The 57,671-nt window shown below is 67.3% G+C and carries 52 protein-coding genes and 2 pseudogenes (2 of these 54 running past the window's edge); 32 read left to right on the top strand and 22 right to left on the bottom strand.

Features of this window, described 5'->3' with window-relative positions; genetic code table 11:
* Positions 1-368 carry the start of a Nickel transporter NicT gene (nicT, locus tag AWC25_RS07615; RefSeq protein WP_069398693.1) on the bottom strand. 751 nt of this gene lie to the left of the window's left edge, so the window shows 368 of its 1,119 coding nt (coding positions 1-368); it begins with the start codon at positions 366-368; its stop codon lies beyond the left edge, outside the window.
* A gap of 166 nt (positions 369-534) precedes the next feature.
* Between nicT and AWC25_RS07610 the strand changes: the two genes are divergently transcribed.
* Entirely contained in the window at positions 535-1,017 is a 483-nt protein-coding gene (locus tag AWC25_RS07610; protein WP_069398694.1) for a Fur family transcriptional regulator, read from the top strand.
* A gap of 4 nt (positions 1,018-1,021) precedes the next feature.
* On the opposite strand, the gene mtr is transcribed toward AWC25_RS07610, so the two are convergent.
* Positions 1,022-2,401, bottom strand: coding sequence for a mycothione reductase (gene mtr / locus AWC25_RS07605; protein ID WP_069398695.1), 1,380 nt, complete (start codon positions 2,399-2,401; stop codon positions 1,022-1,024).
* Between the two features lie 3 nt (positions 2,402-2,404).
* The gene (locus AWC25_RS27120; RefSeq protein WP_244899469.1) at positions 2,405-3,430 is read right to left on the bottom strand and encodes an alpha/beta hydrolase; all 1,026 of its coding nucleotides are present in this window, start codon (positions 3,428-3,430) and stop codon (positions 2,405-2,407) included.
* Positions 3,431-3,547: 117 nt separating this feature from the next.
* Here AWC25_RS27120 and mqo point away from each other — a divergent pair, with 117 nt between their 5' ends.
* The 9 genes and pseudogenes from mqo to AWC25_RS07560 all read left to right on the top strand — a co-directional run bounded on the left by mqo (position 3,548) and on the right by AWC25_RS07560 (position 14,391).
* Positions 3,548-5,035, top strand: coding sequence for a malate dehydrogenase (quinone) (gene mqo / locus AWC25_RS07595; protein WP_211281028.1), 1,488 nt, complete (start codon positions 3,548-3,550; stop codon positions 5,033-5,035).
* A gap of 60 nt (positions 5,036-5,095) precedes the next feature.
* A pseudogene (locus AWC25_RS27815) lies at positions 5,096-5,169 on the top strand (hypothetical protein); the annotation flags it as partial.
* 13 nt (positions 5,170-5,182) lie between these two features.
* Complete coding sequence (locus AWC25_RS07590) at positions 5,183-5,653, top strand: GNAT family N-acetyltransferase (RefSeq protein ID WP_069398697.1); 471 nt, start codon at positions 5,183-5,185, stop codon at positions 5,651-5,653.
* The gene (locus AWC25_RS07585; protein WP_069398698.1) at positions 5,650-7,500 is read left to right on the top strand and encodes a magnesium chelatase subunit D family protein; all 1,851 of its coding nucleotides are present in this window, start codon (positions 5,650-5,652) and stop codon (positions 7,498-7,500) included. Before AWC25_RS07590 ends, AWC25_RS07585 begins: the two co-directional genes overlap by 4 nt.
* A 33-nt stretch (positions 7,501-7,533) precedes the next feature.
* Positions 7,534-8,148, top strand: a complete 615-nt coding sequence (gene cobO / locus AWC25_RS07580) for a cob(I)yrinic acid a,c-diamide adenosyltransferase (protein ID WP_069398699.1) — start codon at positions 7,534-7,536, stop codon at positions 8,146-8,148.
* Positions 8,145-9,530 carry a cobyrinic acid a,c-diamide synthase CobB gene (locus tag AWC25_RS07575; RefSeq protein WP_142278729.1) on the top strand — a complete coding sequence of 462 codons (1,386 nt, stop codon included), beginning with the start codon at positions 8,145-8,147 and terminating at the stop codon, positions 9,528-9,530. The genes cobO and AWC25_RS07575 overlap by 4 nt, the downstream gene beginning before the upstream one ends.
* A gap of 75 nt (positions 9,531-9,605) precedes the next feature.
* On the top strand, positions 9,606-10,823 hold the full coding sequence (gene cobA / locus AWC25_RS07570) for a uroporphyrinogen-III C-methyltransferase (protein ID WP_069398701.1): 1,218 nt from the start codon (positions 9,606-9,608) through the stop codon (positions 10,821-10,823).
* A 22-nt stretch (positions 10,824-10,845) separates the two neighbouring features.
* Positions 10,846-12,462: an MFS transporter gene (locus tag AWC25_RS07565; RefSeq protein ID WP_069398702.1), complete on the top strand. Its 1,617-nt coding sequence runs from the start codon at positions 10,846-10,848 to the stop codon at positions 12,460-12,462.
* Positions 12,463-12,642: 180 nt separating this feature from the next.
* A complete protein-coding gene (locus tag AWC25_RS07560) occupies positions 12,643-14,391 on the top strand; it encodes a proline--tRNA ligase (RefSeq protein WP_069398703.1) in 1,749 nt (582 codons plus the stop codon).
* Here AWC25_RS07560 and AWC25_RS07555 read toward each other — a convergent pair whose 3' ends face one another.
* On the bottom strand, positions 14,392-14,838 hold the full coding sequence (locus tag AWC25_RS07555; protein WP_085166567.1) for a ferritin-like domain-containing protein: 447 nt from the start codon (positions 14,836-14,838) through the stop codon (positions 14,392-14,394).
* Positions 14,835-15,371, bottom strand: coding sequence for a hypothetical protein (locus AWC25_RS07550; protein WP_069398705.1), 537 nt, complete (start codon positions 15,369-15,371; stop codon positions 14,835-14,837). The genes AWC25_RS07555 and AWC25_RS07550 overlap by 4 nt, the downstream gene beginning before the upstream one ends.
* Before the next feature lie 235 nt (positions 15,372-15,606).
* On the opposite strand from AWC25_RS07550, the gene rimP reads away from it, so the two are divergent.
* From rimP to AWC25_RS07520, 6 genes are all read left to right on the top strand, one after another.
* Complete coding sequence (gene rimP / locus AWC25_RS07545; RefSeq protein ID WP_085166566.1) at positions 15,607-16,131, top strand: ribosome maturation factor RimP; 525 nt, start codon at positions 15,607-15,609, stop codon at positions 16,129-16,131.
* A gap of 130 nt (positions 16,132-16,261) precedes the next feature.
* Positions 16,262-17,317 carry a transcription termination factor NusA gene (nusA, locus tag AWC25_RS07540; RefSeq protein WP_044510886.1) on the top strand — a complete coding sequence of 352 codons (1,056 nt, stop codon included), beginning with the start codon at positions 16,262-16,264 and terminating at the stop codon, positions 17,315-17,317.
* Positions 17,318-17,472: 155 nt separating this feature from the next.
* On the top strand, positions 17,473-17,856 hold the full coding sequence (locus AWC25_RS07535) for a YlxR family protein (RefSeq protein ID WP_198166584.1): 384 nt from the start codon (positions 17,473-17,475) through the stop codon (positions 17,854-17,856).
* A gap of 74 nt (positions 17,857-17,930) precedes the next feature.
* Positions 17,931-20,759 carry a translation initiation factor IF-2 gene (gene infB / locus AWC25_RS07530; protein ID WP_085166565.1) on the top strand — a complete coding sequence of 943 codons (2,829 nt, stop codon included), beginning with the start codon at positions 17,931-17,933 and terminating at the stop codon, positions 20,757-20,759.
* A 67-nt stretch (positions 20,760-20,826) separates the two neighbouring features.
* A complete protein-coding gene (rbfA, locus tag AWC25_RS07525) occupies positions 20,827-21,330 on the top strand; it encodes a 30S ribosome-binding factor RbfA (protein WP_069400839.1) in 504 nt (167 codons plus the stop codon).
* Entirely contained in the window at positions 21,305-22,315 is a 1,011-nt protein-coding gene (locus AWC25_RS07520) for a DHH family phosphoesterase (protein ID WP_085166564.1), read from the top strand. Before rbfA ends, AWC25_RS07520 begins: the two co-directional genes overlap by 26 nt.
* Before the next feature lie 6 nt (positions 22,316-22,321).
* Here the strand turns inward: AWC25_RS07520 and AWC25_RS07515 are convergent, their stop codons facing one another.
* From AWC25_RS07515 to AWC25_RS07505, 3 genes are all read right to left on the bottom strand, one after another.
* A complete protein-coding gene (locus AWC25_RS07515) occupies positions 22,322-22,915 on the bottom strand; it encodes a hypothetical protein (protein ID WP_069400841.1) in 594 nt (197 codons plus the stop codon).
* A 189-nt stretch (positions 22,916-23,104) separates the two neighbouring features.
* Positions 23,105-23,854 carry an enoyl-CoA hydratase gene (locus AWC25_RS07510; RefSeq protein ID WP_069400842.1) on the bottom strand — a complete coding sequence of 250 codons (750 nt, stop codon included), beginning with the start codon at positions 23,852-23,854 and terminating at the stop codon, positions 23,105-23,107.
* A 46-nt stretch (positions 23,855-23,900) separates the two neighbouring features.
* Positions 23,901-24,398, bottom strand: coding sequence for a PAS domain-containing protein (locus tag AWC25_RS07505; RefSeq protein WP_232327068.1), 498 nt, complete (start codon positions 24,396-24,398; stop codon positions 23,901-23,903).
* A 155-nt stretch (positions 24,399-24,553) separates the two neighbouring features.
* Here AWC25_RS07505 and AWC25_RS07500 point away from each other — a divergent pair, with 155 nt between their 5' ends.
* The 3 genes from AWC25_RS07500 to frc (AWC25_RS07490) all read left to right on the top strand — a co-directional run bounded on the left by AWC25_RS07500 (position 24,554) and on the right by frc (AWC25_RS07490) (position 28,781).
* Entirely contained in the window at positions 24,554-25,546 is a 993-nt protein-coding gene (locus tag AWC25_RS07500; RefSeq protein ID WP_084229366.1) for a LysR family transcriptional regulator, read from the top strand.
* A 185-nt stretch (positions 25,547-25,731) separates the two neighbouring features.
* Positions 25,732-27,444, top strand: coding sequence for an oxalyl-CoA decarboxylase (gene oxc / locus AWC25_RS07495; RefSeq protein ID WP_142278735.1), 1,713 nt, complete (start codon positions 25,732-25,734; stop codon positions 27,442-27,444).
* A gap of 80 nt (positions 27,445-27,524) precedes the next feature.
* Positions 27,525-28,781, top strand: coding sequence for a formyl-CoA transferase (gene frc, locus AWC25_RS07490; protein ID WP_069400844.1), 1,257 nt, complete (start codon positions 27,525-27,527; stop codon positions 28,779-28,781).
* A 286-nt stretch (positions 28,782-29,067) separates the two neighbouring features.
* Here the strand turns inward: frc (AWC25_RS07490) and AWC25_RS07485 are convergent, their stop codons facing one another.
* On the bottom strand, positions 29,068-30,411 hold the full coding sequence (locus AWC25_RS07485; protein ID WP_069400911.1) for an MFS transporter: 1,344 nt from the start codon (positions 30,409-30,411) through the stop codon (positions 29,068-29,070).
* A 490-nt stretch (positions 30,412-30,901) separates the two neighbouring features.
* Here AWC25_RS07485 and frc (AWC25_RS07480) point away from each other — a divergent pair, with 490 nt between their 5' ends.
* Positions 30,902-32,131 carry a formyl-CoA transferase gene (gene frc, locus AWC25_RS07480; protein WP_069400845.1) on the top strand — a complete coding sequence of 410 codons (1,230 nt, stop codon included), beginning with the start codon at positions 30,902-30,904 and terminating at the stop codon, positions 32,129-32,131.
* Between the two features lie 309 nt (positions 32,132-32,440).
* Complete coding sequence (locus AWC25_RS07475) at positions 32,441-33,838, top strand: OFA family MFS transporter (protein ID WP_069400846.1); 1,398 nt, start codon at positions 32,441-32,443, stop codon at positions 33,836-33,838.
* On the opposite strand, the gene AWC25_RS07470 is transcribed toward AWC25_RS07475, so the two are convergent.
* The 5 genes from AWC25_RS07470 to AWC25_RS07445 all read right to left on the bottom strand — a co-directional run bounded on the left by AWC25_RS07470 (position 33,802) and on the right by AWC25_RS07445 (position 38,919).
* Complete coding sequence (locus AWC25_RS07470; RefSeq protein ID WP_231382610.1) at positions 33,802-34,473, bottom strand: GntR family transcriptional regulator; 672 nt, start codon at positions 34,471-34,473, stop codon at positions 33,802-33,804. The genes AWC25_RS07475 and AWC25_RS07470 overlap by 37 nt on opposite strands.
* Positions 34,474-34,862: 389 nt before the next feature.
* Positions 34,863-36,038, bottom strand: coding sequence for an NAD-dependent formate dehydrogenase (locus AWC25_RS07460; protein WP_069400848.1), 1,176 nt, complete (start codon positions 36,036-36,038; stop codon positions 34,863-34,865).
* 96 nt (positions 36,039-36,134) lie between these two features.
* A complete protein-coding gene (locus AWC25_RS07455; protein WP_069400849.1) occupies positions 36,135-37,523 on the bottom strand; it encodes an NAD(P)(+) transhydrogenase (Re/Si-specific) subunit beta in 1,389 nt (462 codons plus the stop codon).
* On the bottom strand, positions 37,520-37,831 hold the full coding sequence (locus AWC25_RS07450) for an NAD(P) transhydrogenase subunit alpha part 2 (protein WP_069400850.1): 312 nt from the start codon (positions 37,829-37,831) through the stop codon (positions 37,520-37,522). The genes AWC25_RS07455 and AWC25_RS07450 overlap by 4 nt, the downstream gene beginning before the upstream one ends.
* On the bottom strand, positions 37,828-38,919 hold the full coding sequence (locus AWC25_RS07445; RefSeq protein WP_069400851.1) for a Re/Si-specific NAD(P)(+) transhydrogenase subunit alpha: 1,092 nt from the start codon (positions 38,917-38,919) through the stop codon (positions 37,828-37,830). Before AWC25_RS07445 ends, AWC25_RS07450 begins: the two co-directional genes overlap by 4 nt.
* Before the next feature lie 181 nt (positions 38,920-39,100).
* Between AWC25_RS07445 and AWC25_RS07440 the strand changes: the two genes are divergently transcribed.
* The 3 genes and pseudogenes from AWC25_RS07440 to AWC25_RS07430 all read left to right on the top strand — a co-directional run bounded on the left by AWC25_RS07440 (position 39,101) and on the right by AWC25_RS07430 (position 41,666).
* On the top strand, positions 39,101-40,126 hold the full coding sequence (locus AWC25_RS07440) for a 2-dehydropantoate 2-reductase (protein WP_069400852.1): 1,026 nt from the start codon (positions 39,101-39,103) through the stop codon (positions 40,124-40,126).
* 34 nt (positions 40,127-40,160) lie between these two features.
* A pseudogene (gene pyk / locus AWC25_RS07435) lies at positions 40,161-41,285 on the top strand (pyruvate kinase); the annotation flags it as partial.
* Between the two features lie 81 nt (positions 41,286-41,366).
* A complete protein-coding gene (locus tag AWC25_RS07430; RefSeq protein WP_069400853.1) occupies positions 41,367-41,666 on the top strand; it encodes a PE family protein in 300 nt (99 codons plus the stop codon).
* 6 nt (positions 41,667-41,672) lie between these two features.
* On the opposite strand, the gene AWC25_RS07425 is transcribed toward AWC25_RS07430, so the two are convergent.
* Genes AWC25_RS07425 through AWC25_RS07410 form a run of 4 tightly spaced genes read right to left on the bottom strand, consistent with a single transcriptional unit; the run spans position 41,673 to position 46,004 of the window.
* Positions 41,673-42,440 carry an IclR family transcriptional regulator gene (locus AWC25_RS07425; protein ID WP_069400854.1) on the bottom strand — a complete coding sequence of 256 codons (768 nt, stop codon included), beginning with the start codon at positions 42,438-42,440 and terminating at the stop codon, positions 41,673-41,675.
* A 26-nt stretch (positions 42,441-42,466) separates the two neighbouring features.
* Positions 42,467-44,260: a glyoxylate carboligase gene (gene gcl, locus AWC25_RS07420; RefSeq protein WP_069400855.1), complete on the bottom strand. Its 1,794-nt coding sequence runs from the start codon at positions 44,258-44,260 to the stop codon at positions 42,467-42,469.
* Positions 44,257-45,183, bottom strand: coding sequence for a 2-hydroxy-3-oxopropionate reductase (locus AWC25_RS07415; RefSeq protein ID WP_244899471.1), 927 nt, complete (start codon positions 45,181-45,183; stop codon positions 44,257-44,259). Before AWC25_RS07415 ends, gcl begins: the two co-directional genes overlap by 4 nt.
* Positions 45,147-46,004 (bottom strand): hydroxypyruvate isomerase family protein, encoded by an 858-nt coding sequence (locus AWC25_RS07410; protein WP_085166562.1) that lies wholly within the window; start codon positions 46,002-46,004, stop codon positions 45,147-45,149. The genes AWC25_RS07415 and AWC25_RS07410 overlap by 37 nt, the downstream gene beginning before the upstream one ends.
* 330 nt (positions 46,005-46,334) lie before the next feature.
* Here AWC25_RS07410 and AWC25_RS07405 point away from each other — a divergent pair, with 330 nt between their 5' ends.
* Together AWC25_RS07405 and AWC25_RS07400 are read left to right on the top strand one after the other, a co-directional pair.
* Positions 46,335-47,507 (top strand): glycerate kinase, encoded by a 1,173-nt coding sequence (locus AWC25_RS07405; protein WP_069400858.1) that lies wholly within the window; start codon positions 46,335-46,337, stop codon positions 47,505-47,507.
* 119 nt (positions 47,508-47,626) lie between these two features.
* The gene (locus tag AWC25_RS07400; RefSeq protein WP_085166561.1) at positions 47,627-48,592 is read left to right on the top strand and encodes a histone deacetylase family protein; all 966 of its coding nucleotides are present in this window, start codon (positions 47,627-47,629) and stop codon (positions 48,590-48,592) included.
* A gap of 235 nt (positions 48,593-48,827) precedes the next feature.
* On the opposite strand, the gene AWC25_RS07395 is transcribed toward AWC25_RS07400, so the two are convergent.
* The gene (locus tag AWC25_RS07395; RefSeq protein ID WP_244899468.1) at positions 48,828-50,168 is read right to left on the bottom strand and encodes a PPE family protein; all 1,341 of its coding nucleotides are present in this window, start codon (positions 50,166-50,168) and stop codon (positions 48,828-48,830) included.
* A gap of 144 nt (positions 50,169-50,312) precedes the next feature.
* Here AWC25_RS07395 and AWC25_RS07390 point away from each other — a divergent pair, with 144 nt between their 5' ends.
* Together AWC25_RS07390 and AWC25_RS07385 are read left to right on the top strand one after the other, a co-directional pair.
* Positions 50,313-50,582, top strand: a complete 270-nt coding sequence (locus tag AWC25_RS07390; protein WP_069400861.1) for a DUF2277 family protein — start codon at positions 50,313-50,315, stop codon at positions 50,580-50,582.
* Positions 50,579-51,139 (top strand): DUF1802 family protein, encoded by a 561-nt coding sequence (locus tag AWC25_RS07385; protein ID WP_069400862.1) that lies wholly within the window; start codon positions 50,579-50,581, stop codon positions 51,137-51,139. The genes AWC25_RS07390 and AWC25_RS07385 overlap by 4 nt, the downstream gene beginning before the upstream one ends.
* Here AWC25_RS07385 and AWC25_RS07380 read toward each other — a convergent pair.
* Complete coding sequence (locus AWC25_RS07380; RefSeq protein ID WP_085166559.1) at positions 51,098-52,801, bottom strand: CocE/NonD family hydrolase; 1,704 nt, start codon at positions 52,799-52,801, stop codon at positions 51,098-51,100. The two genes, AWC25_RS07385 and AWC25_RS07380, sit on opposite strands and share 42 nt — an antisense overlap.
* A 42-nt stretch (positions 52,802-52,843) precedes the next feature.
* Entirely contained in the window at positions 52,844-53,422 is a 579-nt protein-coding gene (locus AWC25_RS07375; RefSeq protein WP_069400863.1) for a DUF3558 domain-containing protein, read from the bottom strand.
* A gap of 161 nt (positions 53,423-53,583) precedes the next feature.
* On the opposite strand from AWC25_RS07375, the gene AWC25_RS07370 reads away from it, so the two are divergent.
* Genes AWC25_RS07370 through truB form a run of 3 tightly spaced genes read left to right on the top strand, consistent with a single transcriptional unit; the run spans position 53,584 to position 56,161 of the window.
* A complete protein-coding gene (locus tag AWC25_RS07370; protein WP_069400913.1) occupies positions 53,584-54,570 on the top strand; it encodes a metallophosphoesterase family protein in 987 nt (328 codons plus the stop codon).
* Positions 54,567-55,247: a 4'-phosphopantetheinyl transferase PptT gene (gene pptT / locus AWC25_RS07365; protein WP_085166558.1), complete on the top strand. Its 681-nt coding sequence runs from the start codon at positions 54,567-54,569 to the stop codon at positions 55,245-55,247. Before AWC25_RS07370 ends, pptT begins: the two co-directional genes overlap by 4 nt.
* Positions 55,244-56,161, top strand: coding sequence for a tRNA pseudouridine(55) synthase TruB (gene truB, locus AWC25_RS07360; RefSeq protein ID WP_069400865.1), 918 nt, complete (start codon positions 55,244-55,246; stop codon positions 56,159-56,161). The genes pptT and truB overlap by 4 nt, the downstream gene beginning before the upstream one ends.
* 63 nt (positions 56,162-56,224) lie before the next feature.
* On the opposite strand, the gene AWC25_RS07355 is transcribed toward truB, so the two are convergent.
* Complete coding sequence (locus tag AWC25_RS07355; RefSeq protein WP_069400914.1) at positions 56,225-57,025, bottom strand: SHOCT domain-containing protein; 801 nt, start codon at positions 57,023-57,025, stop codon at positions 56,225-56,227.
* Positions 57,026-57,187: 162 nt separating this feature from the next.
* On the opposite strand from AWC25_RS07355, the gene AWC25_RS07350 reads away from it, so the two are divergent.
* A protein-coding gene (locus tag AWC25_RS07350) for a lipid-transfer protein (RefSeq protein WP_069400866.1) crosses the window boundary here: on the top strand, positions 57,188-57,671 show its beginning. It continues 707 nt past the right edge of the window; 484 of the gene's 1,191 nt are visible here — the first part of the coding sequence; the start codon lies at positions 57,188-57,190; its stop codon lies off the right edge, out of view.

The raw sequence follows: 57,671 nt of genomic DNA, 5'->3' as shown, positions 1-57,671 counted from the left end.
AGCAGCATCGCCAGCGTGAACACCACGGTGGAGTGGCCCAACGAAAAGAAGAACCCGACGGCAAGGGGGCGTTGCCCGTCACCCATCAGCTTGCGGGTGGTGTTGTCGATCGCGGCGATGTGATCGGCGTCGAAGGCGTGCCGCAAACCCAGGGCATAGGCCGTCAGGCCAACGCCGATTCCGAATGCCTTGCCGCCCACGGAGAGTCGCGCCGGATCGACCAGGAACAGCAGGGTGGCCCAGCCGACGACGTGCAGCGCAACGATCGCCGTCAGCATCGCGCCCAGCCGCCCCCATTCGGTGGCGGTCAGCAAGCCATGCAACCTGGCGAACCGGGACTGCGGTGGGGCGAGCTCCGTGCTGGACATTCGGTCCTACTGTGTCGGGGTGTGTCGGGGTGTGGTGCGTCGAGCGGATGACAACGCCCACGACCTTAGGTTCGGGGGCGAGATCGATGCAAGTGAGTTGCAGGAGCTTCGGCCTAAGAAACGCCGACTACTGGCAATCCAGCGTGACCGGCGGGACACTGAACAGGTGACATCCAACTCGTCGGCACTCGATCCCGTGGTTACCGAACGTATCGGCGAATTCCTGCGCGCCCGGGGGCTGCGGCGGATGGCATCGCGGATTCAGGTGTTGGCGGTGCTCGAACCGGTCAACGGGCACCTGTCGGTCGCGGAAATTCACCAGCGGGTGCAGGAGTGCCTGCCTGCCGGCACCCAGCCACCCGACCTGGCCACCATCTACCGCACCGTGACCACCCTGGTGGAGCAGTCGGTGCTGCACGCGCTGACCCTCGAGGGCGGCACCACCACCTACGGGCTCGCGACGGCGCCGCACCACCACGCGGTGTGCACCGAGTGCGACTCGATGATCGAGGTGCCCGCCCGGCAGCTCAGCTCTGCGCTCGAACACGCGATGGCCGGCAGCGCGTTCGCCTTGTCGGAACGGGCGGGCCTGACGTTGCACGGCTTGTGCCCACAGTGCCAGGAAGTCGAGTCGGCGGGCCTGCGCTGAGCGGTCAGCGCAGCCCCAGCAGCGCGTTTTCCACCACCTCCGGCAGCGCCGGATGGATCCAGTACTGCCCGCGGGCCAGCTGCGGTGCGGTCAGTCCGAAGCTCATGGCCTGGATCAACGGCTGAATGATCGACGAGGCTTGATAGCCCATGACGTGGGCCCCCAGCAACCGCCCGGTGCCGCGCTCGGCGATGAGTTTCACGATCCCGGTGGTGTCCTCCATCGCCCAGCCGTAGGCGACGTCGCCGTAGTCCTGAATCTTGGTTGAGATCTTGAAACCCTGTGCGATGGCTTCGTTTTCGGTCAATCCGACGCAGGCGATCTGAGGATCGGTGAACACCGCGGACGGTACGTAGCGGTGGTCGGTGACGGCCATGGCCGCGGTGTCATCCCAGTCGCACAGCAGGTTGTGCTGCACCACGCGCGCCTCGTGGTTGGCGACGTGCTTGAGCTGGTAGTGCGAAGAGACATCGCCGAGGGCGAAAACCCCACGCGCCGTGGTGCGTTGGTGTTCGTCGACGACCACCAGACCGTCCTCGACCGCGACGCCGGCCTGCTCGAGGTCAAGTTGATCGGCGTTGGAGACGCGGCCGGTCGCCACCAGCATCGCGTCGGCGTGCACGGTACGCCCGTCGTCGAGGCGCACCGCGATCCCCGACTCCTCATTCTCGGCGGCCACGACGTTGCGGTGGGTGTGCAGTTCCCATTTACTCGACGCGATGCGGGTGAAGCGCTTGCACAGGACATCGTCGCAATGCCGCAACAAGGCGGAGCCCCGGACGACCAGGGTGACCCGCGAGCCGAGCGAGGAGAAGATGTGGGCGAACTCGGCCGACACAAAACCGCCCCCGACGATCACCAGATGCTCTGGCAGCTCCGCGATTCGCATGATGGTGTCGCTGGTGTAGTAGCGGGCACCGCACTCGAGGATCGCCGGCGGGATGACCGGCCGCGCGCCGGCGGCGATCACCACCTGGTCGGCCGCGAACTCCTCCCCGGCATCGGTGCGCAGCAGGTAGCGCCCGTCGTCCTGGACGGGTCCGAACCGGGTGTGTTGTTTGTACACATCGATATTGGGTGCGGAGCTGCGATAGTCCTCGCCTCCGACCGCGATCGGATCGATGCGCCCGAAGATCCGCGAGACGATGTCGTCCCAGCGCACCCGTTCGATGCTGGCGTCGATGCCGTAGCGCGCCGCGTCCCGGATCGTCTGGGCGACCTCGGCCGCGTACACGAACATCTTGGTCGGGATGCATCCGACGTTGAGGCAGGTGCCGCCGAAGGTGCCCTGCTCGCACATCGCCACCCGTTTGTCGGCGAATCGGTCATCGAGAATGCTGTTGCCCGAACCGGTTCCGATGATCGCAATGTCGTAGGTCTCCACGCCTCACCCCTTTCCGAACGACGCGGGGGCGTCGGCGCCGTGAGCACGCAGGTAGCCGTCCAGCCAGCCGTCCAATTCCCGATAGGCGGCCTCGCGCGGCCGGGCCAACGACAAGAACACGTCGTGTTTGGCGTCGGGCACCGGGATGACGGCGCTGCGGTTCCCGATGCAGCCGGCCCACCTTGCGATCTGGGTGACGTCGAGAACCGCGTCGCCGCGTTGCATGGCCGCAGCGTCCGCGCTGTCAGGCACGCTGTGGTCCGATCGCAGAATGAGGTTGGGCACCCCGACTTCGAGCCCGCGGTGTAGCCGGGTTTGACCGCGACGCACGGCGTGCAGCCAACCCACGGTGATGGGGAAGCCGCCCAACGGTTTCCACCGCAAGTTGTAGTCGAACTCACCGTCGTAGTCGCGGTGCAGGGTGGTGCCGTAACCGCCCTTGCTCGACGGACGGACCACGCTCTTGGCGCGCAGCCGCGACAGACCGGCGATCATGGCGGAGGTCATGCCCAGCCGCAGGATCGCCGGGCCGTGCAGATCCAGGAAGGGGCTATTGAGGACCAGCCCGCCGATGTTGGAGTGCGCGTTCGGGTTTCGGCGCCGTAACCGGTCGAGCCACAGCGACACGATCAGGCCACCGGCCGAGTGACCGTAGATCAGGACCTTCGCGCCGCCGGCCTGCTCGGTGATGAGGGCCACAGCGCGTTCGAGTTCGGTGTCGTAATGCGCGAGATCGGTGATGAAGTGCGGGGTCTGGCCGTCGCGGTGCGACCGGCCGCACTTTTGCAGGTCTACCGCGTAGAAGGTGAAACCGCGGTTCGCGAAGTGATCGGCCAGCGCGGTGTTGAAGAAGTAGTCGGTGTACCCGTGAACCGCGAGGACGGCGTGCCCCGGGCCGCCGGCGGTCTCAGGTTCGGGGCCCTGTCGAATCAGGGTTGCGACGATGTCGCCCTCGCCGGTCGGATCAGGTCCCAGCGCAATGGTGTACTGCCAGTAGCCAGGCAGGACATCGGGCACCCAGCGAGTCACCAGGTCAGCTTAGCGTTGGCGGATGCTTTTGCTGGTCGGGGCCGTGCAGGTCGTTTCGGAGCGGGTGCCCGGGATAACCTGAGGAACGGCAAGGATCAGGAAAGGATCAGCGCTCGGGTGTCAGACTCAACGGTGCACACCGACGTCGTGCTGGTCGGTGCCGGCATCATGAGCGCCACCCTGGCCGCGTTGCTCAGGCTGCTCGAGCCGCGGTGGTCGATCACACTGGTCGAGCGGCTCGACGCCGTCGCCGCCGAGAGCAGCAGTCCCTGGAACAACGCCGGCACCGGCCACGCCGGGCTGTGCGAGATGAACTACACCCCCGAGCGCCCCGGCTCCCGGGATTCGATCGACATCACCAAAGCGGTGTTGATCAACGAGCAATTCCAGGTGACCCGTCAGTTCTGGGCCTATGCGGTGGAGAACGGCGTCCTCACCGACCCCGGTTTCCTCAACGCCGTGCCGCACGTCAGTTTCGTGCGGGGCGCCGCCGGTGTGGACTATCTGCGACGACGCCGGCAGGCGCTGGCCCACAACCCGCTGTTCGCCGACACCGAGCTGATCGATGATGCCGACGAGTTCGCCCGGCGGCTCCCGTTCATGGCGGCCAACCGTGACTTCTCCGAGCCGATTGCGCTGAACTGGGCGCCTGACGGCACCGACGTCGACTTCGGTTCGCTGGCCAAGCAGCTCGTCGGCTTCTGTGTGCGGGGCGGGGCCACCGTGCTGTTCGGTCACGAGGTCCGTAATTTGACCCGAACGGGCGACGGCGGCTGGACCGTGCGGATCGTCAACCGGCGCAGCGGCGAAAAGCGCAGGCTGATCGCGAAGTTCGTGTTCGTCGGCGCCGGCGGTGACGCGTTGCCGCTGCTGCAGAAGTCCGGCATCAACGAGGTCAGGGGGTTCGCCGGCTTCCCGATCGGCGGACGGTTCCTACGCTCCGACAACCCGGGGCTGACGGCGAGGCACCGGGCCAAGGTGTATGGCGTGCCCGCACCCGGCGCGCCGCCGTTGGGGGCGCTGCATCTCGATCTGCGGTTCGTGAATGGCAAGTCATGGCTGGTGTTCGGGCCGTACGCGGGTTGGTCGCCGAAATTCTTGAAGTACGGCCACGCCAGCGATTTGCCCCGATCGGTGCGCGCCGACAACGTGGTGTCGATGCTGGGCGTCGGAATGACCGAGTTGGCGCTGGTCGCCTACTTGATCCGCCAGTTGCGGCTGACGGGCGCCGACCGGATGCGGGCACTGCGCGAATTCGCGCCCAGCGCCGCCGATTCGGACTGGGAACTGACGGTCGCCGGTCAGCGGGTGCAGGTGATCCGGCGGGACAAGAAAAGGGGCGGAGCGCTGGAATTCAGCACCACCGTGGTGGGCGCCGCCGACGGCAGTATCGCCGGCCTGCTCGGCGGCTCGCCGGGCGCCTCGACGGCCGTGCCGATCATGCTCGAGGTGCTGCAACGGTGTTTCGCCAACCGGTATCAAGCGTGGCTGCCCAGACTCAAAGAGATGGTTCCCTCGCTGGGGACACAGCTGTCCGAGGAGCCCCGGCTTTACGACGAGGTGCGATCGTGGAGCGCCAAGGCACTACAGTTGAACGCCTCATGACACGCAGCGTGCAGCGTAGGGGAGCACAAGGAGCGGCGCTAATGACTCGCGCCGGCGACGATGCAGAGTGCAGCGATGAGAAGGAGCGGCGCCGATGACTCGCGCCGGCGACGATGCAGAGTGCAGCGATGAGAAGGAGCGGCGCCAATGACCGAAGCCTTACGCCGCATCTGGGCCAAAGACCTTGACGCACAAACGCTTTACGAACTGCTCAAGCTGCGCGTCGAGGTGTTCGTGGTCGAACAAGCCATTCCGTACCCCGAGCTGGACGGGCGCGACCTACTCGCCGAAACTCGGCACTTCTGGCTGGAAACGCCCGACGGCGAGGTGATCTGCACGCTGCGGCTGACCGAGGAGCACGCCGGCGGCGAAAAGGTCTTCCGCGTCGGACGACTGTGCACGAAACGCGCCATGCGCGGCCGAGGCCACACCACCCGGCTGCTGCGCGCCGCGCTGGCCGAGGTCGGCGACTACCCGTGCCGCATCAACGCGCAGAGCTACCTGGCCGAGATGTACGCCCGGCACGGGTTTGTCCGCGACGGCGACGACTTCCTCGACGACGGCGTCCCGCACGTCCCGATGCTGCGGCCCGGCTCCGGCGTGGCGGCCCAGCCATGAGGCCGTACCCGTTCAGCGCGATCGTCGGCCACGACCAATTGCGGCTGGCGCTGCTGCTGTGCGCGGTGCGACCCGAGATCGGCGGCGCGCTGATCCGCGGGGAAAAGGGCACCGCCAAGTCGACGGCGGTGCGCGGTCTGGCCGCGCTGTTGTCCGCGGCGACGGGCCACGCCTACCCGGGAGGCACCGGCGGGGGGCTGGTCGAGATGCCGCTCGGTGCAACCGAGGACCGGGTGATCGGGTCGTTGGATCTGCAGAAGGTGCTGCGCGATGGCGAGCATGCGTTCTCGCCGGGGCTGCTGGCGCGGGCCCACGGTGGTGTGCTCTACGTCGACGAGGTCAACCTGCTGCACGATCATCTGGTCGACGTCCTGCTCGACGCCGCGGCGATGGGGCGGGTGCACGTCGAACGCGACGGCGTCTCCCACACGCACGAGGCCCGCTTCGTGCTGATCGGCACGATGAATCCGGAAGAAGGCGAGCTGCGTCCGCAGCTGCTCGACCGGTTCGGGCTCACGGTCGACGTGCACGCGTCTCGCGACGTCGAGGTGCGGGTGGAGGTGATCCGCCAGCGGATGGCCTACGAGGCCGACCCGGACGGATTCGCCACCCGTTATGCCGCCGACGAAGCCGAGCTGGCCCAGCGGATCGCCGCGGCCCGTGCGCTTGTCGACGATGTGATGTTGCCGGACAACGAATTACGCCGCATCGCCACGCTGTGCGCCGCGTTCGACGTCGACGGGATGCGTGCCGATCTGGTGGTGGCCCGCACCGCCACCGCGCACGCCGCATGGCGCGGGGCCAGCCGTGTCGAGGAGCAGGACATCCGGGTGGCGGCCGAATTGGCGTTGCCGCACCGCCGCCGCCGCGACCCGTTCGACGACCCGGGCATCGACCCCGGCCAGCTCGACGAGGCGCTGCGGCGGGCGGCCGAAGAGCCCGACCCCGACCCCGATCCGCCCGGCGGCGGACACTCCGCTGACAGTCATGCGGCACAACAGAATTCGGGCCGTTCGGCACCGGAGGCGCAGGTGCCGAAGGCGCGGCCCAGCGCCCCGCCGTCCAAGACGTTTCGAACCCGGGCGCTGACGGTTCCCGGCGTGGGTGAAGGAGCGCCGGGACGACGCTCGCGCGCCCGCAACCGATCCGGAAGCGTGGTGGCCGCCGCGGCGGGCACTGACGCGGAAACGCACGGATTGCATCCCTTCGCCACGCTGCTGTCGGCCGCCGAGCACGCCGGTGCCGGTCCGCTGCGCATCGGCGCCGACGACGTGCGCCGAGCGATACGTGAAGGGCGCGAAGGCAATCTGGTGATTTTCGTGGTCGACGCGTCGGGGTCGATGGCCGCCCGGGACCGGATGGCTGCGGTCGGTGGGGCCACCCTCTCGCTGCTGCGCGACGCCTATCAACGCCGGGACAAGGTCGCCGTGATCACGTTCCGGCAAGACCGGGCACGGTTGCTGCTGCCGCCGACGTCGTCGGCGCACATTGCCGGGCGCCGGCTGGCCCGGTTCGACACCGGCGGGCGCACGCCGCTGGCCGAGGGACTGCTGGCGGCGCGCGCGTTGATCGTGCGGGAGCGGGCGCGTGACCGGTCGCGTCGCCCCCTGGTGGTGGTGCTCACCGATGGCCGGGCCACGGCTGGCCCAGACCCGTTGGGTCGCAGCAGAATTGCGGCTTCCCGATTGGTCGCCGAGGGCGCGGCCGCGGTGGTCGTGGACTGCGAAACATCGCATGTCCGACTGGGTTTGGCCAGCCAGCTTGCCCGCCAGCTCGGTGCGCCGGCCGTCCGATTGGAGCAGCTGCATGCCGACCAGCTGATGCAAGCGGTACGCGCCGTCGCCTAGCCGGCGGGCAACGACAACGGAAGGTGCGGCCCCATGCCCCAGGGAACCCCACTGCAGGTGCCCGACGACGGGCTGAGCACCCGGGCCAGGCGCAATCGGCCGGTGCTGGCGGTGCACACCGGTGACGGCAAGGGGAAATCGACGGCGGCGTTCGGAATGGCGTTGCGCGCGTGGAACGTCGGCCTGAGTGTCGCGGTGTTCCAATTCGTCAAGAGCGCCAAATGGAAGGTGGGGGAGGAAGCCGCCTTCACCCGGCTCGGTCGGTTGCACGACGAGCACGGCGTCGGCGGCCCCGTGGAATGGCACAAGATGGGCGCCGGGTGGTCGTGGAGCCGCAAATCCGGCAGCGAGGACGACCACGCCGCGGTCGCCGCGGAGGGGTGGGCCGAGATCTCACGCCGGCTGACCGAGCAGCGGCACGATTTCTACGTACTCGACGAGTTCACCTATCCGCTCAAGTGGGGGTGGGTCGACGTCGACGAGGTGGTAGGCGCGCTGCTGGCCCGCCCCGGTCATCAGCATGTGGTCATCACGGGCCGCGCCGCCCCGGCGCGGCTGATCGAGGTGGCCGACCTGGTCACCGAGATGGTCAAGGTCAAGCATCCGATGGACGCGGGGCGCAAGGGCCAGCGGGGCATCGAGTGGTGAGTGCCCCCGCGGTCGTCATCGCCGCGCCCGCCTCAGGAAGTGGAAAGACCACGGTCGCAACGGGTTTGATCGGCGCGCTGCGCCAGGCCGGGCACACCGTCGCGCCGTACAAGGTGGGTCCGGACTTCATCGACCCCGGTTATCACGGCCTGGCCGCCGGTCGGCCCGGACGCAATCTCGACCCGATCATGGTGGGCGAGCGGCTCATCGGCCCGCTCTACGCCCATGGGGCCGCCGGCGCCGATATCGCCGTGATCGAGGGCGTGATGGGGTTGTTCGACGGGCGGATCGGTTCGGGCGTCACCACGCCGCCCGCGGGTTCGACGGCCCAGGTCGCCGCCCTGGTCGGCGCCCCGGTGATCCTGGTGGTCGATGCGCGCGGTCAAAGTCACAGCATTGCCGCGCTGTTGCATGGCTTTTCGACGTTCGATACCGGGACCCGGATCGCGGGGGTCATCCTCAACCGGGTGGGCTCGGCGCGCCACGAGCAGGTATTGCGGCAGGCGTGCGAACAGACCGGTGTCCCGGTGTTGGGCGCCATTGCGCGCAACGCCGAATTGGATGTGCCGACACGGTATCTGGGCCTGGTGACCGCGGTCGAGTACGGCCGCCGGGCCCGGCTCGCGGTCGAGGCCATGACCGCGCTGATCGCGCGGCACGTCGATTTGGGCGCGGTGCTGGCGGCCGCGCGTAGCGGCAACCACGGCGCGCCTTGGGATCCGGTCGCCGCGGTGGGGGAGTGCGGCGACCGGCGCCGGCGAGCGACGGTCGCCATGGCCGCCGGAAAGGCCTTCAGCTTCGGCTACGCCGAACACGCCGAGCTGCTGCGCGCCGCCGGCGCCGACGTCGTCGACTTCGATCCGCTCGCCGAGACGTTGCCGGAAGACACCGACGCGGTCGTGCTGCCGGGCGGCTTCCCCGAACAGTTCACGGCTGAACTATCGGCCAATGATGTTGTGCGCCAACAGATCCGGCGGCTCGCCGGAGCCGGGGCGCCGGTGCACGCCGAATGCGCGGGCCTGCTGTACCTGGCGTCCGAGCTCGACGGGTATCCGATGTGCGGGGTGCTCGGCGCAACGGCACGGTTCACCCCGAACCTGACGTTGGCGTACCGCGACGCGGTCGCGGTGGCGGACTCGCCGCTTTATCCGGTCGGGGCGCGCGTGGTGGGTCACGAGTTCCACCGCACCGCGATCACGTTCACCGAGGGCTACCAGCCGGCGTGGGTGTACCGGGCGGCCGCGGCCGAGCGGTCCGCCGCGCCGATACGTGACGGCGTCGTCCATGGCGGCGTGCACGCGTCGTATCTGCACACCCACCCCGCCGCCGTGCCGGACGCGGTGGCGCGGTTCGTCGCCCGCGCCGAGAGCTCGCGAGCCTAACGCCAGGGCGACAGCGGCGTCACCGATGGCGTTACCTTCACGGCCCGTCGGCGCGCTGCCACTAGGCTTTGCCGGGTGACCGAGAGCCCCTACCTCGCCGGACTGCGGCTGAGGGGTAAGAAGGTCGTCGTCGTCGGCGGCGGCACGGTCGCGCAGCGCCGGCTCCCGCTGCTCGTCGCCAGCGGAGCCGACGTGCACGTCATCTCGCGCAGCGCCACCCGCTCGGTCGAGGCGATGACCGGAATCACCCTGACGCTGCGCGAATATCACGACGGCGATCTCGACGGCGCGTGGTACGCGATCGCGGCCACCAACGACCCGGCGGTCAACGCCGCCGTCGTCGCGGAGGCCGACGCCCGGCGAATCTTCTGCGTCCGCGCCGACATCGCCGTGGCGGGCAGCGCGGTGACACCGGCGTCCTTCGAGTACGCCGGGCTGTCGGTCGGGGTGCTGGCCGGCGGTGAGCACCGCAGGTCGGCGGCGATCCGGTCGGCCATTCGCGAGGCCCTGCAGCAGGGTCTGATCGCCCCCGAAAGCCCGGACGTCGCGCGCGGCGGAGTGGCCCTGATCGGCGGCGGCCCCGGCGACCCGGAACTGATCACCGTCCGCGGCCGCCGGCTGCTCGCCCAGGCCGACGTCGTCGTGGCCGACCGCCTGGCCCCGCCGGAACTGCTCGCCGAGCTGCCACCGCACGTCGAGGTCATCGACGCCGCCAAGATCCCGTACGGGCGCGCCATGGCGCAGGACGCGATCAACGACGTGATGATCGAACGCGCCCGCGCCGGAAACTTCGTCGTCCGGCTCAAGGGCGGCGACCCCTTCGTGTTCGCCCGCGGCTACGAAGAGGTCCTCGCGTGCGCCGACGCGGGCATTCCGGTCACCGTCGTCCCGGGTGTGACAAGTGCCATAGCGGTGCCCGCGCTGGCGGGCGTGCCCGTCACGCATCGCGCCGTCAACCACGAATTCGTGGTGGTCAGCGGGCATCTGGCGCCCGGTCATCCCGAATCGTTAGTGAATTGGAATGCGCTGGCCGCGCTGTCCGGCACCATCGTGTTGCTGATGGCTGTCGAACGCATCGAGCTGTTCGTCGACGTGCTACTGAAAGGCGGCCGACCTGCGGATACGCCCGTTCTGGTGGTTCAGCACGGCACGACGCCGGCCCAACACACGCTGCGGGCCACCCTGGCCGACACGCCGCAAAAGATCCGTGCGGAGGGGATTCGACCTCCGGCGATCATCGTGATCGGCCCCGTGGTGGGTCTGAGCGACGCTCGGGGTTTAAACGATTCTTAAGATTACTGTAAGGTAATCCGTTATGACGGCCCTCAACGACACCGAGCGCGCGGCCCGGACTTGGTCTGCTGCGCGCGCCGATCGTCCGGCCCAGGGACGCACCGAACGCCCGGCTGAGACCTCATCTGCTGCCGCCCCGACCAGTACCAGGACGCGTACGAGCAGGTATTACCCGACCTGGCTGCCTTCCCGGCGGTTCATCGCGGCGGTCATCGCGATCGGCGGCATGCAGCTGCTGGCAACGATGGACAGCACGGTCGCCATCGTCGCGCTTCCTAAAATTCAGAACGAGCTGAGCCTGTCCGACGCCGGCCGGAGCTGGGTGATCACCGCGTATGTGCTCACCTTCGGCGGCCTGATGCTGCTGGGCGGGCGCCTGGGCGACACCATCGGCCGCAAACGCACCTTCATCGTCGGCGTCGCGCTGTTCACCATCTCCTCGGTGCTGTGCGCGGTCGCCTGGGACGAGGCCACCATGGTCATCGCCCGGCTGCTGCAGGGCATCGGGTCGGCCATCGCCTCGCCCACCGGGCTGGCGTTGGTGGCGACGACCTTCTCCAAGGGTCCCGCCCGCAACGCCGCCACCGCGGTGTTCGCCGCGATGACCGCCGTCGGCTCGGTGATGGGCCTGGTGGTCGGCGGCGCGCTGACCGAGCTGTCGTGGCGGCTGGCCTTCCTGGTCAACGTGCCGATCGGCCTGGTGATGATCTACCTGGCCCGCACCGCGCTGCGCGAGACCAACCGCGAGCGGATGAAGCTTGACGCTGCCGGGGCCATGCTGGCCACCTTGGCGTGCACCGCCGCGGTGTTCGCCTTCTCGATGGGCCCGGAAAAAGGCTGGGTCTCGTTCACCACGATCGGGTCGGGCGTGGTGGCCGCGGCGGCGGGCATTGCGTTCGCCATCGTCGAGCGCACCGCCGAAAATCCCGTCGTGCCATTCAAGTTGTTCCGCGACCGCAACCGGCTGGTCACGTTCACCGCTATCCTGCTGGCCGGCGGCGTGATGTTCAGCCTCACCGTGTGCATCGGGCTGTACGTCCAGGACATTCTCGGCTACAGCGCCCTGCGGGCCGGTGTCGGTTTCATCCCGTTCGTCATCGCGATGGGGATCGGCTTGGGCATCTCCTCGCAGCTGGTCTCCCGGTTCTCGCCGCGGGTGCTGACCATCGGCGGCGGATGGCTGCTGCTGGTCGCGATGATCTACGGCTGGGCCTTCATGCACCGCGGCGTGCCCTACTTCCCGAACCTGGTGCTGCCGATCGTGGTGGGCGGCATCGGCATCGGCATGGTGGTCGTCCCGCTGACGCTTGCGGCGATCGCGGGCGTCGGCTTCGACCAGATCGGCCCGGTCTCGGCGATCGCGCTGATGCTGCAGAGCCTGGGCGGACCGCTGGTGTTGGCCGTCATCCAGGCCGTGATCACCTCGCGCACGCTGTACCTGGGCGGCACCACCGGCCCGGTGAAGTTCATGAACGACGTTCAGCTGCGGGCACTCGACCACGGCTACACCTACGGCCTGCTGTGGGTGGCCGGTGCGGCCGTCATCGTCGGCTGCGCGGCGCTGTTCATCGGGTACACCCCGGAGCAGGTGGCGCACGCGCAGGAGGTCAAGGAAGCGATCGACGCCGGCGAGCTGTAGCCCGCCGGTTCGTTTCACGCCAGGCAAGCCGGGGTTCGTCTCGCGCCCGCGACGCGAAAGTCGCTCGTAGCCGGGCACATACACCCGTCAGTCCACCGGAGCCCACTGTGGCCGATGTGACGCCCGTGGTCGCCGACCCTGTGGTGCGGCTTTAGCACCCGCCATTTAGGCTGGCCCGCTGTGATCACCCGGATGTCCGAGCTGTTCCTGCGCACCCTGCGCGATGCACCCGCCGACGCCGAAGTGCCCAGCCACAAGCTGCTGGCGCGAGCCGGATACGTGCGGCCCATCGCTCCGGGGCTGTACAGCTGGCTGCCGCTGGGATTGCGGGTGCTGCGCAATATCGAACGCGTCGTCCGCGAGGAGATGAACGCCATCGGTGGGCAGGAGATCTTGTTTCCGGCGCTGCTGCCGCGCGCCCCGTACGAGACGACCAACCGCTGGACGGAGTACGGCGAGAACCTGTTTCGGCTGCGGGACCGCCGCGACAACGACTATCTGCTCGCCCCGACGCACGAAGAGCTGTTCACCCTGACCGTCAAGGGCGAGTACAGCTCCTACAAGGATTTCCCGCTCACCTTGTACCAAATCCAGACCAAGTACCGCGACGAGGCGCGGCCGCGCGCCGGCATCCTGCGGGCCCGGGAATTCGTGATGAAGGACTCCTACTCCTTCGACGTGGACAACGCCGGTCTCAAGGCCGCCTACCACGCCCATCGGGAGGCCTACCAGCGCATCTTCGACCGGCTGCAGGTCCGCTACGTCATCGTGTCCGCGGTGTCGGGGGCGATGGGCGGCAGCGCGTCCGAGGAGTTCCTGGCCGAGAGCCCGATCGGTGAGGACACCTTCGTCCGGTGCCTGGAGTCCGGGTACGCCGCCAACGTCGAGGCGGTGATCACCGCCCGCCCCGAGGCGCGGCCGTTCGAGGGGCTGCCCGAGGCGGTGGTGTACGACACCGGCGACACGCCCACCATCGCCAGCCTGGTGGCATGGGCGAACGAGGCCGGCCTGGGCCGCACCGTCACGGCCGCCGACACGCTGAAAAACGTTCTGGTCAAGGTGCGCCAACCGGGCGGGGACTGGGAGCTGCTCGCGATCGGCATTCCGGGTGACCGCGAGGTCGACGACAAACGCCTGGGCGCGGCGCTGGAACCGGCCGAGTACGCGTTGCTCGACGACACCGACTTCGCCAAATACCCCTTCCTGGTGAAGGGGTACATCGGTCCGAAAGCATTGCGGGACAACGGTGTTCGCTACCTCGTGGATCCGCGGGTGGTAGCCGGCACCAGCTGGATCACCGGCGCCGACGAGCCGGGTCGCCACGTTGTCGGACTGGTCGCCGGGCGCGACTTCACCGACGACGGCACCATCGAGGCCGCGGAGGTGCGCGAGGGCGATCCGTCGCCCGACGGGGCCGGGCCGCTGGTCATGGCGCGCGGCATCGAGATCGGGCACATCTTTCAGCTGGGCCGTAAATACACCGACGCGTTCGCCGTCGACGTGCTCGGCGAGGACGGCAAGCCGGTGCGGTTGACGATGGGCTCCTACGGGGTGGGGGTGTCGCGGTTGGTGGCCGTGGTCGCCGAGCAGCAGCACGACGAGCTGGGCCTGCGCTGGCCCCCCTCGATCGCGCCGTTCGACGTGCACCTGGTGATCGCCAATAAGGACCCGGAGGCGCGCGAGGGTGCTATCGCGCTGGCCGCCGACCTGGACCGGTTGGGCCTTGAGGTGCTGCTGGACGACCGCCAGGCCTCGCCCGGGGTCAAATTCAAGGACGCCGAGCTGCTCGGGATGCCCTGGATCGTCGTGGTCGGACGCGGCTGGGCGGACGGCGTGGTGGAACTGCGCGACCGCTTCGGCGGCCAGACGCGCGAGCTGGCGGCGGGCGTCTCGCTGGCCACCGACATCGTGACGGCCCTCGCCGGCTGATTACTCGTTGCCGCCCGGGAAACTGGTCGTGATCGGCCACGCGCCCAGGATGCGGCTCCAGCGGGCGGCCATGACCGCGCTCTGCGTCAGGGCGGTCGCGGCGAACGCGCGGTCTTCGGCGGTCTCGGCGTGCTCGACGACCACCCGCCACGCCGTGGCCCCGTCGTTCTCCATCCGCGTCGCCAGCCGTGCCGCGTCGGCCGGGCTGGCCACCAGCAGGGGCAGTTGGTAGCCCGCAGCCGCGGGCGGCGCGGTGACCTGACGCGCGGCCAGCATGGCGATCACGTCGTCGCGACGCTTGCGGTGCGTCAGTAGCGCTTCCAACACCAAGTCGTTGACGCTGGGCGGCGACAGCGCCGACACGATGCCGTAGCCGTAGATGGTCGCGTGCTCGACGGACAGCGCGTCGGACAGCGCCGCATTGTCGGCGTCCTTGCCGGAGCTCATATGGACGGACCTCCCGGCACCAGCGCGACGACGTAGGACGCCGTGCACGACGCGGCGATGGAGGCGAGGAGCCCCGCCCGGTACCCCGATTCGGTGCTCACCAGGCGGGTCGCGTCGTCGGCCGAGGCCCGCAGCGCGTTGATCACGTCCGACACCGGCGGTGGCGGCGGCGGGGGACCGGCCGGCGCGGCCGGACTCGAACCGGTCGTCTCGGTCGACGAGCTCGACGAGGAGGTGAACTTGCCGGCCGCTCGCGAAATCTCGGTGGACAGCGCCCGGGCGTGGGCGGCGCGCTGGTTGGCGACCACCGACAGCGCCGCCGCGATCTGCGGCGGTATGCCGACCGCCGCGGCGGCCGCACTGGCCAGCGCGCTGTCGTGTCTGGCCTGGTCCAACGGCCCCAACAACTCTTCGACGGGCGGCGGTTTGGGTGGCGCGTGGCCACAGGCGGAGGCGACCACCCCGAGCGCGGCAAGCGCGGCACCCCCGGCGAGCACGCCCCGCCGGCTGCTGACGGGTCCTGCGCTAGGCACAGCAATATCCTGCCATCCACGCCGGACCGGGCATGACGCCAGGACCTCAACGTTTCGCAAACCTCCGCGGACCTCTGCGATCACCTCGTCATGGGCGATTCCTGGCGTATCGTTAGTTCCTGGTTCTCGCGGAACGGCAGCCGCCCCGTTCCACCGGGACGCCGGAAGCCGCCTGAAAGGGTTGGGCGGCGCCATCCAGCCAGATGACCGGACAACTCAAGATGAGGAGCTCGCCGTGACCACCGGGCTACCGTCTCAGACGCAGGTGATCGAGCTACTCGGTGGCGAGTTCGCGCGCGCCGGCTACGAGATCGAAGACGTGGTCATCGACACCCGGGCGCGGCCGCCCCGGATCACGGTCATCGCCGACGGCGACACCGCACTGGACCTGGACACCGTGGCGGCACTATCGCGCTCGGCGTCGACGCTGCTCGACGGCCTGGACAGCAGCGCCGACAGCTACGTCCTGGAAGTGAGTTCACCCGGCGTGGACCGCCCGTTGACCAGCGAGAAACACTTCCGCCGCGCCCGCGGTCGCAAGATCGAGCTCGAGTTGTCGGACGGCACCCGGCTGACCGGGCGGGTGGGCCAGACCCGCGGCGCGACGGTGGCGTTGGTCGTCCGCGACGGCCGCGATTGGGCGGTGCGCGATATTCCGTTCGCTGGCATAGCCAAAGCCGTTGTCCAGGTTGAGTTTTCGTCGCCATCCCGGGCCGAGTTGGACCTGGCCGGTGTGGGGGAGACGGAGTTTGTAACATGACCCGCGCCGGGGTCGACGTGGTGGGGGCAGCCTCCGCCGCGACGCGACGGGGGATACGTAGCGACCTGGGGGGCCACGCGGGGGGCGATATGGGGGCACCTCCCGCTTGCGGGGGAAAGGAGCGGCGCTGATGAACATCGACATGGCCGCGTTGCACGCCATCGAGGTGGATCGGGGCATCTCGGTCAACGAACTGCTCGAAACGATCAAGTCGGCCCTGTTGACCGCGTACCGGCACACCGAGGGTCACCAGGCCGACGCGCGGATCGAGATCGACCGCAAAACCGGGGTCGTGGCCGTGATCGCCCGCGAGGTCGACGAGGACGGCAACGTCATCAGCGAATGGGATGACACCCCCGAGGGTTTCGGCCGCATTGCCGCGACCACTGCACGCCAGGTGATGTTGCAGCGCTTCCGCGACGCCGAGAACGAGCGCACCTACGGCGAGTTCTCCACCCGCGAGGGGGAGATCGTTGCCGGCGTGATCCAGCGGGACAGCCGCGCGAACGCCCGCGGTCTGGTCGTCGTCCGGATGGGCACCGAGACCAAGGCCTCCGAGGGCGTCATCCCGGTGGCCGAGCAGGTTCCCGGCGAGACCTATGAGCACGGCAATCGGGTGCGCTGCTACGTGGTCGGTGTGACCCGCGGCGCGCGCGAGCCCGTGATCACGCTGTCACGCACCCACCCCAACCTGGTCCGCAAGCTGTTCTCGCTGGAGGTGCCCGAGATCGCCGACGGGTCGGTCGAGATCGTCGCGGTGGCCAGGGAGGCCGGCCACCGCTCCAAAATCGCGGTGACCTCCCGGGTGCCCGGACTCAACGCCAAGGGCGCCTGCATCGGCCCGATGGGGCAGCGGGTCCGCAACGTGATGAGCGAGCTGTCCGGGGAGAAGATCGACATCATCGACTACGACGAGGACCCGGCCCGTTTCGTTGCCAACGCCCTGTCGCCGGCGAAGGTGGTGTCGGTGTCGGTGATCGACCAGACCGCCCGCGCCGCCCGGGTGGTGGTGCCCGACTTCCAGCTGTCACTGGCCATCGGCAAGGAGGGGCAGAACGCGCGGCTGGCGGCCCGGCTCACCGGCTGGCGCATCGACATCCGCGGCGATTCGCCGGCCACGGCCGGCGAACAGCCCCACGGCCGTCCGGAACACGGGGCCAGCCAGCCGATGGCGCACGACCACTGACCCACATCGTCGGTGCGCGTTCGATGTTGGCGACGCCGATTTGCGTGGCAACGGCCGGGCACGGCAGGACGAGCCGGCGCGCACCGTCGGGTCCGGGCGCGACCAGGCACCCGCGGGTGGTTCTGACGATCGGTTCGGTGACGCTAGACTGAGCCGTGATCCAGCGCGAGCCTTCGGCCCCCCGGGCCACATGGGCGCACGGTCACCCGGATAAACCCCGTGGACCTGTGCGGACGTGTGTCGGGTGCCGGAAGCGAGAGCTGGCCACCGAATTGTTCCGAGTGGTAGCTGTGCCCAGTGGGAACGGCGATTACGCCGTAATCGTTGACACAGCGACGAGTCTGCCGGGGCGGGGTGCCTGGTTGCATCCCGCGCCGCGGTGCGTACACGAGGCGATTCGGCGGCGGGCTTTCACCAAAGCGTTGCGCATCGACCGTCCTCCGGACACGTCCGCGTTGCTCGATCACGTGGAAGCGCTCGACTCGCTCGGCAACAGAACAGGTAGCAAAGAACATGAGCACACCGTGAAGTCCCGATGACTCCCACCCCCATGCGTTACAGCTAGCACCCGAGGCGCGGCCCCACGACTGTCGCCTCTCAGACAGGAGAAGTAGTGGCAGGTAAGGCCCGCGTACACGAGTTAGCCAAGGAACTCGGTGTTACCAGCAAGGAAGTTCTCGCCCGGCTGAATGAACAGGGCGAATTCGTCAAATCAGCATCCTCGACCGTCGAAGCGCCGGTGGCTCGCCGGCTGCGCGAGTCGTTCGGCGGGGGCAAGCCCGCGGCCGCCAAGGGCGCCGCGAAGAGCCCCGACAAATCCCTCGACAGGGCTCTGGACAAGGCGATCCAGCAGCCGTCCGGCAACGGCGCGGCGGCCAGCGCCCCCGCGAAGCCCGCCGACGGCGCCGGCAGCGCCGTCAAGTCCGACAACTCCGTCAGCGCCGTAAGAGGCGGTGCGGCCGCGTCGGCGTCTCCGGCTGCGGGGACCCAGACACCCGCGGCGCCGGCGCCGGCACCGCGCCGACCGGCCCCGACGCCCGGACGGCCCGCCGCGCCGGCGCCGGGTCAGGCGAAACCGCCGACCCCCGGTCAGGCGCCCGGACAGCAGCAGCCGCCCGGTGCCACTCCCGGCCCGCGACCCGGCCCGATCCCGCGGCCCGCGGCGCGCACCCCGCGCGTCGGCAACAACCCGTTCTCCTCGGCGCAGCCCGTCGACCGGCCCATCCCGCGGCCGCAGGCACCGCGCCCCGGCGCGCCCCGCCCCGGGGCACCGCGCCCCGGTGGCGCCTCGCCGGGCAACATGCCACCGCGCCCCGGTGGAGCCGGCGGCCAGTTCCGCCCGGCCCGGCCGGGCGGTGGCGGTGGAGGCCGTCCCGGTGGGGGCCGTCCCGGCGGCCCCGGCGGCGGCGGGGGCGGTAACTACCGCGGTGGCGGCGGCGTCGGTGCCGCGCCCGGCGGCGGTGGTGGTTTCCACGGCCGTCCCGGTGGCGGCGGCGGTGGTGGCCGTCCCGGGCAGCGTGGCGGTGCCGCCGGCGCGTTCGGCCGTCCCGGCGGCGCACCCCGGCGTGGCCGCAAGTCGAAGCGGGCGAAGCGCGCCGAGTACGAAAACATGCAGGCTCCGGTTGTCGGCGGGGTGCGGTTGCCGCACGGCAACGGCGAGACCATCCGGCTGGCCCGCGGCGCGTCGCTGTCCGACTTCGCCGACAAGATCAACGCCAACCCGGCGTCGCTGGTGCAGGCGCTGTTCAACCTCGGCGAGATGGTGACGGCAACCCAGTCGGTCGGTGACGAGACGCTTGAACTGCTGGGCAGCGAGATGAATTACGTCGTCCAGGTCGTCAGCCCCGAGGATGAGGACCGCGAGCTGCTGGAGTCCTTCGACCTGACCTACGGCGAAGACGAGGGCGGCGAGGAAGACCTGCAGACCCGGCCGCCGGTGGTGACCGTGATGGGTCACGTCGACCACGGTAAAACCCGGCTGCTGGACACCATCCGCAACGCCAGCGTCCGCGAGGGCGAGGCCGGCGGCATCACCCAGCACATCGGTGCCTACCAGGTCGCGGTCGATTTCGAGGGCAGCGAGCGGCTGATCACCTTCATCGACACCCCCGGTCACGAGGCGTTCACCGCCATGCGTGCCCGCGGTGCCAAGGCCACCGACATCGCGATTCTGGTGGTCGCCGCCGACGACGGCGTGATGCCGCAGACGGTGGAGGCGATCAACCACGCCCAGGCGGCCGACGTGCCGATCGTGGTGGCGGTCAACAAGATCGACAAAGAGGGCGCCGATCCGCAGAAGATCCGCGGGCAGCTCACCGAATTCGGTTTGATCCCCGAGGAATTCGGCGGCGACACCATGTTCGTCGACATTTCGGCCAAGCAGGGCACCAACATCGAGGCGCTGGAGGAAGCGGTGCTGCTGACCGCCGACGCGGCGCTGGACCTGCGGGCCAACCCCGACATGGAGGCCCAGGGTGTCGCGATCGAGGCACACCTGGACCGCGGTCGCGGACCGGTGGCCACCGTGCTGATCCAGCGCGGCACGCTGCGGGTCGGCGACTCGATCGTCGCCGGCGATGCCTACGGCCGGGTGCGCCGCATGGTCGACGAGCACGGCGACGACGTGCACGAGGCGCTGCCGTCGCGGCCGGTGCAGGTCATCGGTTTCACCTCGGTGCCCGGCGCCGGTGACAACCTGCTCGTGGTGGACGAGGACCGCATCGCCCGCCAGATCGCCGACCGGCGCAGCGCCCGCAAGCGCAACGCGCTGGCCGCGCGGTCGCGCAAGCGGATCAGCCTGGACGATCTGGATGCCGCGCTGAAGGAAACCAGCCAGCTGAACCTGATCCTCAAGGGCGACAACGCCGGTACGGTCGAGGCCCTGGAAGAGGCGTTGCTGGGCATCGAGATCGACGACGAGGTGCAGTTGCGTGTCATCGACCGCGGTGTCGGTGGCATCACCGAGACCAACGTGAACCTGGCGTCGGCGTCGGACGCGGTGATCATCGGCTTCAACGTGCGTGCCGAAGGGAAGGCGACGGAGCTGGCCAACCGCGAGGGCGTGGACATCCGGTACTACTCGGTGATCTACCAGGCGATCGACGAGATCGAGAAGGCCCTGCGCGGCATGCTCAAGCCGATCTACGAGGAGGACCAGCTGGGTCGCGCCGAGATTCGGGCGATCTTCCGGTCCTCCAAGGTCGGCATCATCGCCGGTTGCCTGATCACCTCGGGCATCGTGCGGCGCAACGCCAAGGCCCGGCTGCTGCGCGACAACATCGTGGTTGCCGACAACCTGACGATTTCCTCCCTGCGCCGGGAGAAGGACGACGTCACCGAGGTCCGCGAGGGCTACGAATGCGGTATGACGCTGACCTACTCCGACATCAAGGAGGGCGACATCATCGAGTCGTTCGAGCTGGTCGAGAAAGCGCGCACCTAACGGCCGACACTGCAGTGACGCACCACCCGCGCACGGGACGAAGCGATGAGGAAGGCGGTGATTCGGAATGGCTGACCCGGCACGGGCGCGCCGGCTGGCGAAACGGATCAACACGATCGTCGCGTCGGCGATCGAGTTCGAGATCAAGGATCCGGGGCTGGACGGGGTGACCATCGTCGACGCGAAGGTGACCAACGACCTGCACGACGCGACGGTCTTCTACACCGTGATGGGCCGCACGCTCGACGACGAGCCGGATTACGAGGCCGCCGCGGCCGCGTTGGAGCGGGCCAAGGGCACGCTGCGCACCATGGTTGGGGCGGGCACCGGGGTACGGTTCACGCCGACCTTGACCTTCGAGCGCGACACGACGTCGGACAACGTGCAGCGTATGGACGAGCTGCTGGCCCGCGCCCGCGCCGCCGATGCCGACCTGGCCCGGGTTCGGGTGGGTGCCAAACCGGCCGGGGAGGCCGATCCGTACCGCGACAGCGGGCCGGTGGCGGAGCCCGCGTGGCGGGCAGGGGTCGACGCTGAGGAGACCGGTGACGACCACAGACCCGAAGACTGACTTGACCCGCGACCGGGTCGCGGGGGCGCGTATCGACGCTGCCGAGGCCGCCGAATTGCTCTCGGCGGCAGCGACGGTCGCGGTGATTTGCCACGTGCACCCCGACGCCGACACCATCGGCGCCGGACTGGCCCTGGCCACCGTGCTGCACCGCAGCGGCAAGGAGGTCGAGGTCGGCTTCGCCGCGCCGGCGACGTTGCCGGAGTCGTTGCGCTCGCTGCCCGGCTGCCAGCTGCTGGTCGACCCGGACGCGATGCGCCGCGACGTCGACCTCGTTGTGACCGTTGATGTTCCGAGCCTCAAACGGCTCGGGGCGCTGGCCGATTTGGCCGGGCCGGATCAGCAGCTGCTGGTGATTGACCACCACGCCTCCAACGCGATGTTCGGTACCGCGAACTTCGTCGACCCCACCGCGGACTCCACGACGCTGTTGGTGGCCGAGCTGCTCGACGCGTGGGGCAAGCCGATCGACCGCGATGTCGCGCACTGCATCTACGCCGGCCTCACCACCGACACCGGGTCGTTCCGGTGGGCCAGCGCGCGCGCGTTCCGGCTGGCCGCCCGGCTGGTCGAGGTCGGCGTGGACAACGCGAAGATCAGCCGGACGCTGCTGGACACCCATCCGTTCGTGTGGCTGCCGCTGCTGTCCCGGGTGCTCGGCTCGGCGCGGCTGGTCGACGACGCGGTCGGCGGGTGCGGGCTGGTCTACGCGGTGGTCGGCAACGACGACTGGAACAACTCCCGCCCGGAGGAAGTGGAAAGCATCGTCGACATCGTGCGCACCACGCAACAGGCGGAGGTGGCTGCGGTCTTCAAAGAGGTTGAGCCGCAACAGTGGTCGGTCTCGATGCGGGCGAAGGCGCAGGTGGATCTGGCTGCGGTCGCGTCGGTGTTCGGTGGTGGTGGTCACCGGCTGGCCGCCGGATATTCGACCGCCGGGTCCCTCGACGACGTGGTGACCTCGCTGCGCGCCGCACTCGGGTAGCGCTGCCTAGAAGGCCCAACTCCCGCCGGATTGCAAGACGAATCCGTGATCCCCGCTAGTGGCGTCCAGGCAGGCGAGCACGTTGTCGGCGCCCACCGCGCAGGTCACGTTGAGGTAGGACAGTTTCTGGCCGACGTTCAGCGTCTTGGCGGTGTAGGGCAGCGCGGCCGGATTGCCGCCGCAACCGCCGTAGGTCATTCGGCTCAATTCGTAGCCTGGCCCCTTGAAATTCACCGACCCCTCCACGCAGTCGCCGGGTCGCGGATGGGCACCACCGGGAAAGGGAATGTCGTCTATTCCGGGAACTTCGCCATTGCACTTAATGTCTTGCGAGGGCCGCGGGACGGGTGCCGGCCCACCGTAGAAGTCGCACACCACCGAGTTCGGGGTGGAGAAATTAATTCGGGGCGAGTTGCGGGGAAGTGACCCGGGAAGTGATGTCGTGATATACCCGTCGACGGGCACCGCGGTGAAACCGTCGAGATTGGGAAATGGTGGTGGCGGCTGCGCCCCCGCGTGCGGCCTGACGGCGAGCGAAACCGCCATGACCAGGAGCAGGGCGCCGATTACCCGCCTGCTGAGGCCGACGACACCCCGCATCGTTCCTCCTGCCGTGCGCAAATGGTTTCGGCTCGTTAGGGGGATCGTATTGGCTATGGCGGTTGCTGGCGATAAAAAGTTCTTTCTCGACGCGGGTCGACGGCCTCGGAATCAATAACAGCGTGGTGCACGCCAGCCATTTGGGCGCGGCCGTCTTATGGACGACGAATTGCGTCGCCGCCGAACGCGCTAACGGACTTGAGCCCGCCCGCGTTGCAATACCGCTTCCCGATTCGCGGCGATGTCATCGCCGGTGGTGCGGAATTGCCGGGCCGCGGTCGCCTCCAGCCACAGCCCCTGGCTGGTCTGCGATTCGTCGATGCGGTGGTAGGAGGCCAGCAGCGCCCGCACCGCGGCCTGGTTGTTGCCGACGATGGAGGCGGCCACCTGGCGTGCGGTGGGCAGCAGTTCGTCGTGTGCCACCACCTCGGTCACCAGACCCGCGCGCAGCGCGTCGGCGGCCGACAGGTAATCACCGGTCATGCTCATCCGCCGGGCCAGCCCGACGCCCACCTTCTGCGGCAGCCGCACCGACAGGCCCCAGGTGGGCAGCAGGCCCACGCGGGCGTGGGTGTCGGCGAAGCGGGCCTGCTCGGAGGCAATGACGATGTCGCAGTACAAAACCAGCTCCAGCCCGCCGGTGACCGCGGCACCGTTGACCGCGCCGATCACCGGCTTGGTCATCGCCGGCCAGCGCGGGGAGATGTCCGGCAGCGTCGCCTGGCCGCCCAACTCTTTGAGGTCGAGCCCAGCGCAGAACACCGGGTCCGCGCCGGTCACGATGACGACGTCGACGCCGTCATCGGTTTCGGCGTCGGCCAGTGCCGCAAAGAACCGGTCCCGTAACGCCGAGGACAGGGCGTTGCGCGCCTGCGGTCGGTTGAGCGTCAGGGTGCGCACCCGCTCTTCGGTGTCGATCAGCAGGATGTCGTCGCTCATGGCAACACCGTAGAGGGTGAACAGAACCCCGGTACGGTCGCCCGGCTCAGCTGGCGGCGCCCTCCAGCTCGGCGAGCCGCGCCTCGACATCGGCGAGCCGCGCGCGCAGCGCCCGCTCCTCGTTGCGGCGTTCGGTCACCTCACGCATGATCGCGGAAATGCCGACGATGCGGCCGTCCTGCTGCAAGAGGGCGACGCTGAACTCGATCGAGAGCCGATGACCGTCCCGATGGGTGGCCGGCACGCTCAACAGCTGATCGCCGTAACGGGTCTGCCCGGTGGCCATCGTCTTGTGGTAGCCGTCCCAGTGCCGCTTACGCAGCTTTTCCGGGATGATGATGTCCAGGTTTTGTCCGAGCGCCTCATCCGCTGAGTAGCCGAACATGCGCTGCGCGCCGTCGTTCCAGAGTCGAATGACGCCCTCGGCGTCACACACGACGACCGCTTCGGGTGTCGCCCTCACCACCGCCGTGGCGATCCACTCCTCGGTGATGTCGGCGGTGTGAGCGTTTCCACCTACGTGGCCTGCGTCTGGGCTGTTCACTTTCTCCCTTTCTGTGATCCTGCCGACGTTAGTCCCGGCCGACGTGAATGGAACACTAACAACTGCTAGTCTACTGCATAATGCATACTGCATACAGTCCCGAATTCGTGAATGTGGGGGCTTTCGGCGCGGTTGGCAGGCAAGGAGGAGGCCCGGTGCTGCTACGTCAACTGGAGTACTTCGTCGCGGTCGCAAGAGAACGACACTTCGCCCGCGCGGCCGAGGCCTGTTACGTCTCCCAGCCCGCGTTGTCGGCATCCATCGCGAAACTCGAACGCGAGCTCAACGTCACGCTGATCAATCGTGGGCGCAACTTCGAGGGCCTGACGGTGGAGGGCGAGCGCCTGGTGGTCTGGGCGAAAAAAGTGCTTGCGGTGCACGATGGCCTGGTGGCCGAAGCGGCCGCGCTGCGGTCCGGCATTTCGGGTGTGTTGCGGCTGGGAGCGGGAGCCACGGTGTTGACGACGGCGGCCCTGCCGATTGCCACCTTTTGCTCGTTACACCCGCTGGCCCGGGTGAAAGTCCGATCACATTTGCCGACAACGGAATTGGTGCGCCAGATTCGCAATTTCGAGCTCGACGCCGCCATTGGACATTTCGACGAACGCGACCATTCCGGTCTCGAGCTGGTGCCGCTCTACGAGGAACAGTGCGTGTTGCTGGCCTCGGGAAAGCAGCTTGCCCCGGCGTCGGGGACCATCACGTGGTCGGAGGCGGCCCAGGTGCCGCTCGCGCTACCCGCACCGGAAGTCGGCTTCCGCCAGTTCATCGACGACGCGTTTGCAAACGTGGGCGCGACGGTGGTGCCGCAGGTCGAGACCGACTCGATGGCGTCGCTGTACGCTCACGTCGCCACGGGCGCATGGGCAGGCATCGTGCCGCACACCTGGTTTCGGGCAATGCCGGTGACCGGCGCATTGCGGGGATTGCGTTTGGTCGAACCCGAACAACGGACCCAGGTCTCAATAGCCATCCATGCTTCGGCGCCGGGTTCGTCTGCGGCCAGGGCGTTCTTGAACGTCGCGGTCGGATCTCCGTTGGGGCCCGAAGAGTTCGGTTTCGGTGGTCGCGAGGTAGGCGGTGAATTCGATCCGAATCTGGATGCGGTGGCAGCGAGCGCACCGGCGAGGGAATCCTATGTGGCCTGATCCCGCCGCGGTGGTCGGTGTCAGACCAATCCGGGCGGTTTCGGACCGTGATAAGTCCCGCTTATCGGTTGAGTACCACTAGGTCTTGGACGCCTGGTCCAGGCTAGGGAAAAGTAAAGAGCAGTAACACAATACGAAAAAGGCATGTACTGCCGGAAAGGTTGCTCGTGACGACGGCGGCTACCATCGAAGACACCGACGCGCAGGATGCCGGGGGTCTCACCGATGGAATTCATTTGGTGGTCGACGCGCTTCGGCTCAACGACGTTCATACGATCTATGGGCTCGTCGGTATTCCCATTACCGACTTGGCGCGCACCGCACAGGCATCGGGTATCCGCTACATAGGCTTCCGTCATGAGAGCGCTGCCGGACACGCCGCCGCGGCGGCCGGCTTCCTGACTCAAAAGCCCGGGATCTGCCTGACGGTTTCGGCGCCCGGCTTTCTCAACGGACTCGTCGCGCTGGCGAACGCCACCACGAACTGCTTTCCCATGGTGCAGATTTCGGGTTCGAGCGAACGGCATCTCGTCGACCTACAGCGTGGCGACTACGAAGAGATGGACCAGCTGGCGGCAGCTCGTCCCTTCGTGAAGGCGGCCTACCGAGTATCCCGCGCCCAGGACATCGGCCGCGGTGTCGCCCGGGCGTTGCGCACCGCGGCATCGGGGCGTCCCGGCGGGGTCTACCTCGACATCCCGGCCGCCGTGCTGGGCGAGGTCATCGACGCGAAGGCTGCTGCCCAAACATTGTGGCGCGTGGTCGATCTTGCTCCAAAGCAATTGCCGAACGTGGAGTCGGTGGACGCGGCGATCGAGCTGCTCGCCGGCGCCGAGCGCCCGCTGATCGTTCTCGGTAAGGGCGCCGCGTACGCCCAGGCCGACGAGCAGATCAAGGAATTCGTGGAGAGCACCGGAGCGCCGTACTTGCCGATGTCGATGGCCAAAGGGCTGCTGCCCGACGACCACCCGCAATCGGTGGCGACCTCGCGGTCGTTGGCGCTGCGCCGTGCCGACGTCGTCTTGCTGGTTGGTGCGCGGTTGAACTGGCTGCTCGGACACGGCGATGCGCCGCAATGGAACCCCGACGCCAAGTTCATCCAGATCGACATCGAGGCCAGCGAAATGGACAGCAACCAGCCGATTGCTGCCCCACTGGTCGGTGACATCGGCTCGGTGATGCAGGCGCTGCTGGAGCGGTCCAAGCCCGGTCAGATCAGCACCTCGGCACAATGGCGGGAAGAGCTGTCCGGCAAGGCCAAGCAGAACATCGCCAAGATGACCGACCGCCTCGCCGCCGCACGGGAAGCCCACCCGATGAAATTCCTGGGTGCCCTGCAGGCCATCCGCGATGTGCTGCACGACAACCCACAAGTCTGCCTGGTCAATGAGGGGGCCAACGCTTTAGACCTGGCGCGCAACACGATCGGCATGTACCGGCCGCGGCGCCGGTTGGACAGCGGAACGTGGGGCGTGATGGGCATCGGTATGGGTTATGCGATCGCGGCGGCCGCGGAGACCGGTGAGCCGGTGGTGGCGATCGAGGGCGACAGCGCCTTCGGTTTCAGCGGAATGGAATTGGAGACCATCTGCCGTTACAACCTCCCCATCGTCACGGTCATCCTGAACAACAGCGGTGTCTACCGCGGCGATGAGGCATCCGGCTCCCAGGACGATCCGGCTCCTACGTCGCTGCAGGCGCACCACGAGTTCATGATCAAGGCGTTCGGCGGAACGGGTTACCGCGCCGAAACGCCCGAAGAAGTTGCCGCGGCGCTTCGCGAAGCGTTGGCGTCCGGCCGGCCGGCCCTGATCGACTGCTTGATCGACCCGTCCGATGGAACCGAGAGCGGCAACATCGCTCACCTCAACCCGAAGGGGATCACCAACAAGGGCTGAAATGCGTTGGCATGTCGGCCTACCGATCAGGTCGTCGACACAAGGTAACTGGAAAGCACAGAAAAGAAAGGAAATCCGATATGGCCGAACTGCCTTTGTCCGGGATCAAGGTCATCGACTTCACCGGCGTCCAGGCGGGGCCTGCTTGCACCCAGATGCTCGCGTGGTTTGGAGCAGACGTCCTCAAGGTCGAGCGGACGAGTGGTGGTGATGTCACGCGTAATCAGCTGCGGGACATACCCGAACTCGACGCTTTGTACTTCACCATGCTCAACAGCAACAAGCGCTCGCTGGCGATCGACACGAAGTCGCCCGAGGGCCTCGAGGTGATGGAGAAGCTGGTCCGCCAGGCCGACGTGCTGGTGGAGAACTTCGCCCCCGGTGCGATGGATCGCATGGGCCTGTCCTGGGACAAACTGCAGTCCTGGAACCCGCGACTGATCTTCGGTTCGGTCAAGGGCTTCAACGACGACTCGTCATGGAACGACCTCAAGGTCTACGAGAACGTCGCGCAGTGCGCCGGCGGTGCCGCTTCGACCACGGGCTTCTGGGACGGCCCGCCGACCGTCAGCGGTGCAGCGCTGGGCGACTCGAACACCGGAATGCACCTGCTGATCGGCATTCTGACCGCGCTGATCCAGCGGGACAAGACCGGCAAGGGCCAGAAGGTCTCGGCCTCGATGCAGGACTCCGTGCTGAACCTGTGCCGGGTCAAGCTGCGCGACCAGCAGCGCCTCGAGCGCGTCGGCTACCTCGAGGAGTACCCGCAGTACCCGAACGGCACGTTCGGTGACGCGGTGCCCCGCGGCGGAAACGCCGGCGGCGGCGGCCAGCCGGGCTGGGTGCTCAAGTGCAAGGGCTGGGAGTCCGACCCGAACGCCTACATCTACTTCACCATCCAGGAGCAGAACTGGAAGCGGACGGCCGAGGCCATCGGGCGCCCGGAGTGGGCCGAGGACCCGGGCTACAGCACCGCGCTGGCTCGCCAGGACAAGATCTTCGACATCTTCGCCGAGATCGAGAAGTGGCTCGCCGACAAGACGAAGTACGAGGCCGTCGACATCCTGCGTAAGTGGGAAGTGCCTTGTGCGCCAGTCTTTTCGATGAAAGAGATCGCCGTGGATCCCGATCTGCGCAAGAGTGGCAGTGTCGTCGAGGTCGAGCAGAAGGGCCGTGGGACGTACCTCACGGTCGGATGCCCGATCAAGTTCTCTTCCTTCAAGCCCGAGATCAAGGGTGCGCCGCTGCTGGGCGAGCACACCGACGAGGTGCTGGCCGAGTTGGGTTATGACGCTGACGCCATCGCCGCGCTGCGGAAGAGCTCGGTCGTAGTCTAACGGAAATATCGCCGTGCACTTGGTGCGCTCCCCAAATCGCCGGGTCGCGGCGGGGATGGCCCCAGGGATCTATTCCCTGGGGCCATCTCTCTTGGTGGCCCGTGTCGGTGGTCCCTGCCATGGTCCCTGCCGTGGTCGAAGGGTTGCTCGGGCACCCCTGCGCCCGGCGCGCTATGCCCCCACCTGACGCGAACCTTGACGGATGACCTTGACGGCGAACGGAGCGTGGCCCCGGGGAACAGAATCCCCGGGGCCACGCTCCGTTACGGGTCGGTATTTCGCGCGGCTAGTTCGGCAGCCGGCAGACGGGGTAACCGGGCCGCTGCAACCGTCGCGGCGCGATGGCGGTGCACAGGCAGATCAGACCGCCGACCACCAGTGCCAGGTCCAGCCGGCCGGATGGAATCAACAGCGCGGGCAGCCCCACCCCGATCAGGCCGCCGAATATCTTGGCGCTGTAGACAAGCCCGAAGTTGGCGACCGCGCTGTGCTCGCCGAAGTAGTCGGCGACCAGATTGATGAACAGCGAATAGAAGGCACCGCCGGCCAAGCCGCCGAGTGCGGCGAACGCGATCAGCCCGGCGGACGAACCCGTCGATGCCGAGTACGCCAGCCCCAACAGGGCGATGCCCTCGGCCAGCAACGCCAGGCTCAACGTCTGACGCCGGCCGAATCGGTCCGAGTAATGGCTGGCAAGACCCCGTCCGCCGCCGTTGACCAGTGCCAGCACCGCAACGGCGGCGGCGCCGACGGCGAGCGGCAGACCGTGCGCGATCGCGATGCTGGGGATGTAGACGATGGTCAGCAGCGCCGCCGCCGAGGCAACCACCGCAATGAGGTAGGTGAGCAGGAATGCGCGCGTGCGTGCCGTCTCAAGGGGTGAGTACTGCCGAATCGCCGGGGCATTGCCCAACAGGCTGCGGTTCACCCGTTTGTCGACGACCCAGCGTCTCGGGTCGACTTCGATCGGCCACCAGTAGGGCGGCGGCTCCTGAAAAAGGGCGCCGCACACCGTCACAACGACGAGCACGCACAGCCCGATCGCCGTGAACACCGCGTCGAGGTTGTGCGGGTGCAGCACCAGTGCGAACAACATGACGAACGGGACCGCGCCGCCACCAAAGGCGCCGGACACCAGCGAGACCTTTGCACCGCGCTGCTCGGGATACCAGCGCGCGACAGTGGAAAGACAAGTGGCATAAACGATTCCGGCACCAGTGCCGGACAGCACCGAGTAGCCGAGCGTGGTAAACCCGAGATCACCCGTCCACGACAGGGTCAATGGGCCCATGGCCGCCAGGTCGGCGCCGATCAGCATCGCCGTCGACGGACCGATGCCCAGGCGTCGCCGCAGCGGTGGGGTGGCCGCGGACGCGGCCGCCTGAAAAACGACCCATAGGGCCAACACCCAGAAGGCGCCGGCGGTGACGGGGTGATCCGGCTGCTGCATCGCTACCACCGCCACCCCATAGCCGAATTGGAGCACGCTGATGGCGGCCATCGCCGTCCAGGGCAGCCAGAGCATCCAGCTGCGGGAGCGGGCCATGATGTCATGTGGTCGCTCGCCGATCCGGTACGAGCACCCGTGCGCTCTGATCTGAAGGACCGAGAGTCCATCTCCAGTGGTCATCATGGTCTCCTCCTGCATACTGTATACACTTTGTACTCCGGTTAACCCGCGCGTGTCTAGGGGGAGATGGGTATGCGAGCGGCGGCGAGTCCGTCGGCGGTGTCACGCCCCGGCGCGACGCTATTCGGCAAAGAAGTTTGTCCGGCTAATTCTCTGCCCGGCACGGACATTCAATCGGCGGCCGGGAACTCGCGGCCCCGCGGGGGTGGTTGCTAGGCCTAGACAATTGGGCGAGTTTTCGTGACACCTGTCGTATACGGTATACAATCTGCAGTAGGCACAATCGAATCCCGGCCGTTGCAGCAGCCCGGTCACTGCTTCGGAGTCTTCCGCTGCGTAGCGGTCCGGGCGAAAAGGCCCCGGAAAGTTGAGGTAATGGTGGGCATTGCATCCCCGTCATGGGACACCCGAGACCACAACGCGCGGCGGCTTAATCGGCGTGGAGGGCTACACATTCCGCGCCTGTCACGACAATTCTCAGGGAGATCTCATGGGTAAGGCATTAGACGGCGTCCGAGTCCTGGACATGACGCATGTTCAGTCGGGCCCGTCTGCGACGCAGATGCTTGCCTGGCTCGGCGCCGACGTCATCAAGCTCGAAACACCCAAGGGCGGGGACATCACTCGCAGCCAGCTTCGCGACATCCCGGACGTCGACAGTCTCTATTTCACGATGCTCAACTGCAACAAGCGCAGCGTGACCGTGAACATGAAAAGCGAAGACGGACAGGAAATCTTCAGCAGATTGGTAGCTCGATCCGATGTTTTGGTGGAAAACTTTGGTCCAGGCGTCGTGGACCGCTTCGGCTTCAGTTGGGAGCGGCTACAAGAAATCAACCCGGGCTTGATCTACGCGTCGATCAAAGGATTCGGGCCGGGTAAGTACTTCGACTTTAAGGCTTACGAAATCATCGCTCAGGCGATGGGCGGTGCAATGGCGACAACGGGTTTCGAAGACGGCCCGCCCACTGCTACGGGCGCGCAGATTGGCGACTCCGGCACGGGGATTCACCTCGTCGCCGCCATTCTGGCCGCGCTGTTGCAGCGCACCAACACCGGCCGCGGACAACGTGTCGAGGTTGCGATGCAAGCCGCCGTGCTCAACCTCTGCCGGGTGAAACTTCGTGACCAACAGCGACTCTCGCACGGCCCGCTACACGAATACCCCAACGAGCACTTTGGCGACGAGGTACCGCGGGCGGGTAACGCGTCCGGCGGGGGACAGCCGGGCTGGGCGGTGCGCACCAAGGGCGATGGACCCAACGACTACCTTTACGTCATCATCCAGCCCGCGGTGTGGGCGCCGCTCGCACGTCTGATCGGACGGCCCGACCTCGCCGAACATCCGGATTGGGATTCCCCCGAGGACCGACTGCCCAAGCTGGACAAGGTCTTTGCTCTCATCGAGGACTGGAGTCAGCGGCACAGCAAGTTCGAGGCGATGGAGGCACTCAACTCGATCAACGTTCCTTGCGGTCCGGTGTTGGGCACCAAGGAGCTCATCGAGGACCAGAACCTGACCGAGCTCGGCACGATCGTCAGCGTCGAGCATCCCGAGCGTGGCAGCTTCAAGACCGTTGGCAGCCCGCTCCGGCTGTCCGACTCGCCCGTCGACATCGAGCGGCCGCCGCTGCTGGGGGAGCACACCCAGCAAATCTGCATGGAGCTCGGCTATTCGCCAGAGGAAGTAGAGCAGTTCAGAAGCGCGGGAGTGGTCTGAGCGCGCGAGCTGACGGGGACGCGAGACGCATCTAGAGATCCACTGGCTCGGCGAAAAAGGACCCGGTTGTGGGAGTTGACCGCGTGCAACTCGGTGAGGCACCGAGATGGCTCATCGCTGGCCGGCTGCGGTGGTGCGCGCCCCGCGGGGTGTACCGAGTGCGAAGTGCGCGCGAAACCACCGGGCGCGCACCGCCATAGGCGCTGGCGCGCATGACATCAGAATGCTATCGACTCGGCGGCCCTGTCGTTCGGCGCACGCGGCCGTCGAGTGCTCCCCTCCTGTCCATTCTCAGAAAGTGAGTCAATGATGTCTTCAACTCTCGCAACCTATCGCGAGGTCGTCGATGATAATGGTCGCGTCTATCGCATCGGCGAGACCGACCGTGAACTGCTCGGTAGATCGCGGGTGACCATGGTGTGGCTGCCATGGATCGCGATGATGGCCGTCAGCGTCTTCGAGTACGGTTACGGTGCCGCCGCCGATACGCTGCGTCATGCCCATCACTGGAGCCTGTCCGAAACCTTTTGGCTGCTGTCGGTCTGGGCCGTCTTCCAGGCAGCGGTCGCCTATCCCGCCGGCCGGCTGAGGGAAAAGGGCATCACCTCGGCCAGGTCCACGATGATCGCCGCTGCCGTCTTGTCGGCGCTGGGATTCATCACCGTGGCGCACAGCAGCAACTTGGTGGTCGCCTACCTCGGGTTCGCGTTGTGTGGCGGCTGCGGCGTCGGTTTGGTGTACTCGACGGGTATCACCATCGTCGGTAAGTGGTACCCGGAGAAGCGTGGCGCGAAGACCGGCTTCGTTTGCGGCGGGTTCGCTTACGGCGCAGTGCCTTTCATCTTCATCTTCAGCTACGCGCTGCACCCCAACACCTACGTATGGGTACTCGACTTGGTCGGGGCCTTCATGCTGGTGGTCGTAGGGGTATGTGGCTACTACTTCCAGGACCCGCCGAAGAACTGGTGGCCGGCGGATGTCGACCCGCTGCAGCACGCCGCTGCCGCCGCGACTTCGAGCCTCAAGAGCCTGCAGAAGAACCCGCCGGCCGCCCGGCAGTACGGTCCGGTGGAGGCCATCAAGACCGGCCAGCTGCCGTTGATGTGGTTGTCGCTGGGCATCACCACCGGCGTCTCGCTGTTCGGCATCAGCTACATGGTTCCGTTCGCCAAGCACCTCGGCTTCGGGGCGATGATCGTGGCCTCCTCGGCGGGCGCCCTCTCGATCATCAATGGGGTGGGCCGCGCGGCGACCGGGGCCATCTCGGACCGCATCGGCCGTAAGCAGACGCTGTTGGTGGTGCTGCTGGTGTCCGTCGTCGCGCTGATCGGGCTGCTCTACACCGGGCTTGCCAAGAACGAGATCTTGTTCATCTTCTTCGCCGTACTGGTCGGATTCGGTGGCGGTGCTTTCTACCCGCTGTTCGCCACCCTGACCACCGACTACTTCGGGGAGAACAACAACGCGAGTAACTACGGCATCGTCTACAGCGCCAAGCTCGTCGGCTCAATCCTGGGAATTGGCGTGGGTGCCAGCGTGATTGACGCGTGGGGTTACACCGGCGCCTACTGGGTGGCCGCGGCCAGCGCGCTGCTGTCGGCTCTCACCGCGGCGATGTTGCGGCAGCCGGGACGCCGGGCGAAGGATGTCTCGGTCTCCGACGTCGTCGGTCAGGCCACGCCCTCGGCGCCATCAGCGGCCTCCTGACGGCGCTGATGGTAGATCTCGCGGGTGCGTTCGGTGTGGCGTCGCATGAGGTCCGCGGCACGCTTGCCACTGCGTGCGGAGATGGCCTCGATCAGCTCGGCGTGTTCATCCCACGCGTCTTTGCCGCGGGATAGCGCGATCGGCTGGTAGTACCACCGGACCCGGCGGCCGACCTGGCCGATGAGGTTCGCCAGGACGCTATTGGCCGACATCGCAACAATATGGGAGTGAAAGGCATCGTTGGCGGTGACAAGGGCTTCCTTGTCACCGCCGGCGAGTGCCTTTTCGCCGGTTTGGTGCAGCTCCCACAACCGCTCCACCTCGGCCGGTTTGGCACCGCGCGCGGCTAACCGGGCCGACTCGGCTTCCAGCAAGGTGCGTACGCTCAACAGCTCGTCCGCCTCTGCGTCGGTGGGGACGTGCACGAACGCGCCCAGCGCCGGACGGAGGTCGACCCAGCCCTCGCTTTGCAAGCGCTGCAAGGCCTCTCGAATGGGTTGCCGGCTCACACCCAGTTGAGCGGCCAACTCGTTTTCGACCAGATGCTGTCCGGGGCGCAGCTCACGCGTGATGATCAGCTCCATCAGCGCCTCGTAGGCGGCCTCCCGCAACGGCGCCGGACGCTCCAGCCTCATTCGCGACCCCGCCCCATTTCGCGCGCCGGTGGTGACCATGAATTATTCACTCCCCATTCGATGTTTTTCGTAGACAGCATACAATCCGGTCCGTTCCATCGTCGGCCTTTGACACTGTGAAATGCGCAGCAGTTTCCCACCAAAAACGCTGGCGACGCCAAGTGTGCATACGAGATGCAATAAACCCGGCCGGGTCCATGGGGTTTGCTGACCGGCGCGGAATTCGGGCCGCTGTGCAGCCGCTGCGGCCGCCGGGCGCGCCCGTGGACGTGGGTCCCGGCAAAAAAACGGGGCTGGCGAGCGATCGATCTGCTCGCCAACCCCGTCAACTTCGGCACCGTCTCAACCGGCGCCGTCGGCATTAGCTGGATGCCAGAGGACAATTCGTCCTAGGCCGCGCCGGACTTGGCGGTCGCGGTGTAGGAGCGTGCCCCGACACCGGCCAGCGCGCCGCCGTCGACGATGAGGTACTCGTCGCGAATCGGGTTGCCGTTGAAGTAGCACTCCAGGATTTCCCGGGTGCCGGCCGCGTACCGAGTCTGCGCCGACAGCGTGGAACCCGAGATGTGCGGCGTCATGCCGTGGTGGGGCATGGTGCGCCACGGGTGGTCGGCCGGTGCCGGCTGGGGGAACCAGACATCCCCGGCGTAGCCGGCCAGTTGGCCGCTTTCCAGCGCCCGCTTGACGGCATCGCGGTCGCAGATCAGCGCGCGCGCCGTGTTGATGAGGTAGGCGCCCCGCTTCATGGTGCCGATCAGCTCTTCGTTGAACAGCCCGCGGGTCTCGGGGTGCAGCGGCGCGTTGATGGTCACCACGTCGAGGTGCGGGACCATGTCCTGGACGCTGGGGTGGAAGGTCAGGTTCAGTTCCTTTTCCACCTCGGCGGGCAGCCGGTGCTTGTCGGTGTAGTGCAGGTGCACGTCGAACGGCGCCAGCCGCCGCAGCACCGCCAGCCCGATCCGGCCGGCCGCGATGGTGCCGACGTGCATTCCCTCTAGGTCGTACGACCGCTGCACGCAGTCGGCGATGTTCCAGCCGCCGTCGATGACCCACTTGTAGGACGGCAGGTAGTTGCGGACCTGCGAGAGGATCATCATCACGACGTGCTCGGCGACGCTGATGCTGTTGCAGAAGGTGACCTCGGCGACCGTGATGCCCGCCTCGATGGCCGCGTCAAGGTCGTAGTGGTCCGAACCGATACCCGCGGTGACCGCCAGCTTCAGCTTGGGCGCGCGCGCGATCCGCTCGGCGGTCAGGTAGGCGGGCCAAAAGGGCTGCGAGATAACGATTTCGGCGTCCGCGAGGTGCTTGTCGAACTCCGAGTTCTCGCCGTCCTTGTCCGAGGTCACGATCAACTCGTGACCGAGGCTCTCCAGGTAGGGGCGCAGCCCCAACTCGCCGGAGACGCTGCCCAGCAACGTACCCGGGGTGAAGTCGATGGCCTCCGGGGTAGGCAACGTTTGCCCGTCCGGGTAACGCTCCAGAGCGGGCAGACCGTCGCGCGGATACTCGCTGGGATATCCGGTTACTGGGTCGTCGTAAAGGACGCACACCACTTTTGACATAGAAATTCGATTCCTTTCATCCGCCGATGCTCGGCTCTTTTCTTGCCGCCACGCTGACGTGGTGGTCAAGTATCTGCGGCTGCGCGCGCCGTTGATTCACAAAACCTTTAGCTCCTCGGTGATTTCGGCAACCGAGGATTTCGCGTCACCGAACAGCATCGAAGTTTTCTCGTTGAAATACAGTTCGTTCTCGATGCCGGCGAATCCGGGATTCATGGATCGCTTCAATACGATGACGGACTTGGCCTGGTCGACGTCCAAGATCGGCATGCCATAGATCGGGGAGGCCGGATTCGACCGTGCCGCTGGGTTTGTCACGTCGTTGGCCCCGATCACCAGAGCGACGTCGGCACGGCTGAACTCGCCGTTGATCTCGTCCATCTCCTTGAGGTGTTCGTAGGGCACGTCGGCCTCGGCGAGCAACACATTCATGTGCCCGGGCATGCGGCCGGCCACGGGATGGATGGCGTGGCGGACCTCCACGCCGCGTTCCTCGAGCAGCCCGGCCATCTCGCGCACCGCGTGCTGGGCTTGTGCCACCGCCATGCCGTAACCGGGCACGATGATCACCTGGCTGGCATAGCCCATCTGCAAGGCGGCGTCGGCGGCGCTGGTCTGGCGCACGGTCTGGTCGCCGGTGGCCTCCCCGCCCGCCGCGCCGGCGCCGGAGGCGCCGAATCCGCCGGCGACGATGGCCGGAATCGACCGGTTCATCGCCTTGGCCATCAGGTTGGTCAAGATGGTGCCCGAGGCCCCGACGATCATGCCCGCCACGATCAGCGCCGTGTTGTCCAGGGCTAGCCCGGTTGCCGCCGCCGAAAGTCCGGTGAGCGCGTTGAGCAACGAGATCACCACCGGCATGTCCGCGCCGCCGATCGGCAGCACCACCATGAAGCCGAGCACCGCCGCGAAGACCAGCACACCGATGAACAGCAGCTGCCCGCGCTGACCGAATCCGATCGCCCCCGCGCATCCCACGGCGGCGACCAGCAGCAGCAGGTTGAGCGGCTGCTGGGCCCGGCCCACGCCAATGGGCCTGCCGGGCAAGACTTCTTGCAGTTTGCCGAATGCGATCAACGATCCCCAGAACGACAGCGAACCGACAATCGCGGCAAACAGCGACGCGGTCGCGACGTAGGCCGGCACCGCGGCGTAGCAGTGACTGTCGCGGAACTCCACCCACGAGACCAGGGCCACCGCGCCGCCGCCGACGCCGTTGAACAGCGCCACCATCTGAGGCATCGCGGTCATCTTGACCCGCTGGGCCGCGGGCACGCCGACCAGCGTCCCGAGGATCAGGCCGAGTGCGATGAGTAACCAGTTGGTGGTGCCCGGGGTCAGCAAGGTCGCCACGATCGCGATCGTCATGCCCACGGCGGCGATGAGGTTGCCGCGCGCCGCCGTCCGCGGACCGGTCAGACCCGACAGGCCCAGAATGAACAGGGCGAACGCAACGATATAGAGAACGGCGATAACGTCATTCACGAAGACGCAACCTTTCCAGCCTGAGCGGTGGGCTTCTTCTTGAACATGCTGAGCATGCGATCGGTAACGAGGAATCCACCTACGACGTTGATCGCGCCGAAAGCGATCGCGATGACCAGCAACACTCGGTCGAACGCGTCGGTGGCCGACTGGCCCAGTAGTACCAGGCCGGCAAGCAGCACGATGCCGTGAATTGCGTTGGTACCAGACATTAATGGAGTGTGCAAGGTGTTGGGAACCTTCGATATCACGGCGAAGCCGACAAAGCCGGCCAGCGTCAGGATCGCGAGGTTGGCCACGAGTGTCATCGGGTCTCCGTGCGTTCGTTGTCGGACTTGGTGACGCAGCAAGCGTCCAGGATTTCGTCAGCGAGGTCGGGGGTGCCCGTGCCGCTGAGCATGTGCTCCAGCAGGGCCTGAATGTTGCGCGCATAGAGTTCGCTGGCGTGTTCGGGCATGGTCGCCGGAAGGTTCAGTGGCGCACAGATTGTCACGTCGTGTCGCCGTACCGTTTCGCCCGGCACGGTGAGTTCACAGTTGCCGCCTGCCTCGCCGGCCAGGTCGACCACGACGCTGCCGCTACGCATTTGGCGTACCGCTTCGGCGGTGACCAGTCGGGGTGCGGGACTGCCGGGGACCAGGGCCGTGGTGATGACCACGTCGAAGCCGGGGATCGCCTCGGTGAGCCGGCGTTGCTGGTCGGCCTGTTCCTCGGGCGTCAGCGCGCGGGCGTACCCGCCCTCGCCCGCCGCGGTGACACCGAGGTCCAGCCACTTGGCGCCCAGCGAGCGGACCTGGTCAGCAACCTCGGGACGCACATCGAAACCGGTGGTGCGGGCGCCGAGTCGCTTCGCCGTGGCCAGTGCCTGCAGCCCGGCCACCCCGACGCCGAGCACCAAGGCCGTTGCCGGCTTAACTGTTCCGGCGGCCGTGGTCATCATCGGGACGAAGCGGGTCAAACACTGCGCGGCACACAGCACCGCCTGGTATCCCGCGACGTTGGCTTGGGAAGATAGCGCGTCCATGGTCTGTGCGCGAGAGATCCGGGGGACCGCCTCCATGGCGAAGCCCGTGACCCCGGCGCGTCGCAGTTGCGCACCGACCTCGGGCCGGGTGCGGGGCGCGAGGAACCCAATCAGGTAGGCGCCCTGCTTCATCCGGCTGATCTCGGTCTCGGTCGGCGGATTCACCTTGACCACTACGTCGGCCGACCACGGGTCGCCGATGACGGCGCCGGCCTTTTTGTAGTCCTCGTCGTGGAACAACGCTCCCTCACCTGCGCCCGTCTCGACGATGAGTTCGTGGCCGGCACCCCGCAAGCGTTCGACGACGGCGGGTACCAGGGCGACTCGGCTTTCGCCATCGGTGATTTCGCGAGGCACTCCTATCGCAGGCATATTCCTCTTTCTTGATTGGCCGAAAGGCACGTACGACGCGCCCGGGCGCGGTGCCATCCCGGCCTCCCGCCGAGAGCGCGATGGCTACAACATACAAGGATCGCATACTGTATGCAATAATGTTTTAGCCTGGCCATAGTCGTAGAGCGACTCAATGTATGCCGGATGCAGAGGAGAATTCATGAGAATTGCAGTCGTAGGAGCCGGAGCGATCGGGGCATATTGGGGCGCCGCGTTGCACCGCGGTGGTGCTGACGTTCACCTGATCGCGCGAAACGACAACCTGCGAGCCATGCAGAAAAACGGAGTACGCGTACTGAGCCCGCGCGGCGACTTCGTAGCTCATCCTCACGTCACGGACTCCCCAGCGGAGGTGGGGCCGGTCGACTACATCTTCTTGGGGCTCAAAGCACACAGCTATCCCACCTGCGGTCCGTTGGTGGAGCCGTTGATGGGACCGAATACGGCGGTTGTCGCCGCGCAGAACGGAATTCCGTGGTGGTACTTCTACCGGTTGGCGGGCCCGTTCGAGGGACACCGCATCGAAGCGGTCGATCCGGGCGGCGCCACCAGTGCCGTCTTGGCGCCGGAGCGGGCAATCGGCTGCGTGGTCTACCCGGCGACGGTTCTCGACGAGCCCGGCGTGGTCCGCCACCTCGAGGGGACTCGATTTTCCATCGGCGAACCCTCCGGCGAACTGTCCGAGCGGTGCACAGCGCTGAGCGAGGCGATGATTGCCGGCGGCCTGAAATGCCCGGTGGAAACGAACTTGCGCGACGACATCTGGATCAAGTTGATGGGCAACGTGGCCTTCAATCCGCTCAGCGCGTTGACCAGAGCCACGATGGTCGAAATGTGCCAGGACCCCAACACGCGCCAGGTGGTGATCCAGCTGATGGAGGAGACGCTGGACATCGCGGCCAGATTGGGCTGCACGCCCGACATCTCGATCGAGAAGAGGCTGCGGGGTGCCGAAAACGTCGGCCATCACAAGACTTCCATGCTGCAAGACCTGGAAGCGGGCAAGCAGCTGGAGCTCGACGCGATCGTCTCCGCGGTGGTGGAACTCGCCGACCTGACCAAGGCGCCCGCCCCCACGCTGCGCACCGTCCACGCGGCCACCGGTCTCCTCGCGCGTACCTGCGGGGTGGCCCCCTCACCCGGTGACGGGATCGTGCAACAACAACCACAAGCGGCGTTGCGCTAAGGGACGCTAAGGGACGCTAAGGGAAAGGACACCTTTGATGCGCACCACCAAGATCGTTTGCACACTCGGACCCGCCACCGCGACCGCTCCCCGTCTGGCCGAACTCATCGACGCCGGAATGGACGTTGCGCGTTTGAATTTCAGCCACGCCACCCACGCCGAGCACTCGGCCTTGTACGATCTGGTCCGCGAGATCGCGGCCAGCCGCGGCCGCACCGTTCAAGTGCTGGCGGACCTGCAGGGACCCAAGATCCGGTTGGGCCGGTTCGCCAACGGGCCGGTGGTCTGGAGTGCCGGTGAGAAAGTTTCGATCACCACCGACACCTGCCCGGGCGATCACGACCGCGTCTCCACCACCTACGGGGGTCTTTGCGCGGACGTGAAAACCGGCGACCGGCTGCTCGTCGACGACGGCCGGATCGACCTGGCGGTGGTGGAAGTCAACGGGGCCGACATCGGGTGCGAGGTCATCCACGGCGGGCCGGTGAGTGACAACAAGGGCATCTCGCTGCCCGGCATCGCCGTGAGCGCTCCGACCTTGTCCGACAAGGACATTGCCGATCTGAAGTTCGCACTGCAGCTCGGCGTGGACATGGTCGCCATGTCATTCGTGCGCGCTCCCGAGGAGGTCGAACTGGCTCACGACGTGATGACCGAGGTCGGCCGGCGGGTGCCGGTGATCGCGAAACTGGAGAAGCCGGAGGCCGTTTCGTGCCTGCCGGCGATCGTCGCCGCGTTCGACGGCGTGATGGTGGCCCGCGGTGACCTGGGTGTGGAGATGCCGTTGGAACAGATTCCGCTGGTCCAAAAGCGAGTGATACGGCTGTGCCGCGACGCGGACAAGCCGGTCATCGTGGCCACGCACATGCTCGACTCGATGGTTTCCGACCGCCGGCCGACCCGGGCCGAGGTCTCCGACGTCGCCAACGCGGTGCTCGACGGCGCGGGCGCCGTAATGTTGTCCGCCGAAACCAGTGTCGGCGCCTATCCCGCCCACACCGTGGCCACGATGGCACGCATCGTCGAAGAGGCCGAAGCCGCGATCGACCGCGGCGAAGCCCCGTACTGGGCCGGCCGCAACGAGCAACGCCGGGATTTCCCCGGCGAGGTGATCCTGGCTGCGGCCCGGGTGGTACGGCGGCGACTCCGGGCGGTCGCCGAGCGCTACGCCCACCTCGGCGGCAACGCTGCCGCCAGCCGCGTCTACGGCTGACCGTTTCGACCCCAGGGAGAACAGCACATGTCATTCGTCAACGTCGATCCTGAGGCTTTGGCAGGGGCGGCTTCGCAGCTGGGCGCCGTCGGGGCGGCGATGGACGCCCAGAACGCCGCGGCGGCGGGACCCACGTCAGGTGTGGTTCCCGCGGCCGCGGACGAGGTGTCGCAACTGCTCGCGGCACAGTTGCGCATGCAGGCGCACATGTATCAGGCGGTTAGCGCGCAAGCCTCGGCCGTCCATGACAGCCTGGTCAAAACCATGGCGGCCAGCGCGAATTCGTATGCCGCGACCGAGGCCGCCAACGCCGCCGCTACCGAGTGAGCCGCGTTAGCAGGCGGCGCCGTTGTGGAACGTCGAGGAGATGTCGTGGGCGACGCGCTTCAACAACGGCGTGATCGTGGGCGCGGACGTCAGGGTGACCCGCACCGCGGGACCCGAGATCGATATCGCGGTCAGTGACGGGGCGTCGGGCACCGGCACGGCAAAACACCGCACACCGATTTCCTGCTCGCCCTCGTCGACCGCGTAGCCACGGGCCCGGCACAACGTGATGTCTTGCAGCAACCCGTCGGGGGTGGTGTGCGAGTTCTCGGTGGCCGCCGGCATCCCGGTGCGCGCCACCAGGGCACGCAATGCGTCGTCGGGCAGCTGCATCAGCAGCGCTTTACCCACCCCCGTGCAATGCAGGTAGACGCGCCGGCCGACCTCGGTGAACATCCGCATGGAATGGGGGGACGGGACCTGAGCGACGTAGACGGCCATGTCGTTGTCCATCACCGCCATGTTCGCCGTCTCGCCGGTGCGTTCCACCAGCTCGCCGAGGTGCGGCCGGGACCACATGCCGATCAGCTCGCCGGCACTCTCGCCCAGGCGGATCAGCTTCGGCCCCAACGAATAATGCCGGTTGGGCAGCTGCCGTAGATACCCCATGCTCAGCAGGGTCCGCACCAAACGGTGCATGGTGGGTTGCGGCAGATGAGCGCGTGCCGCAAGTTCACCTAGTGCCCCTGTCCCGCCCATGGCGGCCAGGATCTCCAGCACCCCGAAAGCCCGCTCTACTGACTGAACCCCGCTCCGGCGGTCGTCTTCGCTCATCGGGTCACGGTCTAGCGGGCGATGAACTAGTCGAACAACATTGCTGCAGTGGGCGAATCATCGAGGGTGGCCGCCAGTTCATTGTGCTCGGTGATCTTGTCGATGTCGGTGCCCATCGCGATGTTCGTGATGCGCTCCAGGAAGATCTCGACCACCACCGGAACCTTGTGCTCACGCGCGAGTTGCTGGGCGCGAGCCAGCGCCGGTGCGATCTGGTCGGGGTCAGAGACCTGAATCGCTTTGCAGCCCAACCCTTCCACCACGCGACGATGATCGACTCCATAGCCCTTTGGTAGGTCGGTGTCTTCCGACTCCTGGGCATTGATGTTATCGAACGCCAGCGAAACGAAGTAGTTCATGTCGAAGTTGAGCTGCGCCTGCCGGATCAACCCCAGGTAGGAGTTGTTCACCACGACGTGGACGTAGGGCAGATTGAACTGCGCGCCGACGGCGAGCTCTTCGATCAGGAACTGGAAATCGTAGTCACCCGACAGCCCCACCACCGTGGCCGACGGATCGGCGGCCACCACGCCGAGCGCGGCGGGCACCGTCCACCCCAGGGGTCCGGCCTGGCCGCAGTTGATCCAATGCCGCGGCTTGAACACCTGCAGGAATTGACCGCCTGCGATCTGGGACAGACCAATGGCCGTGACGTACCGCGCATCCCGGCCGAACGCCCGGTTCATCTCTTCGTAGACGCGTTGCGGCTTGATCGGGATGTCGTCGAAGTGGGTCTTGCGGTGCATCGTGCGCTTGCGTTCCTGGCAACCGCTCACCCAGTCCGTGAAGTCCGGCAGGCTACCGGCGCTGCGGCGCTCACGGGCCGCGGCGACGAGTAGTTCCAGCGCCGCCTTGGCATCGGAGACGATGCCGAAGTCTGGGGAGAACACTCGGCCGATCTGGGTCGGCTCGATGTCGATGTGGACGAACCGCCGACCCCGGCGGTAGGTCTCGAGCCCGCCGGTGTGCCGGTTGGCCCACCGGTTGCCGATACCCATGACGAAATCCGATTCGAGCAACGTGGCGTTGCCATACCGGTGCGCGGTCTGCAACCCGACCATGCCCGCGGCCAGCCGGTGATCGTCGGGAATGGTTCCCCAGCCCATCAGCGTCGGCACCACCGGGACGTTGAGCACTTCGGCCAGCTCGATCAGCAGTGCCGAGGCGTCGGCGTTGATGATGCCGCCGCCGGCGATGATCAGCGGGCGTTGGGCGCTGCACAGCATATCGAGGGCTTTGCTGATTTGCGCCGCGGTGGCCGAGGGCTTGTAGACCGGCAGGGGAGCGTAAGCCTCTGGGTCGAAGTCGATTTCGGCCAGCTGCACGTCGATCGGCAGGTCGATCAGCACCGGACCGGGACGGCCCGAGCGCATCAGATGAAACGCCTGGGCGAAGGCTCCGGGAACCTGCCCCGGTTCCAGAACCGTCATCGCCATCTTCGTCACGGGCGCCGCGATCGAGGCGATGTCGACCGCCTGAAAGTCCTCTTTGTGCAACTTGTTCACCGGGGCCTGGCCGGTGATGGCCAGGATCGGGATGGAATCCGCGCTGGCCGAATACAAACCGGTGATCATGTCGGTACCCGCGGGGCCCGAGGTGCCGATGCACACACCGATGTTGCCCGGTGCCGCGCGGGTGTATCCCTCGGCCATGTGGCTGGCGCCCTCGACGTGGCGCGCCAGCACGTGCTGGATTCCGCCGTGGGCCCGCATCGCCGAGTAGAACGGGTTGATCGCCGCGCCGGGCAGGCCGAATAGTTTGGTCGCACCCTCGATTTCGAGGATCTTCACCGCCGCGTCGACGGTACGCATCCGGGTCATTGGGTGCCACCTTCGGTGTGTCCGGACAGGCGCTCCACACCGCGCAACAGGCCGGAGTGGTCGAGCGACCCGTCACCGTTGGCCAGGGCCGACGCCATCAGCTGTGCGACGACGGCACCGAGTGGGATCGCCGCGCCGGCCTCCCGGGCCGCGCTGGTGACGATACCCATGTCCTTGTGGTGCAGTTCGATCCGGAAGCCGGGATCGAAGTTGCGCGCCAACATCTTTGACGCCTTCTGGTCAAGCACCGCCGAGCCGGCCAGGCCGCCACCGAGCACCTTGACGGCCGCCTCCAGGTCGACCCCGTAGGCGCGCAGGAAGTTGATCGCCTCGGCCAGCAGCTCGATGTTGCCCGCCACGATCAGCTGGTTGGCGGCCTTGACGGTCTGGCCCGCCCCGTTGGGGCCGACATGCACGACCGTCTTGCCGACGACCTCGAGGAAGGGTTTGGCGGCGGCGAAGTCCTCGTCGGTCGCCCCGACCATGATCGACAGCGTCGCGTTCTTGGCGCCGGCCTCACCACCGGACACCGGCGCGTCGATGAGGCGCAACCCGCGTTCGGTGGCTTCCTTAGCCAGTTGCGCGGTGATGTCGGGCCGGATCGAGGAGAAGTCGATCACCAGCGTCCCGGGCCGGGCGTTGGCGAAAACCCCTCCTTCGGAGAGTAATACGGCTTGGACGTCGGGCGAGTCGGGCACCATGACGGCCACCACGTCGGCGTTCTTGACCGCCTCGGCGATCGAGTCCGCCTCCGTACCGCCCGCCTCGATCAGCGCCGCGGCCCGGCCCGGCGAGCGGTTGTAGCCAATGACCGTGTGTCCCGCGCGGGCGAAGTGGCAGGCCATCGGGTTGCCCATGATGCCTAGCCCGATAAATGCGATCGTGCTCACCGATTCCTCGTTCCTGTTAGTGTGTTCAGTGATTCGACGTTGAAGCCGCCGCGCCCCCGTTCGGAGGTCGGCAACCAGTCGAAGGTGTCCTCCCGAGAGGGCTTGTATTCCAAGCCGATGTAGCCGCCGTACTCCGACCCCAGGACTTCGAAGTACTCGCCCAGCGGGATCTCGCCGGTGCCGGGCTCGCCGCGTCCGGGGGCGTCGGCGATTTGGATGTGCCCGATCAGGTCCCGGTGGCTTTGCACCGCCGCGACCACATCGTCGTTGTTGACATACAGGTGATAAAAGTCCGCCAGGAGGCGCAGATTGGTGGTGCCGGCCTCCGCGTTGACGCGGTCGATGACGCCAACGGCGTCGGCGGCGGTCTTGAGCGGGTAGAGCGGCGCACCGCTGACCGGCTCGATGAGCACCGTCGCGCCGATACGCTGCGCGGCCTGCGCGGCGTAGGCGATGTTCTTGGCCGCCACGTCGTCTTGAACGTCGGGGGCCACACCTTCAATCCGGTTGCCGTACAAGGCATTGAAGGCTTGGGTGCCCAGGGCTTCGGCGATGCTGACCGCCACCCGCACGTTGTCGCGGAATTCGGTGGTCAGGGCGGGATCGGACAGAACGCCCCGGTCGCCGCCGGCCATGTAACCGGCAAAGAAGTTCAGACCGGACAACTGCACGCCGGCCTCTTCGATGGCGCGGATGAAGGCCGTGACGTCGGCCTCAGGCGGTGTCGCTTCGATGAACGGCCACCAAAATTCCACTGCCTCAAAGCCTGCCGCCCGCGCGGCGGCCGGCCGTTCCAGTACGGGTAGGTCGGTGAAGAGGATCGAGCAGTTCACCGTATAGGTCGCAGTAGCCATGCTGTCCTTTCCTGCTTAGACCGCGAGGAGCCGGCGTGCCCCCTGAACGGGCCCGCCGCACGTCACGAAAGAGCGTGGTTCCGCGATGCGGAATCGCCGCATCGGAATACGGAATTAGTCAAGGCGATACCACTATTGCTGTCAACTCCGGCCGCGCTGCCGACAACGCCAATTGTCGTCTTTGATAAGCAGTTTGGATGGGAGGCCGGGTGTCGGCTAAGAAACTTTTGACACCAATTCTGCGGGTATGTCAGGTTTGTTCAGACGGAAGTCAGATTCCGTCTGACGGAATGTCTGCTTGCGGCTCAACCTTGATGGGATGGTCTCCTGATGCGGGGCAACATCGTGCTGGCGCCAGACAAGTTCAAGGGCTCGTTGACGGCCGAGCAGGCCGCGGGGGCAATGGCCCAGGGGGTGAATCGGGCCAACCCGGAACTGACGCCGATCGTCTGCCCCGTCGCGGATGGGGGAGAAGGCACGCTGAGCGCGGTCGTGGCGGCCGGATTCGAGCCGGTCGACGCGGAGGCGAGTGGTCCGACCGGTGCTCCCGTGCGTACCGGGTATGCCCGCAAGGATGGGCGAGCGGTCATCGAGATGGCCGATATCTGTGGCCTGCAGCGACTTCCGGGCGACACGATGGCGCCGATGACGGCGACGAGCTACGGGTTGGGGCAGGTGATCGCCCAGGCGCTCGACGACGGATGCCGTGATCTGGTGATCACGGTGGGCGGCAGCGCCAGTACTGACGGCGGTGTGGGGATGCTGATGGCGCTGGGCGCCGAGGTGCAGGATCGCCACGGCGTTCCGATCGCATCCGGCGGACAGGGGTTGGCCGATGCTGCCCGTCTCGATGTGAGCCGGCTGCATCCGGGTCTGAGCACGGCCACCGTCACGCTGGCCGCCGACGTGGACAGCCCGCTGTGCGGGCCGCTCGGCGCCGCCGCCGTCTACGGACCACAAAAAGGCGTCAGCGCCGATCAGATCGCCGAACTGGACCGCGGCCTGACGCACTGGGCGGACCTGGTGGCACGGGTGACCGGCGATGACCGCCGGAATGCGCCGGGCGCCGGTGCCGCGGGCGGGGTGGGATTCGGCGCGCTGGCCGTGCTGGGCGCCCAGATGAAACCCGGCATCGACATGATCCTCGACCTGGTCGAGCTCGATCGAAAGTTGTTGGGCGCCATCATGGTCATCACCGGGGAGGGGTCCCTCGACCACCAGTCGTTGCGCGGCAAGGCGCCGGTGGGCGTTTCCCGCCACGCGCACGCGCACGGTATCCCGACCTTCGCCGTCGCCGGGATCTCGAGCTTGACCGGCGCCCAGGCCCGCACCGCGGGTTTCGGCGCCGTGCGCACGCTCAACGAAGTGGAGCCGGATCTGACGCGTTGCACGGCCAACGCCGCCGAACTGCTGATCCGGGTGACCGAGCAACTGATCCGGGACAGCACCCGGTCCTGGCAGGCGCAGCCGCATTCGTTCGCCGAACGCGGACCGTCGGTTTGATATCTAAAATCAATCACGCTGGGGCGTCGGAACACCGCACACTAGCATCGGCTGCGTAGCCGATCCGGACCGCACACCGCTGCGCTGTCGGCAGTTCGTGACCGAAGGAGGTCCACCCAATGCCCACCCTGTTGCTGGACCATCCGAGCTTCGCCAAGCATCGAACGGCGGGGGGACATCCGGAACGTCCGGACCGTTACCGCGTGGTGGAAGCGGCGCTGCGCCAGCCGCAATTCGACACCCTGGTGCGCGAGCGTGCGGAGATTGCCGACCTGGCGACGACACGCTACGTGCATTCCAACCGCTACGTCGACGAGCTCGAAGCCGCTCGCCCGGCGGAGGGCGCCGAGGGTACGGGGGGCGCGGGGGGCGCGGGGGGCTATGTGTACCTCGATGGCGGCGACACCATGATGGAGCCGTCGACCTGGGAGGTGGTGCTGCGCGGAGTGGGCGGCACGCTGCAGGCGATCGATAGCGTGTTGACCGGCCGCGTGCAAAACGCGTTCGTGGCGTGCCGGCCACCGGGGCATCACGCGGAAACAGAACGGGCCATGGGTTTTTGTTTGTTCAACAACATCAGCATCGGCGCGCGGCACGCGCAGCGCGAGCATGGTGTGCAGCGGGTTGCGATCGTCGATTTCGACGTGCATCACGGCAACGGCACGCAGCAGATCTTCTACTCCGACGCCGACGTGCTGTACGCGTCTACCCACCAAATGCCGCTCTTCCCGGGCACGGGTGCCGTCGGCGAAACGGGGGTCGGCAATATCTTCAACTCACCGCTGCGCCCCGGCGACGGCGGTGCGCAATTGCGTGCGGCATTCCAGCAACGGATATTGCCCGCCCTCGAGGGCTTCGCTCCGGAGCTGATCCTGGTGTCGGCGGGATTCGACGCGCACGAACGTGACCCGCTCGGCTCACTGACGATGACCGCCGACGACTTCGGCTGGGTTACCCGTGAGTTGCTGAACGCCGCCGAAAAGCATTGCGACGGAAGACTGGTCGCGATCCTCGAGGGGGGTTACGACTTGCGAGGACTCGCGGATTCCGTCGTCGCGCACGTCGGCGAACTGATGAAGGGGTAAGACAGTTCGGCTGCCGTGCGGTCTTCGGCATTGGGCACCTGTAAGCGCGCCTGGCTCGGCGTGCGCAGCCGAGGTCTTTCCGTCGTCGCGGTGTTCGTAGTCCGGCGCGAAGAACGCATCCATCACATCCGCCACCGGGCGGTAAGAGCAGAACAGCAATTCGCGTAGCGCACCGAAGCCGCCCGCTATGACGAAAAGTGAAGCGGGCCGTCATAACAGCGAACAGGGTTTCACCTCAGCCGCCGATCGGGGAACGGGGCATGAGGGTGGTCGGCACGCCCACTCGGTGAGCCGCGCTGCCGGACGCGTGCGTCACCATGCCGCCGGGTGGGAGCTTGGCGTGGTGTTTGTGCGGGGCCCCGGGCGCCGAATGATGTCCATCCGGGCCGGCGGCGGGCGAGGCCGAAGGTCCCGAAGCCGCGTTGAGCCAACCAGGTGGGACCGACAGGGTTCCCAAGTGGGAGGCCTGCCCGAGACCCGCCGCGGGGTCACCGCCCAATCCCGCCGCCCAGGGATCGACAAGCTGATCCAGAGCACCCAGCGGCCCGACCGCGCCCAATTCGGGGAGGGCTTCCTCGACACCCAACAGCGAGTCGCTGCCCACCAACTCGAGACCGGAGCCGGCCAAATCCAGGGCGAACCCACTGATGTCGGTACTCAACCCGAAACCATCGGAGCCGAAACCCAATGCGCTGGTGCCGATTTCGGGAGCGCTACCGCTACTGACGTCGACGAGGCTGTGCATCGCCAGGGCGAGCTGCGACGCGCTCTGGATTCCGGCATTGGTGGTGGTAGGGACGGCTTTGCCGGAGGTCTTGGCCACTCGCGACAGCATGGCCAACGGCGAAAGGCCGGAGAGCCCGGACAGCCCGGACGAGGCCAGCGGCCCCGTCGTGCTCAGCGTGGTCGACGCGCCGGAACCGGGTCCGGACATGCCTTGCAAAGTGGTCGCCGCCGATTGCAACAGCTTGGCCGACACGCCCTGCGCGCTGCTTTCCGGCCCGCTCGCCTCGGCCGTGCATGGGGGAGCCGTGAAGGCCGAGAGTCCGGATGCCGCAACAGCATTGGCCGCATAACCGTACATCGCTGCCGCGTCGACGGCCCACATGTCGGCGTACTCGGCCTCGGTGGCCATAATGGCCGGCGTGTTCTGGCCGATCAGGTTGCTGGCCACCAGTGCGGCCAGGCGTGCCCGGTTGGCGGCGATGAGCGGCGGGGGCACTGTCATCGCAAAGGCCGTCTCGTAGGCATAGGCGGCAGCGGTGGCCTTCGTCGCGACTTCCTCGCACTGGGTGGCGGTGTCTCGCACCCATGCGGTGTAGGGCAGTATCGCGGCGGTCATCGCCATCGACGAGGGACCCGTCCAGGATTCACTGATCAATTCGGCGATCACGGCCTCGCATCGGCCGGCCGCCATGTGCATCTCGACGGCCAGCTCCTCCCACCCGGCGGACGCGGACAGCAGAGTCCCAGGACCGGGGCCCGAATACATCCGGCCGGAGTTCACTTCCGGTGGTAACGCCCCGAAGTCCATGCCTGCCTCGCTTGTGGTCTTGCGATATGTCGCCGATCTCATAGCGCCTCGGGCGCAACGTTGTATACAGTATTCATTCGGCCACTGGCGGCGGCGGTTCCGAAGCCCACTCATATAAAATTCATATGTTGCTGGGCCGGGCCGGGCCGATCCGACTGAACGGGAAAACCCGCCTATCGTGGAACCATGTGCCGGAACATCACCGAACTGCGCGGTTTGCAGCCAGCGGCCAGCGCGGAAGAGATCGCGGCGGCGGCGCGCCAATATGTGCGGAAGGTCAGCGGCATCGACCACCCGTCCGCGACCAACGCCGAGGCGTTCGAGGCCGCCGTCGCCGAGGTCACCCAGACCACGACGCGGTTGCTCGAGGCGCTGCCGCCGCGGCGGCAACCGCCCAAGACCGTCCCGCCGTTGCGTCGGCCCGAGGTCCGGGCCCGGCTGGCCGCATCGAAATGACGCTCACCGCAACGACTCCCGCCCTCAAGGAGTGGAGCGCGGCCGTGCACGCGCTTTTGGACGGTCGGCAATATGTGCTGTTGCGCAAGGGCGGGATCGCAGAGAAGCGGTTCGAGGTGGCCGCACCGGAGTTCTTGTTGTTCCCCACGGTGGCCCACAGCCACGAAGAGCGGGTGCGGCCCGAGCATCGCGATCTGCTGGCACCTGCGGCCGCCGACAGCACCGAAGACCGGCTGGTGATCCGAGCTGCTGCGAAAGTGGTTGCCGCAGTGGCGGTTAACCGACCGGAACGGCTCGGGGAGATCGAGGACCTGCACATCTGGACAGCGGAGTCGGTGCGGGCCGACCGGCTCGACTTCCGGCCCAAGCACAAGGTCGCCGCACTGGTGGTCTCGGTGTCCGCGCTGCTCGAACCGATACATTTGACCCGCAGCCCGGAGTACGGGGGTTGCACCAGCTGGGTGCGGCTGCCCGCCCGGCCGGCATTGGGGACGCCGATCCACGACGATGCGGTGTTAGCCGGGGTGGCCGCCCGGGTCCGCGCCGCCGTTGGCTGACAGCTCCGCCGGGCCGACCGGAAGCAGCAGCCGGGAGCGTCCGTAGGCGATGGCGTGGGTGGCCGGCTTTGCCTGGCGGGCGGTGAGCGGCGGCTCGTCGGTGCCGAGGTTCGGCGCGTACCGCGGCGACCAGCTGCCGGTGATCAGCACTCGGATGCGGGAGCCGGCGCGGAAACGGTGCGCGACCGGGTCGAGTTCGATGCGGACGAGCTCGGCCGGGGTGCCCAGCCGGCGGTAGGCGTCGCTCACATTGCGAGATCGGCCCTTGGCGTCGACCTCGCTGACTCGGACGAACACGTCGACATTGGGCTTGTCGGAACTATGCTGCAGTTCGATCGCCGGGTTGCCGTATACGCACAAGTCGTCCAAAAGTGTTGCGGTGTCAAATGTCAACACGTCGTCGCGCCGGGCCAGCCGGCTGTCGTCGCGGTACCCGCCGACCGGGGCCAACAGCGCACCACCGATGGTGGGCGTCGGGTTGGCGGGGTCATAGCGGAAGGTCACCGGTGCCAGCCCGGCACCGTCGGGTGGCGCGTCGTGCAGATGGCGGCCGGGCCACAGATACAACGCGCGCTGCGTGGTGACCGGTGGCCAGTCCGGCAGGTTTCGCCAGCCCTGGCCGGTTACGCACACCCGAACCCTGCTCGGTCGCCGCAGCGTTGAGATCCCGGCCAGGTGGGTGTCCAGCCAGTCCAGCGATTCGCGCACGCCGGTGGACAGTCCCTTGGTGAGCAGTTGGGTATGCGTCCACGGGCCGATGGTCATCGCCACGTCGACGCCGCGCCCGCGCAGGTGGCGGTACTGCCGAACGGTCTGGCGCAAAAAGATGTCCTGCCAGCCGCCCAGCAACAGCACCGGGACCTCGACGCGGTCCAACGACGCGCCGAACCGCAACCGCTCCCAGAACGGAAGTTCCGGGTCGGTGTTTTCCACCCACGACTCGAACCACGGAGCCCCGCTGCCGAGCATGCGACGGGCCGCCGCCCCGAAGGGCACCTCGGCCACCGTGCGCGCCACCCGGTGCGGCGCCCGCAGCTGGCGTAGGCCGGACTTGAGGCGCACCGGATCTTCCTGATGGGCCACCATGTCGCTCCAGCCCAAAAAGTCGCCCGCCGCAAAGGATCCGGTGTCCCACACCGAGGCGGCGAAATCGTGGGGACCGGCCGTGATGACGGCCGCGGCCAACTGCGGCGGCGGGTTCTGCAAGATCGCCCACTGCGTGAAGCCCAGATACGACGGTCCAAGGGTGGCGAATCGGCCGGTGAACCAGGGCTGATTGATCAGCCACGCCACGGTGTCCGCCCCGTCCTCGGCCTCGTGGACCATCGGCTCGAATTGCCCGGTGGACCCGAAAGTCCCACGCACGCTTTGCATTACGACGTGGTATCCACGCGAGGCATATAGCCGGGCGAACAGCAGCGAGAACGGAAACCCGCGGCCGTACGGACCGCGCACCAACACGGTCCCGGCGGGACTGGAGGTGGTGGGCGCGTAGTGGTCGGCGACCAGGCGCGCCCCGTCACGCATCGGCACTTCGACCCGGTTCACCGTGTAGCCGGTGGTGGCCGGGCGCAGACCCAGCACCCGGCCCAACGCGTTGCCGCCGAATTGGCCGAGGGTGCGCAGCGCCGGTTCACCGGGACGCGTCGAAGTCATGCTCACGCCCACCAGGTTAAGGCCGGAGCGTTTGCTGTTCCGGGAGGGTCAGAACTTGTAATACGGGATGAGATCGTTGGCCCGTTGCAGATTGGTGGACGGGCAGTCGACCTCGGGGTTGGAGTAGACCGTCGAGAAGTACAGGGCCTGCTGCAGCACGCCGTAACTGGTTTTGAACGCCACCATGCAGGAGAAGTACCAGTAGCTGTTGTGGTAGGTCGGCTTGAGCACCCAGTACGTCGCGGCCCGGTGTCCCTGGATCGTCGTCTCCAGCGCGTCGGGCGGCAGCGATTGTTCGTAGGTGCGCCAGATGATCGGCTCGACGGCCAGCTGGTAGTTGCCCGCGTCCAAGTGGCAGCGCAGACCGTCCTCGTGTTCGGGCGGGGTGAAGGCCAGGCCCAGCCGCTGCAGCACGTCGAAGGGGATGTCCTCGCACGCGTCGAACGGCCGCGGGTCGGTCGTGGCGATGATCGGACTCTTCATCGTGGTTTCCAGCGGCAGCGCGGTCGACCGCAGCTGAAAGGTGTTGCCGCCGCCGGTCGGTGCGGGCGGCGCAGCCTGCCAACCCAGCACGACCGCTGTCGTCACCGCGCCGAGCGCCCCGATCAGGCGCACCTTGGTGAACATGACACCCCCTACCCTCGGCGGTCCTTGCCGGGAGTGTACAAGTCACGTGCGCGGGGTCACAGCTAAACCCGAGCCGGGGTGCTTGGCCCCGCCCGGGGCGGTGTCCAACGGGCCGGCGGGACCGGGCGCGGGCCGCCGAGTCGTTAGGCTGGTTATTCGTGGTGACCCGGGACTCGACCGACGGAGGCCAGCAGGCCTCCCAACCAACCTCCCAACCAACGCTGTGGGCGGTCTCGGATCTGCACACGGGTCATCTGGGCAACAAGCCGGTCACCGAGTCGCTGTATCCGTCCTCTCCGGACGACTGGTTGATCGTCGCCGGTGATGTCGCCGAACGCACCGACGAGATCCGCTGGGCGCTTGACCTGCTGCGACGCCGGTTCGCCAAGGTTATCTGGGTGCCGGGCAACCACGAGCTGTGGACGACCAATCGCGATCCCAACCAGGTTTTCGGCAAGGCGCGCTATGACTATCTGGTCAACATGTGCGACGAGATGGGCATCGTCACCCCGGAACATCCGTTTCCGGTATGGACCGAGCGCGGCGGCCCGGCCACGATCGTGCCGATGTTTCTGCTCTACGACTACACCTTCTTGCCGGACGGGGCGCTCAGTAAGGCCCAGGGTCTGCAGATCGCGCGCGATCGCAACGTGGTCGCCACCGACGAGTTTCTGCTGTCGCCGGAGCCCTATCCGACCCGCGACGCGTGGTGCCGGGAACGTGTGGACATCACCCGCGCCCGCCTCGAGCAACTCGACTGGATGACGCCCACGGTTCTGGTGAACCACTTCCCGCTAGTGCGCCAACCCTGCGACGCGTTGTTCTACCCGGAGTTTTCGCTGTGGTGTGGCACCGCCAAGACGGCCGACTGGCACACGCGATACAACGCGATCTGCTCGGTCTACGGTCATCTGCACATCCCACGCACCACCTGGTATGACGACGTGCGCTTCGAGGAGGTTTCGGTGGGCTACCCCCGGGAGTGGCGCCGCCGCAAGCCGTTCAGTTGGCTGCGGCAGGTGCTGCCCGATCCGCGGTACGCCCCGGGTTACCTCAACGAGTTCGGGGGACACTTCACCATCACCCAGGAGATGCGCGAGCAGTCCGCGAAGTTCCGGGAGCGGTTGCAGCAACGGCAGTCCCGATGACCGCCGACATGCTGGTGTCGTCGGTGCTACCGGTTATGCAGGACATGGCGTATTCGGAGGCGTACTCCGATCCGCCCGGACTGACCCCGTTGCCCGAAGAAGAGCCGTTGATCGCCAAGTCGGTGGCCAAGCGGCGCAACGAGTTCGTCACCGTGCGGCACTGTGCCCGGGTCGCGCTCGGTGAGCTGGGCCTGCCGCCGGTCCCGATTCTCAAGGGCGACAAGGGCGAACCGTGCTGGCCAGACGGTGTGGTGGGCAGTCTGACCCATTGCACGGGGTATCGGGGTGCCGTGGTGGGGCGCAGCAGTTCGGTGCGTTCGGTCGGGATCGACGCCGAACCGCACGACGAGTTGCCGCACGGTGTGCTGGACGCGGTCAGCCTTCCCGCGGAGCGCGGCGAGATTCCGCGGGCCATGCCGGCCGGTGTGCATTGGGATCGAATCCTGTTCTGCGCCAAGGAAGCAACGTACAAGACATGGTTTCCGCTGACCAAGCGGTGGTTGGGTTTCGAGGATGCCCACATCAGCTTCGAGGCCGACGGCCCTGGCGCGAGGACCGGTACGTTCGTCTCCCGGATTTTGATCGACCCGGAGGCGTTGTCGGGGCCGCCGCTGACCGAGCTGAGCGGACGTTGGTCGGTCGAGCGTGGGCTTGTGCTCACCGCGATCGTGCTATGACCGAAAACTCCGGCGGGCCCTGCGGCCCGGGGTTAGTAGTCGTGGACAAGCCGGCCGGTATGACCAGCCATGACGTCGTGGGCCGTTGCCGCCGCATCTTTGCGACCCGGCGGGTGGGACACGCCGGGACGTTGGATCCGATGGCCACCGGTGTGCTGGTGATTGGGATCGACCGGGCCACCAAGATCCTCGGGTTGTTGACGGCCTCGGCGAAGTCGTATTCGGCCACCATCCGGCTGGGCCAGACCACCTCCACCGAGGATGCCGAAGGTGAACTCCGGCAAACCATTTCGGCCACGCATGTCACAGATGAGCAGATCGCCGCCGCCGTCGGCGGGCTCCGCGGCGACATCGAACAGGTGCCGTCAGCGGTCAGCGCGATCAAGGTCGGGGGTCGTCGCGCCTACCAATTGGTCCGCGACGGTCAGCAGGTCGAACTCAAGGCGCGTCCGGTGCGGGTCGACCGGTTCGAGATTTTGTCGATCCGCCGCGACGGGGGACTGATAGATCTGGAGGTCGAGGTTGACTGTTCGGCGGGCACCTACATCCGGGCGCTGGCCCGCGACCTCGGCAGCACGCTCGGCGTGGGTGGGCACCTGCGGGTGTTGCGGCGCACCCGGGTGGGGCGCTTCGAGCTGGACCGGGCCCGGTCGCTCGACGAGTTGGCCGAACGGCCGCAGCTGAGCTGGACGCTGGATGAGGCGTGCCTGCTGGTGTTCCCGCGGCGGGTCCTCACGCCCGAGGAAGTCGAGGCGACCCGGCACGGCCGGCCGCTTTCGTCGGCGGGAATCGACGGGGTCTATGCCGCCGTCGATCCCGAAGACCGGGTGATTGCACTGCTGCGCGACGAAGGGTCGCGGACAAAGCCAGCGGTGGTCCTCCGCCCCGCGACGATGCAGGACTGGAAGTGCTGAGGAGGAGTGGGGCAATGGGGTGGGGCCCCGCGACGATGCAGGACTGGAAGTGCTGAGGAGCGCTCAGAGTCGGCCCAGCAGTTCGGCTTTCTTGGTCGCGAACTCCTCGTCGGACAGGATGCCGCGCTGATGCAGCCCGGCCAGTGATTCGATTGCAGCGACGATCGCCGCGGGGTCTTCGGCACCGCCGGAAGCCGGCCTGGGTGCCGGCGGTTCGGGCGCGGCCTGCGGCGGCGGGCCGGACTGGTACTGCGACTGAAAATGCGGCTGGTGCGCGGCAGGCGGCGTTGCGGCCGCCGGCTGCCCGCCCACCTCACGCAAACTCGAAACGCCAAAGCTGCCCAACTGACTGGTGAAAATCACCGAGCCGCCCGCCCCCCCCTGTTGCTGTTGCACACCTGCGATTCGATGCTCGGCGGTGTCGAAAATCCGTGTGACACCGTTGGTTTCGATTACGAGACGTCTGGTGCCCGGGAAGAACGCGTAGCGCACGTCGTTTTGCCCGCCGACCGCGCTCGGCACCCCGAGCTCGGCCGGCCACCAGTTGTTCGAGCCGAGTCCGCCCAGCGGCGGGGCGGCCGCAGGGGGAAACACCTCGGTGCTGGACAGTAGCTGGACCAACTCGTTGCACAGCGCGTCGACGCGCGCCTTGAGCGCGTTGTCGAACATGTCGCCGACCATCGTCATTCCCCCGCGCATCCATTGCCCGTTCCCGCCGAGTTCCGGGATGCTGAACTGGGCCATGGTGCCGCCACCGGCGCGAAGGGCAACCAGCATGGCCAGCACCGACTCTTGTGCGAGCCCGTGGCGCGCGGCGATGTCGGCGATAGCGGTGGCGGCTTGGGGAGTCACCGTTGCCTTCATGTCGTGCATCCTTCGTCGTCGGTATTGGTTCGAGCCTACGCAAACGGCGAGCGATAAGCACCGGATCCCGACGTCGCTAGTGGGGGTTCCAGCAACCAACGCGGCACGGCTAAGCTGCCGACTAGACGGGTGTCAACAACCCCATGGCCCGGAGGTGCGCGCATGTCCAACAAGGTTTACGTCATCGGCGTCGGCATGACCAAGTTCGAGAAGCCGGGTCGTCGCGGGGGTTGGGACTACCCGGACATGGCACGGGAGTCGGGCACCAATGCGCTGACCGACGCCGGCATCGACTACAGCAAAATCGAGCAGGGCTACGTCGGCTACGTGTACGGCGAGTCGACCGCCGGGCAGCGCGCCCTCTACGAACTGGGGTTGACCGGCATCCCAATCGTCAACGTCAACAACAACTGTTCGACCGGATCCACTGCGCTGTTTCTGGCAGCACAGGCGATTCGGGGCGGGCTGGCCGACTGCACGCTCGCCCTGGGCTTCGAGAAGATGAAGCCCGGATCGCTGGCCACGACTTACGAAGACCGCACCAACCCGATGGACAAGCACGTCAAGGCGATGGCCGAGATCAGCGAGTTCGCCTTCCCGGCGGCGCCGTGGATGTTCGGCGCGGCGGGCCGCGAGCACATGAAGC

Origin of the sequence: Mycobacterium sherrisii (genome assembly GCF_002102355.1) — a bacterium.
Classification (GTDB): Bacteria; Actinomycetota; Actinomycetes; order Mycobacteriales; family Mycobacteriaceae; genus Mycobacterium; species Mycobacterium sherrisii.
Note: the sequence above shows the minus strand (reverse complement) of the source record. Positions and strands in the feature narration are given on the sequence as shown.

Coding starts and splice junctions, on each gene's coding strand:
- frc (WP_069400845.1), top strand. CDS start 30,902: ATGGGTAAGGCATTAGACGGCGTCCGAGTCCTGGACATGACGCATGTT.
- truB (WP_069400865.1), top strand. CDS start 55,244: ATGACCGAAAACTCCGGCGGGCCCTGCGGCCCGGGGTTAGTAGTCGTG.
- AWC25_RS07400 (WP_085166561.1), top strand. CDS start 47,627: ATGCCCACCCTGTTGCTGGACCATCCGAGCTTCGCCAAGCATCGAACG.
- AWC25_RS07450 (WP_069400850.1), bottom strand. CDS start 37,831: ATGACACTCGTGGCCAACCTCGCGATCCTGACGCTGGCCGGCTTTGTC.
- AWC25_RS07510 (WP_069400842.1), bottom strand. CDS start 23,854: ATGAGCGACGACATCCTGCTGATCGACACCGAAGAGCGGGTGCGCACC.
- AWC25_RS07470 (WP_231382610.1), bottom strand. CDS start 34,473: ATGAGGCTGGAGCGTCCGGCGCCGTTGCGGGAGGCCGCCTACGAGGCG.
- AWC25_RS07515 (WP_069400841.1), bottom strand. CDS start 22,915: ATGCGGGGTGTCGTCGGCCTCAGCAGGCGGGTAATCGGCGCCCTGCTC.
- AWC25_RS07445 (WP_069400851.1), bottom strand. CDS start 38,919: ATGCCTGCGATAGGAGTGCCTCGCGAAATCACCGATGGCGAAAGCCGA.
- AWC25_RS07410 (WP_085166562.1), bottom strand. CDS start 46,004: ATGGCTACTGCGACCTATACGGTGAACTGCTCGATCCTCTTCACCGAC.
- gcl (WP_069400855.1), bottom strand. CDS start 44,260: ATGACCCGGATGCGTACCGTCGACGCGGCGGTGAAGATCCTCGAAATC.
- AWC25_RS07425 (WP_069400854.1), bottom strand. CDS start 42,440: ATGAGCGAAGACGACCGCCGGAGCGGGGTTCAGTCAGTAGAGCGGGCT.
- AWC25_RS07565 (WP_069398702.1), top strand. CDS start 10,846: ATGACGGCCCTCAACGACACCGAGCGCGCGGCCCGGACTTGGTCTGCT.
- AWC25_RS07590 (WP_069398697.1), top strand. CDS start 5,183: ATGACCGAAGCCTTACGCCGCATCTGGGCCAAAGACCTTGACGCACAA.
- AWC25_RS07385 (WP_069400862.1), top strand. CDS start 50,579: ATGACGCTCACCGCAACGACTCCCGCCCTCAAGGAGTGGAGCGCGGCC.
- AWC25_RS07405 (WP_069400858.1), top strand. CDS start 46,335: ATGCGGGGCAACATCGTGCTGGCGCCAGACAAGTTCAAGGGCTCGTTG.
- AWC25_RS07555 (WP_085166567.1), bottom strand. CDS start 14,838: ATGAGCTCCGGCAAGGACGCCGACAATGCGGCGCTGTCCGACGCGCTG.
- AWC25_RS07375 (WP_069400863.1), bottom strand. CDS start 53,422: ATGTTCACCAAGGTGCGCCTGATCGGGGCGCTCGGCGCGGTGACGACA.
- cobO (WP_069398699.1), top strand. CDS start 7,534: ATGCCCCAGGGAACCCCACTGCAGGTGCCCGACGACGGGCTGAGCACC.
- AWC25_RS07430 (WP_069400853.1), top strand. CDS start 41,367: ATGTCATTCGTCAACGTCGATCCTGAGGCTTTGGCAGGGGCGGCTTCG.
- AWC25_RS07395 (WP_244899468.1), bottom strand. CDS start 50,168: ATGAGATCGGCGACATATCGCAAGACCACAAGCGAGGCAGGCATGGAC.
- rbfA (WP_069400839.1), top strand. CDS start 20,827: ATGGCTGACCCGGCACGGGCGCGCCGGCTGGCGAAACGGATCAACACG.
- AWC25_RS07475 (WP_069400846.1), top strand. CDS start 32,441: ATGTCTTCAACTCTCGCAACCTATCGCGAGGTCGTCGATGATAATGGT.
- AWC25_RS07460 (WP_069400848.1), bottom strand. CDS start 36,038: ATGTCAAAAGTGGTGTGCGTCCTTTACGACGACCCAGTAACCGGATAT.
- AWC25_RS07485 (WP_069400911.1), bottom strand. CDS start 30,411: ATGACCACTGGAGATGGACTCTCGGTCCTTCAGATCAGAGCGCACGGG.
- pptT (WP_085166558.1), top strand. CDS start 54,567: ATGACCGCCGACATGCTGGTGTCGTCGGTGCTACCGGTTATGCAGGAC.
- AWC25_RS07355 (WP_069400914.1), bottom strand. CDS start 57,025: ATGAAGGCAACGGTGACTCCCCAAGCCGCCACCGCTATCGCCGACATC.
- AWC25_RS07390 (WP_069400861.1), top strand. CDS start 50,313: ATGTGCCGGAACATCACCGAACTGCGCGGTTTGCAGCCAGCGGCCAGC.
- frc (WP_069400844.1), top strand. CDS start 27,525: ATGGCCGAACTGCCTTTGTCCGGGATCAAGGTCATCGACTTCACCGGC.
- AWC25_RS07440 (WP_069400852.1), top strand. CDS start 39,101: ATGAGAATTGCAGTCGTAGGAGCCGGAGCGATCGGGGCATATTGGGGC.
- AWC25_RS07585 (WP_069398698.1), top strand. CDS start 5,650: ATGAGGCCGTACCCGTTCAGCGCGATCGTCGGCCACGACCAATTGCGG.
- nusA (WP_044510886.1), top strand. CDS start 16,262: ATGAACATCGACATGGCCGCGTTGCACGCCATCGAGGTGGATCGGGGC.